Origin of the sequence: Klebsiella sp. 10982 (assembly GCF_048589245.1) — a bacterium.
Classification (GTDB): domain Bacteria; phylum Pseudomonadota; class Gammaproteobacteria; order Enterobacterales; family Enterobacteriaceae; genus Klebsiella; species Klebsiella quasivariicola.
This window is the reverse complement of the sequence record NZ_JBMAXV010000007.1, coordinates 167,790-222,521: the sequence shown is the minus strand read 5'-3', so window position 1 is coordinate 222,521 and position 54,732 is coordinate 167,790. Positions and strand designations below refer to the sequence as shown.

Genomic DNA, 54,732 nt, shown 5'->3' with positions numbered 1-54,732 from the left:
GGCTGCCCACTACAGGCTGCTAAACCCGGCACCTGAACTTGCAGGTACGGGTAAACGATACCGTGATTGGCTCACTGCGGCAAGGCCATTTTTTTGAAGTCAGATCGCAGAAATGAACAAACCACATCAGTAAGCTTATACAAAATCATGGTATGCTCAAAAATGTATTCTGATTTTCTCAGAAAGGAAAATAGACGTGGAAAAAATCCAAAACGATATTGATACACTTTTAGTTTTTATGAACGATGATTTAGAAAACCAAGGGATGACAATTAAGCAAGCATACTTTGACTTTACCGAAGGAGCTGGTGATTTTGTTTCTTTTACCAAAAAGAACGACTGGAATAAAGATGACCTCTACAAAATTATTAGGATATGTATAACACGTTCTCTTATTATGAACGATTATGGAAATACTTTCTGCGCGATCAAAATTACAGAAGAGGGTCAGAGCAGAGCGATTTCCGTAAAGCATGGTAAAAAACGCGCCTATGAACTCGGAGCAAGTATGCAAATAGCAACACTCAACGTCAATGGTCCTGCTCAGGTTGGGAACGGAAACACTCAGAATTTCAACATGGTGTTCCATGAACTGGAGCAAAAAATTGATGCCTCAGAGGCTTCTGATGAAGAGAAAAAAGAAGCCAAAAGCCGACTCACTAAATTACTCGAGCATCCTCTGGTTTCAGCAATTACAGGCGGTATTGCTGGTGGTATTTCTGGCATAGCCGGATAAAGTGACAAACACATGGGCGAATTAAGAAAAAATATCAGTCTGCATTGTACATTCTGTCATTCTACACAGTTCGCCATTCCCTATGACGGTTATGAACCCCATCATGGTAGCGTTGTTGTTTGCGCGCAGTGTGGGCGTGAAAATGATTTCACGTCTTTATTGCTCGTCGTTAAATCTAAAGGAATAGATATGGCTAAAGAGTATGCTGAAAAAGCTATTGAGGATATGAAAAAAGAGTTAATTAAATCCTTTAAAGGTAACAAGTTCATAAAAATAAAATAGCTATAGATTATTTTTAGTAAATGAATCTAATCAACCATATAAAATATCGAATCTATTTAATCATTTAAAAAGGCTCTGATAGGTAATCAAAGCCTTTATTTTTCATAATGCTATTTCAGTTTAAGCCAACAATCCCAAAATTCGTTAACCTCGGAGAAACAACCTTTTTCAGCTAATTCCTCTATCCGTTTCTTAAATATATTAATATCTATAAATTGCTCTAACCCCTTAATATTAACATGGGTCTTTCTTCTGGCAACTAAATCTCCCATCGTTTGAGTCCATCCGTAAGAGGTAAATGCAATTGCAATTAATCTAATACTTTCGTCATCGTCAAGGAGAGTTTCTATCCATTGCTTAATGCGTAAATCATTTTCTCCGAGTAACTGTTGCCATTGATATACCAATAATGAAAAGTCCTTATGCCTTAATAAAGCATAACCGTTATCCCTATCAAGTTCCCTAGCAAAACGATCTGCCAGCATCGTTCTCAGATACCCAGCATCTTCTTCAGTTGTTAAGCATTTGTCTTCACACTCTGGTGGTCTTTCATCAGTAGGGTGATAATCTGTCCATGCCGAATTTGTAAAATCCGCTAACCAACCTAATGAGGCTTGCCTACAAGCAGAGACAAATATTCCTGAACGCTCCACCAGCGACAATCTCTCTCTAGTCAGAGCACGCAATAACCAGTGTAGCCGAAATGCGTTATTGCTAAAATCCAGTCCTCTGGCTTGATCGGCATCGATATCCATCTCGTCCGCAATTTCAAATAATGCAGTCAGAAGCGGTTCTATGTTATCTACTGAAATTTTCTCAGCATTGACTTTCAATTCATGTAATATAACAGCCGCTTTTGTACCACCAGTACTACGATTAATAGTTAAAGAATCTCGCAATACACTTTTGATATATTCAATATCGGATATTTTTAACAAAATATCATTGAGTTCCTCAGCGGATAAAACATCACAACCTATAGAGAAACGAAAATATGTGTCAAAATGAGTGATTGAGCACACACGCCGCTCTCTGGACCATACCAATTCCCTATCATGCGTATACACCATGTTAGTCCAGACACTTTCCAACGCAGGAAATATTCTTTTCAATAAAGAACGTAATCTATTCTGTTGTTCTGGTTCTTTGTTTTTAAAAAATAGACCATCAAATCTCTCAGCTACCTGAGTCTTACTTGTCTGATCCCTCAACTCTATACTACAAAGTAATGATTTATTCTGCCTTATCGCGCGGTAAATATCCGAATGCAGTAAACGTAATACTTCCAGCGCAACAAAATCGGCAGCATTGACGTCCCCAGCGACAGCAGGCCATGTGACAGAGAGTGAATTAACAAACCGGGCCACATCCCTTGGCGTTCGCATCTCGTCTGCAATTCCCTCATAAAAAATATTTAAAAATCGAACTACCTGCTCATCAGGAATATCACCGCAAATAACACCTACTTGTTCTAACAGGTGCCGTTGCACATCACTCATTATTGGTTCAGGTAATTCAAACGCTGCCTGAACAATTTTTTCTAAATAATGTGGCCCCTCGGAAGGAAATCGTTCACTCACAATTTTCTCTGCCAGAAGTCGATCATATACGAGCAAATACATCACATTTGGAAGACGTCCAACAGATTTCACTAGTCGAAAAATCAATAACGCTTCATCAGGAGAAAGTCTGTCAATATCATCAATCACCACAAGGAATCTCTTTGATTGTTCTTGCAATGACGCTGATAGTTTTGCATGAAGCTTCTCGACACCTTCTTCTTGCTCAATTAACTCTCCCAGCCACTCCATTGCATTACCAGCAACGCCACCGATTCCCCCTGCGCCAACCAAATCTGCTGCTCCACCTAATACTGAACCAGCCTTCAATAGCCTTGCCCCCAACTTAGGAAGAGACTGTTTAAGTTTTTCCCCCAAAGATGGTGATAGCCCCGCATATAATTCACGAAAAAACGCTAATGCCAGTGCTTCTTCGCCCCGAAACCACCAGCAAGCAAAATCGATAATAACAATATCGTCATCTCTAACAGGTTGTTCAAGATGATGTTTAATCAAATTCACAGCGCTACTTTTCCCTGAACCCCAGGGGCCATTAAGCGCAATAACAGAGCCTTGTGGCGACTTCATTTTGAGGATGCTGCTAGCTAGTGTTCTGGCAAAAGGATCTATACCAAACCGATCTTCTGAGGGAATTTGTATCGGTTGATCGTTATAGGATACATCACTCATAGATACTCCCATTTATTTCGCATTTACAGGTTAGGAGGAAATTTATGGATTACCGCTTTGAGTATTTTTAATAACTCCCACGGCATATTTTAAAATAATAAGTTACTGATAATATTAGATATTATTTAATATTTCCCTAGTAGAACCCAACTTAAGTCCTCTGCTGATAAATTTGTTCTAAGCCTGACATCCTTTCTCATTTCTGTTGCCATTTTGATAAAAGCATTTCTTTGCTCATTGGTATTCATTGTTGCTCCTAATTGCTCAAATTTTGAAAATGAACGAATAACGGAACTGGAACCATAAAGGCATATTCTAGCTTTCGCATCTGCGAGCTTTATAAAGCTGTCACTTTTCAGGGATCTTCTCTGGAGAACAAAATAGCGTAATTTGTGCCAACTCACATACGCCATTTAAATAATTCATATATGCTTTTGACTTTAACTCTCTTAAAGAACGTGAATACTCTATCTGTCTTGTAAAAAAATATTGTAGAAATGCACCAATAATAAGTCCAGCAAAAGGCAAATACGGTATTATTTTCTCCAGCATGCTTCTTCCCTCATTTATTTAATAAGTGTATTAGTACCATTCAAAATACACTATCTTCTACACCTAATTATTTTTACGCTACCAACACTACATATTAGTGTTGTGATTAAATAACCATCTCAATGCAACAACAGAAAATATCAAAATCACAAATCAGGGATAAACCCTTCTTCCCGCAGAACCTTAATCACCCCACGTATCAGATACGAATTAGAAAACTTCGCCGTATAGGAACGAGCCCCTTCTTCTACCGGCTGGAGCAATCCCCGCTCAATCAGCTTACCAAGCTGATAAGTCACCTGCGTCGGTTTCAGATCAGGCAAAACGGTACGTAGATCGCCCGCTTTTATCGTCCCCAACTCGACGGCGCGTTTCAGTACCTTCGATTCCAGCAGATTTATCAGCCCTCGCTCCGACGAAAAATCGATAGCCGGATACAGGATCTTTTCGCTCAGAAAAGCGTGGCTTGTCAGTTGATCGACTTTCTTCAGCTCAGAGGAGATCCCCGAAAGCACATATAAGCACCATTCTTCCAGCCCCTGTTCTGTGCCCTTATCGGCTAACGAAAGCATGGCGTAATAGCGCTCACGATCATTACAGAATACCGCAGTTGGATTGAGAACCCGCCCACCAGCCTGAACATTAAAACCATACTTGATAAGCAACGCATAGGTCAGCAATCTGACCGTTCTGCCATTACCATTGCCAAAGGGGTGTATCCAGCCAAAGCGGTGATGCACCAGCGCAATCTTCATCAGATCGTACTTTGGCTTATCGGCACGATTAATAAAGGCCGTCAGTTCCGCCATATAATCAGGAACGCGAATGTGGTCCGGCGGTAAATGGTCAGACTGAGCGATACTGACGTTATGTTGCCGATATGCGCCAGGCGTTCGGTCACCTTCCTGTTGCAGCCCGACTACCGCCAGGCTATGCAACTCGCGGATAAAATATTCCGTTATCTCATCGCCGTTGTTCAGGTATTCGTCAATGAACTCCATCGCGGTTTCAATATTATTGATTTCTTTGAGCTGGTCCGTCGAACTCTGGGTTCCTTCAACCTTACTTTCAACATAGTCGGCAAGCGTGGTGTGGTTTCCCTCAATCCTTGCAGAACCAAGACTCTCCAGCATGTGGAAAACGGCCTTCAACTGCGCAAACAGGATAGGATGAACATCGGTTTCCAGCCGCAGGTGCCGGAGTAACTCCAGCTCTGTCAGCGCATCGACCAAAGGGGAGTCAAAGCTGGGATTCAGAAGCGAGAGTTCAAAGTGATTAAATTGAGCCATGATGTTTAGTTATCTCATCTGGTGCATGACAATATCTCAAAAGTATAGCAAAAATACTAATATAATCTATAGATTAGAAAGATCACCTTTTCTAATTATCTCAAAAACCTTTGTTCCAACATATCAAATGTAAGTTTGAACGATGTTCAATGCGAAGAGGGATGGGACTAATGCAGCATGGTTTTTTTAGCGCCGCTATGTGTGGAGTTCCCCCACTATATGTGGGCCTCAGGCCGTTATGTGTGGACCTGACTCCACACATAACTAAAGTAAGCGTTCCCGGCAAATATTTATTATTTTATCGCAAAATATCACTCCCTCACTTTCCCATTATCATCAAACAATGTATCCCATTGTTGAATATCAACATCGTCTAATATCAGACAGTCTTTGGTAATTTTTTTTAATTCCGCAATTTTCTTACTATCAGCAAACGGAACAAAAGATACGTAATCTCTCTCATATGTCTCATCCCTGATTTTTACCACTGCCATAGGACAAATCAGGTTTTTACTTTCCACAGAAAATACACTCACGCCTTTAATGTAAAAATGTTCTCCCATATCTGATAGCACCTGAGTATCCCATGACGTTTTATGAAACATAGCAGGTTTATACTTTTCTCCGTTAATGAGATAAAAATGTGGTGTTTTACTAACAAGACCAATCGCATTGAGTGATGAATATATAAATATTGTTGAGACATTAGGGAAGAATAAAAATGTCACCAAAACCACCCCCACAATTGCCAATGATATTTGATGAATGGCTGAAACAATACTGCATTTTGTTCTTTCCATACTGGTAAAATAAATAATTGAAGGAAAAAACGTAAGAAAAGAGAATGCAATCATAAATAACAGTGCAAAAATTACAGCAGTAGTACTTTCCCCTTTACTTGACTGCATCAGGAACGAGATCGGGATAGAAATTGACAATGTCGCAGAAAAAGTCCCAAACAAATTTACGAGTGTATGCCCGATAAAAACCCCTATATTACTTATTACACCATCATCTTTATTCCATTTAAAATTTCTCATTAACGTCAGGAATACAAAGCAAAATGACAAAAACAAAATAATTGAGACTATTAGAACAATCCCTGGTTCATATCCCTTAGTTACTTTCGCCACTTCAGGTATGAATGGGATAAAAACCATAGCCAAATACAGTATGGATAAACACAAACATGCAGCAGGAAGCTTCGATAATACACTCACAGCACGACTGTTTTTTTCATAAGTTGACTTAATAACTATCAATATAAAACTGGGTACAATCAATGTCATTGAAATTGCCAGTGCAAATACCATAACTGAAACCAAAATCGACATAAGCCCAGCATTAAACGAAAGTATATCAGGGAAAATATCCACTCGCCCTATACTGTTCAAATAGCTCCAGACAACTACTCCTGATAACAAAACGACATAGGGAATAAGCTTAGCAACTCTTTTCCCCGTAGCGCTAAGCATGTTTTTTACGTCCTCTGGCATCCCGACTCCTTGTATGTTCCATGTACGATAAAACGTTCAACTAAATCAATGCCAATAAGTCTATTATTATCAACACCATGAAATTTATGGAATATTGTTTTCCAATGCAATCAAATTCTGTCAAGTTCAATGAATTGCGCCATTCCATCTTGTTCTTATCATCGTCCGATATGTGGAACAATATGTACCGACTTAAAAATCTTATAAATATAGGTAAGTATCCAAACATTCACTGCGGGGAAACTTCCAGAAACGCGGAGGATTTAACTACAATCACTTACTATCTGTGGCAGGCAAATATCTAAAACCGTGTTTAAATGAAAAGGTTCAGTGGACTGCGGATAAAATCTAACTACTTATGCGATTTTCGTGATAACCCTCACAAAACCAAAGCAATTTTATGTGGGGGGCTTCGTGGGGGCGCTGTTTACAAGAAATACCACAAAACCAATAACAAACAGTACGTTAATCGTGGATATGATTCCGAGTCCGGCACCACTTATTTAGAGAACCCAGCCTATGGCTGGGTTTTTGCTTTTCTGCATCCGGACTCTCCATCGAACTGCGTTCGATTATTCGCCGCACAGCGGCTCACCCCTTCGGGGCCAGCGCGGCACGCGCGCTGTTCAACGCCTGCGGCGTTAGTCCGAGTCCGGGCACTAAAATACCGATACCGCCATCCGGAATGCCAAGTGGATTTGCTTTAAATTTAATAAGCACCCCCAATATTAATTCAGATTATTTTAGCTCAATAAAAATATAAATCAGGATAATGGATGATAGCCAGATCAGGCTGAAGATGATGATTGTATTTACTCTTTTGAAGCACAACCAGACGGCAACTGCCATGAAGGTCCCAATAGTAATTGCACTGATTAACTTAACGATTACTACCAATCCAGTCATACCCATTAACTACTATCCTTGTTATGGTTAATCTTCCAGTATTCTATTTGAAATAACAGAAGCGCCTAAACTCAAACAGTGTTGACACTGTAGATGCAGCTCATTTTATGAGCTGAAATAATGCATACAGCCAGAGATATTCGATTGTCGCCATCATATAACTGATATTCGAATGGTCACCCGGATTACCTGATGGATTCTGATAACTGACATACCAGACAACGATATCTTTTGATAATTATATTTAAATAATACCCATCAGGCATGAACCAAATCCCCCAACGTCACCATCAACATCATCGGATCCATTGGCGACGGCTCAAACCCCACCCGCAGGTAAAAATCCCGTGCTTCATCTGACAGGGCGTGAACCAGCATCCCGCGAATGCCGATAGTCTCCGCCACCTGAATCACACGCAGCCCGGCGTCGCGCACCAGCGCCCGTCCAACCCCCTTCCCATGCAGCGATCTATCCACCGCCAGACGACCCAGCACCACAACCGGGATCGGGTCAGGCATATTGCGGCGAAAGCGACCAGGCGCAGTATTTGTCGTCACAGCGCTGGAAGCCAGTGAGTAGTAAGCCATCACCTTCGCGTCGTCGCAGCAGACAAAGGTGCGGGATGCGCCAGTAACCTGATTTCTCATCGCCCGCTGTTTCAGCCAGTGTTCCATGGAATCTATACCGCAGCAAAACGGGGTAAGAATATGCCCGGTATGAAGCGGTTCTGGAGCGGAGATCATTTTTCCTGCTCCCACGGCGCAGGGGTCTGCATGGTTTTACGCAATGCGGCATTGGGCTCAGGAGCCTGATCCAGACGGGCCAGAAATTCCTGATAAGCCTGCGGATCGGCCATAATAATGCGTTGCTCAATCAACGCTTCCTCAGCGGCAGCTCGGGCGGCCTCCAGCACAAAGTCAGTGCGGTTTTTCCCTCTGGCTTTCGCCGCCCGATCAATAAGATCGCGCTCGGCGGGCTTGATGCGCAGGTTCAAGGTTTCGCGTTTCATTGTCATACTGTTTGCGGCTGGCATGGTGTTGTCCTCTTGTGTTTCTCTGGATATAAAGCATACAACATGCGTAACGCAGATGTCATTACGATAAATTTTGAGGGAATCGAATCGGAGTATCGAACCGGACATGCCTTTAAACATTCAAATCTAGTGTTTTGATTTAAAAATAAAATTATGAATCTAACGCAGGGTTTTGATCATTAACCAAAAAACAGATTTATAATAAATTTCAATTTAATAGAGTACTGAATGTTCCCGAGTCCGGGCACCACTATTTAAAGAACCCGCCCAAAAGGCGGGTTTTTGCTTTTCTGTAGCCGGACTCTTCATCGAACAACGCTAACCCGTGATTTCCCTGCTGCGCTTTTCTCCTGGCTAGCCCGCTGCCACTTAACAGCAAGCGCAGGCCTATTCCCCATAGAATCTTTTCGCAAATGCATTTTCAGATATCGGATAACGTGCTGATTAAAATCGCCATTTTGTCGCCAAAAGCGGCTAAATCGCCCTTTTCTGGCAATCGATCCGCCCAGGTGGCTGCCCTGCTTTCCTTCCAGATGGCCAAATAGCATCTTATATTCCATTTGGCGCTAACAGGCAGAGAAATATTCTTTAAATTACCGTTTTTACAGCCCTACCATGCAAAAATATCTTAAACGAGTAGGTAAATGGTTATGTCACTGTTTCATTCCGTGAGCGACCTGATCGGTCATACTCCCCTGCTCCAGTTGCATAAACTGGATACCGGCCCCTGCAGTCTGTTTTTAAAACTGGAAAATCAGAACCCCGGCGGCTCAATTAAAGATCGGGTTGCGCTGTCGATGATTAATGAAGCCGAGCGCCAGGGAAAACTGGCGCCCGGAGGCACGATAATCGAAGCCACCGCCGGCAATACCGGTCTCGGCCTGGCGCTGATTGCGGCGCAGAAAAATTACCGCCTGATCCTGGTAGTGCCGGATAAGATGAGCCGCGAGAAAATCTTTCACTTGCGGGCGCTGGGCGCGACGGTGCTGCTCACCCGTTCCGACGTCAATAAAGGCCACCCGGCCTATTATCAGGATTATGCCCGCCGCCTTGCCGATGAAACCCCAGGCGCCTTTTACATCGACCAGTTTAATAACGATGCCAACCCGCTGGCCCATGCCACCTCCACCGCACCGGAGCTTTATCAGCAGCTGGAGGGCGACATCGACGCCATCGTCGTCGGCGTCGGCTCCGGCGGTACGCTGGGCGGGCTTCAGGCCTGGTTTGCTGAACACTCGCCGAAAACGGAATTTATTCTCGCCGATCCGGCGGGTTCGATCCTTGCCGATCAGGTCGATACCGGGCGCTACGGCGAAACGGGATCCTGGCTGGTCGAAGGGATCGGCGAAGATTTTATCCCGCCGCTGGCCAGGCTGGAGGGGGTGCATACCGCGTATCGCGTCAGCGACCGCGAAGCGTTCCAGACTGCGCGCCAGCTGCTGCAGGTCGAGGGCGTGCTGGCCGGCTCCTCCACCGGCACCCTGCTCAGCGCCGCCCTGCGCTACTGCTGGGCGCAAAGCCGGCCGAAACGGGTGGTGACCTTCGCCTGCGACAGCGGCAATAAATACCTGTCCAAAATGTTCAACGACGACTGGATGCGCCAGCAAGGGCTGATCGCCCGGCCCGAACAGGGCGATCTCAGTGATTTTATCGCCCTACGCCATGACGAAGGCGCCACCGTCACGGCCGCGCCGGACGACACCCTGGCCGCAGTCTTTGCCCGTATGCGGCTGTATGACATCTCTCAACTGCCGGTGCTGGAGGATGGCCGCGTGGTCGGCATCGTCGATGAGTGGGATTTGATCCGCCACGTACAGGGCGATCGCCAACGCTTCTCCCTGCCGGTCAGCGAAGCGATGAGCCGCCATGTTGAAACTCTCGATAAGCGTGCGCCAGAGAGCGAACTGCAGGCCATTCTCGATCGCGGTCTGGTGGCGGTAATCGCTGACAACGCGCGTTTTCTTGGCCTGGTCACCCGCAGCGATGTACTGACCGCCTGGCGTAACCGAGTCGCACAATAAGGAATTTTTTATGTCATCTATTCACACCCTGAGCGTACATAGCGGAACCTTCACCGACAGCCACGGCGCAGTGATGCCGCCGATTTATGCCACTTCCACTTTTGCTCAGCCGGCGCCGGGGCAGCACACCGGCTATGAATATTCCCGCAGCGGCAATCCCACCCGCCATGCGCTGGAAACCGCGATCGCCGATCTGGAAAATGGCACCCGCGGCTATGCGTTCGCCTCCGGACTGGCCGCCATCTCCACAGTGCTGGAGCTGCTGGATAAGGACAGTCACCTGGTGGCGGTCGATGATGTGTATGGCGGCACTTACCGCCTGCTGGAAAACGTTCGCCGCCGTAGCGCTGGTCTGCAGGTGAGCTGGGTGAAACCCGACGACCTGGCGGGAATTGAAGCGGCGATCCGCCCCGATACGCGCATGATCTGGGTGGAAACGCCCACCAACCCGCTGCTGAAGCTGGCGGATCTCAGCGCTATCGCCGCCATCGCGCGCCGCCATAACCTGATCAGCGTCGCCGATAACACCTTCGCCTCGCCGGCGATCCATCGCCCGCTGGAGCATGGGTTTGATATTGTGGTGCACTCCGCGACCAAGTACCTCAACGGCCATTCCGATGTCGTCGCCGGCCTGGCGGTGGTCGGCGCTAACCCCGATCTCGCGGAAAAGCTTGGCTATCTGCAGAATGCGGTAGGCGGCGTGCTCGACCCGTTCAGCAGCTTCCTGACGCAGCGCGGTATCCGCACCCTGGCGCTGCGCATGGAGCGCCACAGCGCGAACGCGCTGCAGCTCGCCGAATGGCTGGAACAGCAGCCCGAAGTGGAGCGGGTCTGGTTCCCCTGGCTGGCCTCGCACCCGCATCATCAGCTGGCGCGCCAGCAAATGGCGCTGCCCGGCGGCATGATTTCGGTGGTGGTGAAGGGCGATGACGGTTACGCCGAACGCATCATCAGCAAGCTGCGCTGGTTTACGCTTGCGGAGAGTCTGGGCGGCGTGGAGAGTCTGGTGAGCCAGCCCTTCAGCATGACCCATGCCTCGATCCCGCTGGAGAAACGCCTGGCGAACGGTATCACGCCCCAGCTGATCCGCCTGTCGGTCGGGATCGAAGATCCCAACGATCTGATTGCCGACTGGCAGCAGGCGCTGCGGGAGGAGTGATTATTCCGACGCGCGGGTCGTTGTCAGCGCGTCGGCCATTCCCTGCTGAAGGTGGGCGATAAACTGCGTCAGCTTCGGCAGGGGCCGACGATCCTGGCGCCAGAGCAGATGCACGGGTCTCGGCTCGGGGGTCCATGCCTCCAGCACCCGCACCAGGCTGCCGCTGGCCAGCGCATCGGCCAGCAGCACCTCCGGCTGCATCAGCAGCCCGGCCCCGGCGATCGCCGCCTGGCGCAGCGCGTAGCCATCGTTGCAGCGCAAAACCGCATCGCGCTTCCAGCGCACTTCTCCCTCTACGCCCGGCAGCCGCCACTCGTTGCGGGCGGTCCAGACCGTATGGGACAGGCAGAGATGATCGGCGAGATCTTCCGGCGTCCCGGGCGTGCCGTAACGCGCCAGATAAGCCGGCGCGGCGCAGATCACCATCCGATACGGCGCCAGGTAGCGAGCCACCAGATCCTCCTGATGGATCTCGCCGATGCGGATCGCCAGATCGAACCCCTCATCCACCAGATCGACCATCCGGTTAGTCAGATCCAGTTCCACCCGGACCGCGGGCCAGGCCTGCAGGAAGGTGGCGGTCAGGGGCGCGATCACGCTGGCGCCGAACGAGGTGGGGGCGCTCACCCGCAGGGTGCCGGCGGGCGCCAGCCGCAGCCGCTCGACCGCGCTTTCGGCGATAGAGACCTGCTCCATCACCCGTTTCGCTTCGTCAAAATAGACCCGCCCGGCGTCGGTGAGGCTCTGGCGTCGGGTGTTACGCTCCAGCAGACGCGTCGCCAGCTGGCTTTCCAGCTGGGCGATATATTTTCCGACCATCACCGCCGACAGCCCCAGGCGCGACGCCGCCCCGGTAAAGCTGCCGCACTCTACCACGGCAATAAACGTCTCCATCCCTCGCAATTTGTCCATATTGCTAACCCCTGGTTAGTAATGTTCTAACTTTTAGCCAGTTTATCCGAGATTCGTTTTATTAAAAAATAGCCTCTCACCTCATCAGGAGTCAGCCATGAACATTATCGTTATCGGTGCCAGCGGCACCATCGGTCGCGCGGTCAGCGAAGAACTGAGCCAGAGACATGACGTTATCCGCGTCGGCCGCACCCGGGGAGATTATCAGGTGGATATCACCTCGCAGGAGAGCGTCGAGGCGCTGTTTGCGCAGACCGGTAAAGTAGACGCGATTGTCTCCACCACCGGCAATCTGCATTTTGGGCCGTTAAGCACCATGACCGACAGCCAGTTCAATCTCGGGCTGCAGGACAAGCTGCTCGGGCAAATTCGCCTGGCGCTGATCGGGCAGCATTTTCTGCGCGACGGCGGGTCGATTACCCTGGTTAGCGGCATTGTCGCGCAGGAGCCGATTGCTCAGGGGGTCAATGCCACGACGGTCAACGCCGGTCTGGAAGGCTTTGTGCGTGCTGCCGCCTGCGAGCTGCCGCGCGGGATCCGCATCAATCTCATTAGCCCCACCGTGCTCAGCGAGTCGCTGGCAGCCTACGGCGACTTTTTCCCGGGCTTTGCCAGCGTCCCCGCCGCCGCCGTGGCTCAGGCCTACCGCCGCAGCATTGAAGGGGTCCAGACGGGCCGCATCTACACGGTTGGCTACTAGCCTGTGCCGGCCCGCCGGGGCCGGCGCTTACATCAGGCCGTCGTTGCAGGTACACTGACGGCTGATTGTCTCCGACCGAAAAAACTGATGTTGAAAAAATTACCTTTTATTATCCCGCTGCTGGCGCTTATCGCGCTGCTGGTCTGGTGGTTCACCCCGCATTACACCGCAGAAGAGGAAGCCTACTACCGGGCAGTCTTTTGCATGATCGATCATGAGGACAGCCGCCAGTTCCTCGACGATATGCAGAATATCGTCGAGGGGGGAAATTCTGACTACGCGTTGCATAAAACCCATTATCTGCCGGCGCTGGGGCAGCGGATGCTGGACACCTGGCACCAGCTCAGCCCGCAGGAACAGCAGGCGCTGCGTCAGGACCGGCAGCGCTGCGACGAGATATTGCGCGAAAAACAACAGGGGAAATCATCCTGACGAGTTGGCAAAATTGCAGCATATCGCCAGCGTCGAATAAGATTGTGCTGTTGATGACCGGATCGCTGTCACAAAATATCCGGTCGTCGTCGCGTCACAGTACGACGTTTTTTCTGCGGCGGAATACGATAAAAAGTAGTTGATCTGGTACGAACTAACTCTTATTTTGCTTCTCAGTTTTCAAAATGAGATAAAACTGATGCCTGTCATTATTGCCAGTAGTGTTAAAGAAGCCAAAGCGTTAATTAACGGTGGGAAGTACAGGGAAATTATTCTTAACTTCGATATTGATGCCGATGACTTTTTCTCTCTCGCCAGCCACGCCGCTGGGACAAAAATCTCTATCTCCGATCGAAACAATATCTCTCCGGTAAAACCAGAAAAATAATTAACCCGCGAGGGACGTCTATGTTGTTGTTTATTGGTACCTTTGCGCTGGCTTTTCTCGCAGCGCTGATGCTGGTCTGGCTCGATGACCGGATCGCCGAAACAGATTGACCCCAGCGCTGGACGTTAACGTCACGCGGAGCTGCGCGCCGCCGAGAAGCGGCGCACAGCAGGGTCGTTACAGGGAGGCGGCCAGCCGCTCAACGGCCGTCAGCAATCCGGCTTCTGACACCGTGGAGTAAGAGAGGCGCAGGGTACGAGTATCCGGCTTATCGTGATAGAACGCTTCACCCGGGACATACACCACGCCGTTTTCCAGCGTTTTCTTCATCCATTCCATGGTATCGAACGGATAGCGGAAACGCGCCCACAGGAACATTCCCCCCTGCGGGCGGCTGAATTCCAGGTGCTCGCCAAGGCGGCTTTCCAGCGCATCGGCCAGCGCCACGCACTTCTTGCGGTAGTCTTCGCGAATCAACGCAATCTGGTTCTCCAGCCGGTTCAGGCTGAGGTATTCCGCAGTGATCGCCTGCGACAGCATATTGGTATGCAGATCCGCCGCCTGCTTCACAATCACCGTCTGCTGCGCCAGCCAGTCCGGCATGACAATCCAGCCAATGCGCATCCCCGGCGCGAGGATTTTCGAAAAGGTCGAGGTGTAAACCACCTGATCTTCACAGCCCAGCTCGATAGCGTGCTGATAGAGCGGGCGTCGCACGGCGTCTGTAAAGCTAATTTCGCCGTAGGGATCGTCTTCCAGAATGACGAAATCATATTTTTTCGCCAGCTCAACCAGCCGGCGACGACGCGCCTCGCTCAGCGTTTTGCCGCCAGGGTTGCCAAACGTCGGCACCAGGTAAACGGCTTTGACGCGGGTGGTCTCCAGCAGGTCGGCCAGCTGCTCCACCAGCATCCCATCATCGTCGGTGTCGACGCTGAGGATATTGGCCTGCGCCAGCTGAAATACCTGTAGCGCCGCCAGATAGGTAGGACGCTCAACGACGATAGTATCGCCCGGATCGAGCAGCGTACGGGCAACGATATCCAGCGATTGCTGGGAGCCGGAGGTGATATAGACCTGGGCGGCTGAACAGGCGACGCCACGGGACTGGCAAATTTCACTCACCGCCTGGCGCAGCGGCGGGTAGCCTTCCGTCAGACCGTACTGGAATGCGTCATTAAAACGCTCGCTCATCACCTTCTGCACCGCCTGCTCCAGGCCTTCGGTATCAAACAGTTCCGGGGCCGGGATGCCGCCGCCAAGCGAGATCACGCCGGGCAGTTTACTGTGTTTGAGAAGTTCGCGGACGGCGGAGGGCTTGAGTTCACCCGCGCGGGCGGCGAGACGCCGATCGTGCATACTATTTTCCTTTTCTGTCTTGTTGTTGTGTTAATTATCTTTGCGTTATGGCAGGTGCTCCCCGGCGGCGCGTGCCGCGCCGGAGCTATCCTTTTCTGTACACGGTCACCCGGAGAGGGCATGAGCCGCTCTCCGGATTTCGCACGTCACGCTTTGTCTTTCAAAACGATTAACGGCTCGATATCGCTCTCTTTTTTCACCACCAGCGACGAATCGCCGCGCAGGCAGGTACCGCCGTAGTTACCGCCGACGGTAAACGTGCACACCTGAATGTACTTACCGTCCACTTTCGGCAGGCACCACAGTTGCTGGTAGATATTCTTGCGATCGACAAACTGGCCGCTGGTCTTATCCAGAACTTCATCCTGAGGACCGATCAGGTCGATATTGTTCCCGCAGCGCCCGGAAATAGGTTTGACCGCATAACCGGTTTTCGCCAGCTCGTCGTTAACCTCAAAATCGGTATCCAGCAGATAGCGATGATGTGGGAACAGCGACCACAGCACCGGCAGAATCGCTTTGTTGCCGGGGATCACCGTCCACAGGGGTTCGAATACCAATACTTCAGGACGCAGCAGGACGTCAATCAGCCGCACCTCATTCTGCGGATGTCCGGTACGAATCGGCACCGCCGCGTACTCATCGGCGCTGACTTCGCGCACCTGCTCAATGGCGGTTTCCCATGCCCAGGTTTTCCAGACGCAGTTGACCAGCCGCCCGTCGGCGTCGATCAGCTGGCCGGCGGCGTCCCAGCGCAGCTCATCAAGACCAAAGAGAATTTTGCTCTCAAAACCGGCCTGGGTCAGCGAACGCTGAATAAACTGCGCGTGGTAGTTCTCTTCCAGATCCTTGTCCTGCATGATGTGGACGAAGGGCCGCGCCCGGCTGTGTTTCCACGCCCCCGCCAGCTCATCGAGCAGACCTTCCGCCGGATTGTGGCCGGTACCGTAGTAGCCCTGCTTCAGCCACTGTTCGAGGATCAGCCCGCCTTCGGTATGGCAGGAGGCGGAGTCGGCATTGTACTCATACACCTTCAGCCCGCGCTCATCCATGCAAAAATCCATGCGCCCGGTGATCATATGATGACGACGGCGCTGCCAGGAAAGACGCAGACGCGGCCAGAGGATTTTCGGGATATCAAACAGCGCCAGCAGGTTATCATCCTTCATTACCTTATCGGTGGCGTGCAGATACATCAGGTGCAGCTCGTTGGTGGCCTTGATCAGCTCCTGTTCGGCGCTTTCGCTGATGGTGAAATACTGATAGGGATCCTGGTTAATGAAATGGCCGTTGGCCGCCACATAGGCTTTCTGCAGCGGGTCTTTCTCGTTCAGCCATTTACCGCGGAACTGGCCGTTGTTTGGCAGCCGCGCGCCTTTGATCGCCATCGCCTCACCCGGCAGCACCGGCTGCGGCAGGCTGTGTTCGGTATCGGCGGTCTGGATCATCCAGCCTAAAATTTCGGTATCGGCAAAGGTATCTTTGATGGTGTACCGGCCGTCTTTGACCTCAAGGGTCAGCTCGCGGGTCCACTGCTGGCCCTGCGGCAGCGGCGAGTGAATGACGTTCTGCTCGGCGATACGCACTTTATTGCCCACAAGCTGGGTGATTACCGCGACGTGGCCGGTGTGCTTAAACTCGCCGCCCTTCTGCCAGATCAGCAGCGAACCGGCGATAGGCGGACGGCGGGAGCCATTGGCGAATGCCTGCAGCGGCAGAATGTTGTCATTGACCACTTCGCGCAGGAAACGCAGGGAGAAGATTTCATAGGCCATCCCCACGTCGGTAAAGACAAACCCGTAGGTCAGGAACAGAAAGCGGCGCGCAAATTCAACGCACTGCCATTTATGCCCCATATACTCATTGCCGATGTAGCTGCGAAACGTCGCGTCATCCGGGTAGTCCTGCGGATTTAAGCTACTGTAATTTGATGAATAAATCGCTACGCCGCCGGGTGCGTAGCCTAACAATGTCCCAAACGGGGCGTCACTGCTTGTGGATCCTTTGCTCATTTAGCCTGACCTCAAATTAATGCAGCCCGGGCAGTTGGCGAAACAAAACTCCCTCTTCTTATCCTGCCGCAGGCACTTACCAGACAGAGGTGTCACGATGATACCACTCATTCGTTTCGCTAATCGTGCCGTTAAGGAAAATAACCCTGCAGCCGGAAACAAAAGTGATATCGTTATCGGTGATATAACAAAAAAACAACGCAACATCAGGAGTCGACAATGAGCACACCCTCGCATCTGAATGCCCAACCGCTGGTCTGGGGACACGGCCCGCGGACGTTTGAGGTGTTCCTTGAGCCCACCTGCCCCTACTCTGTCCGCGCGTTTAATAAGCTCGACGACCTGCTTGATGAGGTCGGCGCCGATAACGTCACCATCAAGATACGCCTGCAGTCGCAGCCGTGGCATCTGTTCTCCGGGGTGATTGTCCGCTGCATCCTCGCCGCGTCCACCCTGCCGCACGGCAGAGAGCAGGCGCATAAGGTGATGCAGGCCGTGGCCGACCATCGGGAAGAGTTTGAGTTTACCGATCACTGCAGCGGGCCGAACATGAACGCCACGCCGCAGCAAATCATTGAGCGCATTGAACGTTACAGTCACGTGCTGCTGGGGGCCGCCTTTGCCCGCCCGGAGCTGCAGGACGTGATCAAGTGGCACAGTAAATACGCCCGTCAGAACGGCATTCACGTCTCGCCGACCTTTATGGTCAATGGCCTGGTGCAGCCGGATCTGGGCAGCGGCGATGATGTCAGCGTGTGGGCCGCGCGGATTATGGCCTGAGGTCACCTGCTACACTTTTTGTACATCCACGAAAAAGGCAAACCAGCATGTCAGAGCAAAACTACCAGCCACCCAAAGTGTGGGAATGGAAGCAAAACAGCGGCGGCGCGTTCGCCAATATCAACCGTCCCGTTTCCGGCGCGACCCATGAACGCGTCCTGCCGGTCGGTACCCATCCGCTCCAGCTATACTCACTGGGCACGCCCAACGGCCAGAAGGTGACCATCATGCTGGAGGAGCTGCTGGCGCTGGGCGTCAGCGGCGCGGAGTACGACGCCTGGCTAATACGCATTGGCGAAGGGGATCAGTTTTCCAGCGGCTTTGTCGATATCAACCCGAACTCGAAGATCCCGGCCCTCAGCGACCACTCCACCACGCCGCCGACCCGGGTATTTGAGTCCGGCAACATTCTTCTCTATCTGGCGGAAAAATTTGGCTTCTTCCTGCCAAAAGATCCTGCCGGCCGCACCGAAACCCTCAACTGGCTGTTCTGGCTGCAGGGCGCGGCGCCATTCCTCGGCGGCGGCTTCGGCCACTTCTATAACTATGCGCCGGTGAAGATCGAGTACGCGATCGACCGCTTTACGATGGAAGCCAAACGCCAGCTCGACGTGCTGGACAAACAGCTCGCCCGCGGTCGCTATGTGGCCGGCGAGGAGTACACCATCGCCGATATGGCTGTCTGGCCGTGGTATGGCAACGTGGTGCTGGGCAATGTCTATAACGCGGCGGAGTTCCTCGACGCCGGGAGCTATAAAAACGTGCTGCGCTGGGCGCAGGATGTCGGCAACCGTCCGGCCGTCAAGCGCGGACGCATCGTCAACCGCACCAACGGCCCGCTCAATGAGCAGCTGCATGAGCGCCATGACGCCCGCGACTTTGACACCCAAACGGAAGATAAGCGCCAGGCGTAAGGTCTTCGCCCTTTCCCGCTGACGGGAAAGGGTTCCCACTACAGGACGGTTCCGCCTGCGAAGCCGTCCTGTTTAGCTTTCCAGCCGATAGCCCGCCAGAAAATAGCGCATCGCCATACCCGACCCACCTTCTTTGAAGAAATCCATCACCATATCTCTGTCAAGGCCATAGCGACGGGTCAGGATCCCCGCCTCCCACGCGCTGAGCTGACGATCACCGGTTTTTTCAAACATGCGCTGCGAATACCCCAGCACAAATCCACGCTTATAATCGTTGCAAAAGTCTGCTGCCTGGCTCGCCGTATTGGCACAGGAGGCCTCAAGCCCCGCCAGTAACCCTTTACCAAAATGATTTTCCATCGCGCCCTCCCAATCGCTATATAATAAATTATATAGCGTTTTTTTGAGCGAGCGATAGCGCTATTTATGACGTTTGCGCTAGCGTAAATACTTCTCAAACCATGCCAGCGTGCGTTGCCAGGCCAGATCAGCCGCAGCCCGATCGTAGCGTGGCGTGGAATCATTATGAAAGCCGTGATTCACGCCCTGATAGAAATAGGCCTCGTAGACTTTATGGTGTTCCTTCAACGCCTGCTCATAGGCGGGCCAGCCTTCATTAATGCCGCTATCGAGGCCGGCATAGTGCAGCAGCAGCGGCGCTTTAATTTTATCGACCTCGTTCAGCGGCGGCTGGCGACCGTAAAACGGCACCGCACAGGCTAGCTCCGGGATCGCCACCGCCGCCGCGTTGCTGACGCCGCCGCCGTAACAAAACCCGGTGATACCGACCTTCCCCGTCGCCTGTGGATGCTTCGCCATAAACGCGACCGCCGCAAAAAAATCATTCATCAGCTTCACGGGATCGACTTTCTGCTGTAGCGCTCGGCCTTCATCATCATTCCCCGGATAGCCGCCGACGGCGCTCAGGCCATCCGGCGCCAGCGCGATGTACCCCGCTTTCGCTACCCGCCGGGCTACGTCTTCAATATAGGGATTCAGGCCGCGGTTCTCATGTACCACCACAACGGCGGGCGCTTTATCGGCGATTTTCGTCGGCGTCACCAGGTAAGCCCGCACTTCGCCGTGGCCGTCAGGAGAGGGATAATGAATATACTCCGGGCGGATATCCGGGTCGGTGAACGGTACCTGCTCTGCCAGGGCATAGTCGGGCTTCAGCAGATTAAACAGCGCCAGCGCGGTCATCCCGCCGACGGCATATTTCCCCGCCAGCTGGAGAAACTCGCGTTTGCTGATTTTGCCGTGGGCATAGTAGTCATAATACTCGAGCAACTGCTGCGGGAAATCTTTGGCCGTTAATCGCGTCATCACCCTGCCTCCGTTGTTAAGCGCCCTTTAAGCAAAGCAGAAGCCCGGGCATACGCCAGCCCAGAAAAGCAGAAACGGGGAGAAACAGCCCAGCGGCTAACACCGCCGGGAGAGAAGGGATCAGTGTTTCACTTTGGTCAGACGATCAAGATAGCCCATCACAAAGGCCGACAGCACGAAGGTCAGGTGAATGATGACGTACCACATCAGCTTATTGTCCGGAACGTTTTTCGCATCCATAAACACCCGCAGCAGGTGAATAGAGGAGATCGCCACGATGGAGGCGGCAACCTTATTTTTCAGCGAAGTCGCGTCCATTTTGCCCAGCCAGCTGAGTTTTTCTTTACCCTCGTTAATATCCAGCTGCGACACGAAATTCTCATAGCCGGAGAACATCACCATCACCAGCAGGCCACCCACCAGGGTCATATCCACCAGCGACAGCAGGGTCAGAATCATATCCGACTCACTGACGCTAAAAATATGCGGCAGTATGTGGAAGATCTCCTGAAAAAATTTGATGGTCAGCGCAATCAGACCCAGCGAGAGGCCAAAATAAACCGGCGCCAGCAGCCAGCGCGAAGCGTACATAGCGTTTTCCAGAAAGCGTTCCATAAGATCCTGTCAGTTAACAAAAAGAAGCGACATTATATCCCAGACAGATAACGTGATGGCAACGCCATGCCAACACTTCGCCGGCAGACGGCCATAAAAAAGGCCGGCGCGCGGCCAGCCTTTTCAGGAAAAAAATCGGGTTATTTGGCTTTGACGGTCTCTTCGCCCACCAGCCCGATCTTGAGATAGCCCGCCTGATGCAGGGTATCCATCACTTTCATCATCGTCTCGTAATCCACGGTTTTATCCGCGCGGAAGAAGACGGTGGTATCTTTTTTGCCAGCGGTCAGGCTATCCAGGGCGTTAATCATATTCGCTTCGGTCACCGGGTCGTTGCCGAGGAACATGCTTTTATCCGCCTTCACCGACAGGTAGATAGGTTTTTCCGGTCGCGGTTGCGGCTGGCTGGAGGAGGCCGGCAGATTGACCTTCACGTCAACCGTCGCCAGCGGCGCGGCCACCATGAAGATAATTAGCAGAACCAGCATGACGTCGATAAACGGCGTCACGTTGATCTCATGCATTTCACCGTTATCGTCCAGATTTTCATTAAGACGCATCGCCATAGCCGATCAACCTACCCGTAATTTCTGCGCGCTGCGCACCGGCTTCACGCCGCTGGCGCTGAGGTCCAAATCGCGGCTTTGCAGCAGGAGTACCTGAGCGGCGACGTCGCCGAGCGAGGCCTTGTAGCTGCCGATCATGCGGGCAAAGATGTTATAGATGACCACCGCCGGGATGGCGGCGAACAGGCCGATGGCCGTCGCCAGCAGCGCTTCCGCGATACCCGGCGCTACCACCGCAAGGTTGGTGGTCTGGGTCTGGGCGATGCCGATAAAACTGTTCATGATGCCCCAGACGGTACCGAACAGACCCACGAACGGCGAAATGGCACCGATGGTGGCCAGATAACCGTTGCCACGCCCCATATGGCGACCGACCGCGGCGACGCGGCGCTCAAGGCGGAAACCGGTTCGTTCCTTGATACCTTCGTTATCTTCCGCACCGGCAGAAAGTTCGAGTTCGTTCTGCGCTTCGTTAATAAGCTGGGTGGTGAGGCTTTTCGCCTCGAAGGCGCTGGCGATATCGCTGGCCTGATCGAGAGAGCGGGCTTCCGCCAGCTGCTGCTGTTCGCGCTTGAGGCGACGCTTGCTGGCGAGGATTTCCGCCCCTTTGCCGAAAAAGATGGCCCAGGTGACGACCGACGCCAGAATCAGGCCAATCATCACCACCTTAACGACAATATCGGCATGATGATACATACCCCAAACGGAGAGATCCGCCTGCATCAAATTATTACCCACGCTCTATCTCCACGACGATAATCACAAAATCTGCCCACAATAATATCAAAACGACATCGAATTGATAGTGGTTCTCATTAGTATTTACACTGTGCAGCAAATCACGTTTATTTTCCTTGCGCTTACGCAGTAAAAAAGCGGCTAACCGCGGGCCTGGTAAAATTTTCGCCTGTATCGGCACCCTGCTGGTACAGAAAAGAAGATTCATGTTAGTTTAGACGTCCAGACGTATAAAAACAGGTTCATCAACATGGCTGATAAACATCTTGATACCGCCCTGGTCAACGCCGGGCGGAGCAAAAAGTACACCCAGGGCTCAGTGAACAGCGTGATCCAGCGCGCGTCCTCACTGGTTTTCGACACCGTGGAAGCCAAAAAACACGCCACCCGTAACCGGGCCAACGGCGAGCTGTTCTACGGGCGTCGCGGCACCCTGACCCACTTCTCGTTGCAGGAGGCGATGTGCGAGCTGGAAGGCGGCGCCGGCTGCGCCCTCTTCCCCTGCGGCGCCGCGGCGGTGGCCAACACCATTCTGGCGTTTGTCGAACAGGGCGACCATGTGCTGATGACCAATACCGCCTATGAGCCAAGCCAGGACTTTTGCACCAAAATTCTCGCCAAACTCGGCGTTACCACCAGCTGGTTCGATCCCCTTATCGGCGCCGATATTGCCCATCTGGTTCGCCCTGAAACCCGCGTGGTGTTCCTTGAATCACCCGGCTCGATCACCATGGAAGTGCATGATGTGCCGGCGATTGTCGCTGCCGTGCGTAAAGTTGCGCCGGAAGCCATTATCATGATCGATAACACCTGGGCGGCGGGGATCCTGTTTAAAGCGCTGGATTTTGGCATCGATATTTCCATCCAGGCAGGCACCAAATACCTGATTGGCCATTCCGACGCCATGGTGGGCACTGCGGTGGCGAACGCGCGCTGCTGGCCGCAGCTGCGTGAGAATGCCTATCTGATGGGACAAATGCTGGATGCCGATACCGCCTATATGACCAGCCGCGGCCTGCGCACCCTGGGCGTGCGCCTGCGTCAGCACCATGAAAGCAGCCTGCGCATCGCCGAATGGCTGGCCCAGCATCCGCAGGTGGCGCGGGTTAACCATCCCGCCCTGCCCGGCAGTAAAGGCCATGAGTTCTGGAAGCGCGATTTTACCGGCAGCAGCGGGCTGTTCTCGTTTGTGCTTAACAAGCGTCTCAACGACGCCGAGCTGGCGGAGTATCTCGACAACTTCAGCCTGTTCAGCATGGCCTATTCGTGGGGCGGCTTTGAGTCGCTGATTCTGGCCAACCAGCCGGAGCAAATCGCCCACATTCGACCGGATGCTGAAGTCGACTTCAGCGGAACCCTGATCCGCCTGCACATTGGTCTCGAAAATGTTGACGATCTGCAGGCGGATTTAGCAGCGGGCTTCGCGCGTATCGTGTAAAGTGACAGTCAATGGCAACAATAGCGGACGCTTTTTAGCAAAGCGGCCGCTTTTGTTGCGCCCGGGATCAAGGTGCTCGGGTCTCTTCAGGAGTACACTAGTCAACAATACGGTACCACTTAGGAAAGTCCATGGTTGTCATTCAAGAGATTGTCGCCGCGCTGTGGCAACATGATTTTGCCGCATTGGCGAACCCTCACGTTGTGGGCGTTGTATATCTGGTTATGTTCGCGACCCTGTTTCTGGAAAACGGGCTGCTGCCCGCTTCCTTTTTACCGGGAGACAGCCTGCTGCTGCTCGCCGGCGCGCTGATTGCTAAAGGCGTCATGGACTTTGTGCCCACTATCGCCATTCTGACCGCCGCCGCCAGCCTCGGCTGCTGGCTGAGCTATGTGCAAGGGCGCTGGCTGGGCAATACGCAAACGGTGAAAGGCTGGCTGGCGCACCTGCCGCACAAATACCATCAGCGCGCCACCTGCATGTTTGACCGCCACGGCCTGCTGGCACTGCTCGCGGGCCGCTTTCTGGCGTTTGTCCGCACCCTGCTGCCAACCATGGCCGGGATTTCTGGCCTGCCGAACCGCCGCTTCCAGTTCTTCAACTGGCTGAGCGCCCTGCTGTGGGTCTGTGTGGTGACGGGTCTTGGCTATGCGCTGAGCATGATCCCGTTTGTGAAGCGCCATGAAGATCAGGTGATGACCTGCCTGATGATCCTGCCGATTGTCCTGCTGCTGGCGGGCCTGCTCGGCACGCTGTTCGTGGTCATTAAAAAGAAATATTGCAGCGCCTGACGCTTATCTGCCGGGGGGCCAGCGCCCGCCCGGCTTGCCCTTCCTGATATTACATTCCCTGCATCGTGCGAATACGCGCGGCGTCTTCTCCCGGCGTCAAACCGAAGTAGCGCTTAAACTCGCGGCTGAACTGCGAAGGGCTTTCATATCCCACCCGCATCGCCGCCGCGCTGGCCTTCATGCCGTCATGGATCATCAGCATCCGCGCTTTGTGCAAACGGTAGTTTTTCAGATACTGCAAAGGAGAAGTGCTGGTCACCGCTTTAAAATTGTGGTGAAACGCTGACACGCTCATATTCGCTTCCGCCGCCAGCCGATCGACGCTGAGGTTTTCGGTGTACTGGCTTTCGATATGCTTGAGCACGTGGCTTATCAGGCTGAAGTGGGTCTGCCGGCTGACCAGTGCCAGCAGCGCGCCACCGCAGGGCCCCATCAGCACATAATAGAGAATTTCGCGGATGATCTGCTTGCCAAGAATACGGGCATCCAGCGGCCGCTCCATCACATCGAGCAGCCGTTCGGCAGCGCACAGAATATCCTCCGAGAGTACCGCCGAGTTTATCCCGCTGGAGGCGACCGCGGGCTGAAACAGCGGATCTTCGCCAATATCCATCAGCAGCTCCTGTAGCTGCAGGATATCGACGTTCAGGCGCATCCCGGCGAGGGGCACCTCCGGGGTGGCAAAGGTTTCACACTCGAAGGGCAGCGGCACGGTTAGCAGCAAATATTCATTTGTGTCGTAGCGAAAAGTTCGTTCATTGATATAACCAATTTTATGGCCGGAAAAGAGAAAAACGATCCCCGGCTGATACATCACCGGCGTCCGGGCTCCCGGCTGCGTCCCATACAGCAAGCGAACGTCAGGCAGCAGCGAACTTAACCGTTCGTGCTTATCTTTCAATTGATTAACCTTATCCGTCAATGTCCGACATATCTCTGCGTGTTGCATTGCCAGCGTCTCTCCCGCTATTTCTTCACCCGTATATTGTGCGCAGGCCGCTGCAAATTCTCCAGCCATATGGAGAAATAGGCAAGACATCGGCAGAAATGTGCATTGAGGGTCAACGGCGCCAGGACCACAATAACCGTCATCTGGCAGCGGTATCGTCCCTGTCGGCGGTTTTACTCTTTGGAGGACTCAAGCAATGAATAATTTCGACCTGCATACCCCAACCCGCATTCTGTTTGGCAAAGGCGCGATTGAAAAGCTGCGTGAACAGATCCCGGCGGAAGCCCGTGTTCTGGTGACCTACGGCGGCGGCAGCGTGAAAAAAACAGGCGTCCTGGATCAGGTACTGACCGCCCTGAATGGCCTGGATGTCCTTGAATTTGGCGGTATCGAGCCGAACCCGTCTTACGAAACCCTGATGAATGCGGTGAAACTCGCCCGCGACGAAAAGGTCACCTTCCTGCTGGCGGTCGGCGGCGGTTCGGTGCTGGATGGCACCAAGTTTATCGCTGCAGCAGCCCACTACGACGCGGATATCGATCCGTGGGAAATTCTGGAAACCTATGGCAGCAAAATTGCCAGCGCCATTCCGATGGGCTCGGTACTGACTCTGCCGGCGACCGGTTCTGAATCCAATAAAGGCGCGGTGATTTCGCGGAAAACCACCGGCGACAAACGCGCGTTCATGTCTTCGCACGTCCAGCCGCAGTTCGCAATCCTCGATCCGGTTTATACCTACACCCTGCCGCCGCGCCAGGTCGCGAACGGTGTGGTTGACGCCTTCGTCCATACCGTCGAGCAGTACGTCACCTACCCGGTGGACGGCAAAATCCAGGACCGTTTCGCCGAAGGCATTCTCCTGACGCTGATCGAGGATGGCCCGAAAGCCCTGCAGGAACCGGAGAACTATAACGTGCGCGCCAACATTATGTGGGCGGCGACGCAGGCGCTGAACGGCCTGATCGGCGCAGGCGTGCCACAGGACTGGGCGACGCATATGCTCGGCCACGAGCTGACGGCGATGCACGGCCTGGATCACGCCCAGACGCTGGCTATCGTGCTGCCGGCGCTGTGGAATGAGAAACGCGACAGCAAGCGCGCGAAGCTGCTGCAGTATGCCGAGCGCGTGTGGAATATTACCGAAGGTTCGGAAGACCAGCGCATCGATGCCGCCATCGCCGCAACGCGTCAGTTCTTCGAGCAGATGGGCGTGCCGACCCGTCTTTCCGATTACGGTCTCGACGGCAGCTCTATCCCGGCGCTGCTGGCGAAACTGGAAGAGCACGGCATGACCAAACTGGGCGAACATCAGGATATCACGCTGGACGTCAGCCGCCGTATCTACGAGGCAGCCCGCTAATTTATCCCGTCTGATTCACCTCTCCTTACGTTAAACAAACGTCAGGGAGAGGTGTTTTTACTACCGTTTTTAGCTATTTCGTCCAGACTTAATGCTACCCCTCGGCGGATTCTACCCCGCCGAGTTCATTAACAGGAGGAAGGCATGACACATCCAACCGTTATAAAACTACACGACGGCAACCTGATGCCGCAGCTGGGTCTCGGCGTGTGGAAAGCTGGCAACGAGGAAGTCGTCTCCGCCATTCATAAGGCGCTGGAAGTCGGTTATCGCTCTTTTGACACCGCCGCCGCGTACCAAAATGAGACCGGCGTCGGCAACGCGCTGCACAGTGCAGGCGTCAATCGCGATGAGCTGTTCATTACCACCAAGCTGTGGAACGACGATCAAAAACGGCCGCACGAGGCGCTGAAAGAGAGTCTCAGCAAGCTGAAGCTCGACTATGTGGATCTCTACTTAATCCACTGGCCGGTGCCGGCAATCGGCCATTACGTCGACGCCTGGCAGGCGTTGATCGAGCTGCAGCAGCAGGGGCTGACCAAAAGCATCGGTGTGTGCAACTTCCAGGTCCCACATCTGCAGAAGCTGATTGATGAAACCGGCGTCGCCCCGGTGATCAACCAGATTGAGCTCCATCCACTTATGCAGCAGCGTCAACTGCACGCCTGGAACGCGACACACAAGATCCAGACCGAATCCTGGAGCCCGCTGGCCCAGGGCGGCGAAGGCGTCTTCGATCAGAAAGTCATCCACCAGCTCGCCGATAAGTACGGCAAAACGCCGGCGCAAATCGTCATCCGCTGGCATCTTGATAGCGGTCTGGTGGTGATCCCGAAATCCGTGACGCCATCGCGTATCGCCGAGAACTTTGACGTCTGGGACTTCCGTCTCGACAAAGATGAGCTGGGAGCGATCGCGAAGCTGGATCAGGGTAAACGGCTCGGCCCTGACCCGGATCAGTTTGGCGGGTAATACGTAAAAAAACCGGACAGCGCTGACGCGCGTCCGGCTCTCCAACTGGCCCGGGCAGCAAAGCGCTACCGGGCACAACGTCAGGCTTAACGCCCGGCGACTTTACCGCGTTTGACCGGTTTTTTCGCCGTCGCTTCACCGTTAGAACGCTGATGCACAATCGGTGTGTGCTTGGTCAGCGCCGGGCGGGTATGACGATTCTGGCGACGCGCTTCGCGCATTTCGTCCAGGGTTGGCGCTGGCACCAGGCAGTTGCGACGGGAGCCAATCAGGTGCTTCTTGCCCATCGCCTCCAGCGCCTGACGGATCAGCGGCCAGTTTGCCGGATCGTGGTAACGCAGCAGCGCTTTATGCAGACGGCGCTGTTTATCACCCTTCGGCACCACTACCTCTTCGCTCTTATAACCGATTTTACCCAGCGGGTTCTTGCCGGTGTAATACATCGTAGTCGAGTTCGCCAGCGGCGACGGATAGAAGTTCTGCACCTGGTCGAGACGGAAGCGATGTTTCTTCAGCCACAGCGCCAGGTTCACCATATCCTCATCACGAGTTCCCGGGTGGGCGGAAATAAAGTACGGGATCAGATACTGCTCTTTACCTGCCTGCTTCGAATAGGTATCAAACAGCTCTTTAAAGCGGTCGTAGCTGCCCATGCCCGGCTTCATCATCTTCGACAGCGGCCCCTCTTCGGTATGCTCCGGGGCGATTTTCAGATAGCCACCGACGTGATGGGTTGCCAGCTCTTTGATATAGCGCGGATCTTCAACCGCGATGTCATAGCGTACCCCGGAGGCAATAAGGATTTTCTTGATGCCTTTCAACTCACGGGCGCGGCGATAAAGATTGATCGTCGGCTCATGGTTGGTATCCATGTGCGGGCAAATATCCGGGTAGACGCAGGAGAGACGGCGGCAGGTCTGTTCGGCGCGCGGCGATTTACAGCGCAGCATATACATGTTGGCCGTTGGCCCACCGAGATCGGAGATCACCCCGGTAAAGCCGGGCACCGTGTCGCGAATGGCTTCGATCTCATTGATGATCGAATCCTCAGAACGGCTCTGAATAATGCGTCCTTCGTGTTCGGTGATCGAGCAGAACGAACAGCCGCCGAAGCAGCCGCGCATGATGTTGATCGAGAAACGGATCATCTCATACGCCGGGATACGCGCATCGCCATAAGAAGGGTGCGGCACACGCTTGTACGGCAGGGCGAAGACGCTGTCCATCTCTTCGGTAGAGAGCGGGATCGCCGGCGGGTTGATCCAGATATAGCGCTCGCCATGCTTTTGCATCAGCGCCCGGGCGCAGCCAGGGTTGGTTTCGTGGTGCAAAATGCGCGAGGCGTGAGCATACAGGACCTTATCGCCTTTCACCTTCTCAAAGGAGGGCAGCAGTACATAGGTTTTTTCCCACGGTTTGGGCCGCGGCGGTTGCACGGTGATGCTTTTCGCTTCCTGCTTTTTCGGCGCAACAGGTTTGTTGTCTGCACACGGCAGGTCTTCACCATACGGATGCGGGATCGGATCGATTTTGCCCGGGGTATCCAGACGGGTGGAATCCACGCCGCTCCAGCCCGGCAGCGCCTCTTTCACCATGATGGCGGTATTGCGCACATCGCGGATCTGGTCAATGGTTTCGCCCATCGCCAGACGATGCGCCACCTCCACCAGCGGGCGCTCACCGTTGCCGAACATCAGCATATCGGCCTTGGAATCCACCAGCACCGAGCGGCGCACAGTGTCGGACCAGTAATCATAGTGGGCGGTACGGCGCAGGCTGGCTTCGATGCCGCCGAGGATCACCGGCACATCTTTCCACGCCTCTTTACAGCGCTGGGTGTAGACCAGAGTAGCGCGGTCCGGGCGTTTGCCCGCCACGTTACCCGCCGTATAGGCATCGTCATGACGCAGCTTACGGTCGGCGGTGTAGCGGTTGATCATCGAGTCCATGTTGCCGGCGGTCACGCCGAAGAACAGATTTGGTTTGCCCAGCCGCATGAAATCGTCTTTGGTGTTCCAGTCTGGCTGGGAGATGATCCCTACCCGGAAACCCTGCGCTTCCAGCATGCGGCCGCAGATAGCCATCCCGAAGCTCGGGTGGTCGACGTAAGCGTCGCCCGTCACCAGAATAATGTCGCAGCTATCCCAGCCAAGTTGATCCATCTCTTCACGCGACATCGGTAAAAATGGCGCAGGGCCAAAACAGGCAGCCCAGTATTGCGGCCAGGAAAAAAGGTCACGATCCGGTTGGATCAGGGATATAGCGCTCATATTGCTTCCGGGGAAAATGATAAAAAAATAACCAAAAGGGCGTGGATTATAAGCCGGAATGATAGTGGAAATGAAGGAGGATTTTCTCAAACCCTGACCGTATTCCGGCCAGGGCTGCAGAGATTACGGCGCGGGATTCACCAGCATCTGGCCAATCGAGCCGCGATCGGCCAGCTCCAGGGTCTGGCTCAGATACTGGAACGGGAAGTGTGGCCACGACGGCTGGGCATAGTAGACCAGCAGCTCAACCTGCCCGTCGACCCACACGGTGTCCTTCCAGCCCCGGTCTTCCGGGAAAGGCATCGAGCCATTGACGTTCCGGATCTGGAACATCACTCCTTCAATATGAAACGACTGCGGGCGGTCGGCGCGCACCGTCCAGCGCTCCCAGGTTCCCTGCTGCGCCGTGATATCGATACGCTGCGGATCCCACAGCTGGCCGTTGATGCCAGGATCGTCACCGAGGGTGATATCCCGGCTGCGGATTGGCGTGCCGGAGAGCAGCTCGGTCGGCAGCAGACGCACCGGCAGACTGTCAGTGACCAGCGGCAGCAGCCCGGTCGGGCGCAGGGTCAACACCAGCGTGGAGACCAGAATACTTGACGGTTCAAAAAAGCCGCGGATACGGTCGACAATGCTCGCCGCTTCGCCGCAGGTAATGGATACTTCATCGCCGTTGGTCATATCGACCAGAATTTCACGCCGTTCCCCTGGGGCCAGCGACAGCTGCTTGAGCGAAACCGGCGCCGGCAGGAACCCCTGGTCGCCGGAAATCACATGCAGCAGTCGGCCATCGCTCATCTGCAGCTGATAGCGCCGGGAGTTGGAGGCGTTCAGCAGGCGCAGGCGCACCCAGCCGCGCGACACTTCGACATACGGGCTCTGCACGCCGTTAACCAGCAGCGTATCGCCCACAAAGCCGCCGCTTCCTGGTTCGCTATACTCCGGCGTGCCGAAGTTATCCAGCCGTTTATCCTGAATAATCACCGGGAAGTCATCAACGCCGTAGTGGTTAGGGATCGGCAGATTCTTGCTGACCTCATCTTCCACCAGCCACATGCCCGCCAGGCCGTTGTAAACCTGTTTCGCCATTCGGTTTGGCGTATTGGCCTGATACCACAGCGTCGCCGCACTCTGGCGGATAGGCAGCACCGGCGCCCAGTCGGCATTCGGCGACATCATACGCGCCGCGCCGCCGATCAGCGGGCCAGGTACCTGCAGGCCGCGGATGGTCATCGCCACGTTCTCAGTCAGGCGGTTGCTGTAGATAAGCTTAACGTCATCCCCGTTCCAGACGCGGATCGTCGGCCCCATATAGCGGCCATTGATCCCCCAGACGGGAGCACGGGTGCCGGGGGTAAATGACCAATGCGAACGCTGCAGCGTCAGAAACAGCGGCTGGCCGCGACGGGATTCCAGCAACGGCGGAACCGGCAGCGCAGGCTGCTGGCCGGCGGCATGGGCCTTCAGCGGCGCGGCGCCAGCGCACAGCGCTACGCCGGAAGCCTTAATAAACTGACGCCGACTGAGTGACATATTAACTCCATGACATACTGACAAATGAAAAAGGGAATTCGTTTCCCGCCAGCAATACGCACGCGTTGGCGGCGTTTCCTGTCTTATTGCTTGCCGGCCGCTTCGCGCTCAGCCACTTCGTTGTCCAGCTCAGCAATTTTGGCGGCCATCAGCTCGCGACAATGCGTCGCCAGCGCGCGCACGTTGTCTTTACCGAACTGAGTGGTATCCACCGGCGGCAGCATTTCCACGATCACCAGACCGTTATTCCAGCGATTGAGCTTTATTTTATTCGATGTATTCGAGACACACACCGGAATAATGGGTACCCCGGCGGCAATCGCCGCGTGGAAGGCGCCGGTTTTAAACGGCAGCAGGCCGCGGCCACGGCTGCGGGTCCCTTCCGGGAACATCCAGAACGAAATTTTACGCTTTTTAAAGGCGTTGACGACCTCGGCAATGGTGCCGTGCGCTTTGGTTCGGTTATTACGGTCAATCAGCAGATTACCGGTCAGCCAGTACAGTTGGCCAAAGAACGGGATCCACAGCAGGCTCTTTTTACCCACGGTGACCGTCGGGGCCTGCACGATATTCGACGCCGTCACCATATCATAGTTGTTCTGGTGGTTAGCGATGTAGATCGCGTTGCCATAGCTTTCCGCGTCAGCAGGTTTGCGTAGCTCCACCTTGAGACCAAATACCGGAGACAGGCGGCCAAACAGATGGCCGAAAGTGGCAACGTGTTTTGGATTACGCGGGCTGAACAAGCAGTACAGACAGCCAAGTATGCACACCACGATGCAATAAATGACCACAAAAATTACTCGAAAAATGAATAGCATAGCTACCTCTAAAACCCAAACCGCTTAGAATTATTCGCTGCTGGCAGAAGGCAGGCTCACGAGTTCTGCGCAGGCCGGGACCGTTCTTCCTGGGTCCCTGATGATGGACATTGTTAATCGCAACGCCTGAATAAACAACGATTTTGCGGCATTTTTTCGCCTCCTCCCGTCAAAGACGGGAGGAGAGGCGTTTACTCTTCGCTATCGCCCGCCGAGGCACGGCGCGGCGAGTCGATTTCTACACGGTCGATCTTCTGCAGCCCACGCATCAGCGAACCGCGGCGGCCGCGCTCGCCGGTAACTTTTTGCAGCTCTTCCGGACGCAGTTTGATCTTCCGTTTGCCGACGTGAATGGTCAGCGTACTCTGCGGCGGCAGAACGAACAGATGTGCCAGACCGTCCTGACCTGCGGCAGCCTCCGCCGCAGGAATGTTGATGATTTTGTTGCCCTTGCCCTTCGACAGCTGCGGCAGATCGCTGACCGGGAACATCAGCATCCGCCCGGCGGCGGTGATGGCCAGCAGCATATCGGACTCGTCCTCAATCACCAGCGGCGGCATCACGTGGGCGTTGTCAGGCAGGGTGATCAGCGCTTTACCGGCACGGTTGCGCGCCACCAGATCGTTGAAGGTGCAGACAAAACCGTAGCCGGCATCGGAGGCCATCAGCAGTTTCTGATCGTCGCCTTCCATCAGCATATGTTCGACGGTCGCGCCCGGTGGCAGCGTTAGCTTACCGGTCAGCGGCTCACCCTGGCCACGCGCAGAAGGCAGGGTAATCGGATCGATGGCATAGCTGCGCCCGGTGGTATCGATAAACACCACCGGCTGGTTGCTCTTGCCTTTCGCCGAGGCCTTCCAGCTGTCGCCGGCTTTATAGCTCAAGCCCTGGGCGTCAATGTCGTGCCCTTTGGCGCTGCGCACCCAGCCCATCTGCGACAGAACGATAGTCACCGGCTCGGACGGCAGCATGTCATGCTCGCTCATCGCTTTCGCTTCTTCACGTTCGTGAAGCGGCGAACGGCGATCGTCGCCGAAGGCATCGGCATCGGCCTGTAGCTCTTTCTTCAGCAGGTTGTTCATCTTACGTTCAGACGCCAGAATCGCCTGCAGCTGATCGCGCTCTTTTTCCAGTTCGCTCTGCTCGCCGCGGATCTTCATCTCTTCCAGTTTGGCGAGGTGGCGCAGCTTTAATTCCAGAATCGCTTCCGCCTGGGTTTCGCTGATGCCAAAACGCGACATCAGGGCCGGCTTCGGTTCATCTTCGGTGCGGATGATCTCGATCACTTCATCGATATTGAGAAACGCCACCAGCAAACCTTCGAGGATATGCAGGCGCTTCAGCACTTTCTCTAACCGATGATTCAGACGGCGACGCACGGTATCGCGACGGAACACCAGCCACTCGCTGAGGATCTCCAGCAGGTTTTTCACCGCCGGGCGTCCGTCGAGGCCGATCATATTGAGGTTGATGCGGTAGCTCTTCTCCAGATCGGTGGTGGCAAACAGGTGGTTCATCACCTGCTCCATATCCACCCGGTTGGAGCGCGGGACAATCACCAGACGGGTCGGATTTTCGTGATCCGATTCGTCGCGCAGATCGTCAACCATCGGCAGCTTTTTATTGCGCATCTGCGCCGCAATCTGCTCCAGCACTTTGGCGCCGGAGACCTGATGCGGCAGCGCGCTGATCACCACCGCGCCGTCCTCTTTACTCCACACCGCGCGCATGCGTACTGAGCCGCGCCCGTTCTGGTAGATTTTGCGAATTTCCGCCCGCGAGGTGATGATCTCCGCCTCTGTCGGGAAATCGGGCCCTTGCACAATATCCAGCAGCTCGTCGAGTGTGGTTTTCGGCTGTTCAATCAGCGTAATCGCCGCTTTGGCCACTTCACGCAGGTTGTGCGGTGGAATATCGGTCGCCATGCCCACCGCGATGCCGGTGGTGCCGTTGAGCAGAATGTTTGGCAGGCGCGCCGGCAGCATTTTCGGCTCCTGCAGCGTGCCGTCAAAGTTTGGCACCCAGTCGACCGTCCCCTGTCCCAGCTCGCTAAGCAATAGCTCGGCATACTTTGACAGACGGGATTCGGTGTAACGCATGGCGGCGAAGGATTTCGGATCGTCCGGCGCCCCCCAGTTCCCCTGGCCATCCACCAGCGGATAGCGGTAAGAGAACGGCTGCGCCATCAGCACCATCGCTTCATAGCAGGCGCTGTCGCCGTGCGGGTGATATTTACCCAACACGTCGCCGACGGTACGGGCGGACTTTTTGAATTTGGCGCTGGCGTTCAGCCCCAGCTCGGACATCGCATAGACGATGCGACGCTGGACCGGTTTTAAGCCATCGCCAATAAACGGTAATGCCCTGTCCATGATCACGTACATGGAGTAGTTCAGGTAAGCATTTTCCGTAAATTCATGCAGCGCAAGGCGCTCTGCCATATCGCTCATTAATCGTGGATCCTCAATCTGGGTACCGACCGTTCGGACGGCAAAACTACCCGCGATAATACCCGATCTCACGCCCTGAGTCACAGGGCGTGAGATCGGCTGAGGATTCCATCACGCTTAATCAGGCCAGCGGCAGATAAATATCGGTTTGCAGTTCATGCTCAGCCACCTCATGGACAAAATTGAGGTAACGGAAGTACACCGGAAAATCCCGTAACGTCTCGCCTGAGGTGGGTAGCCAGTCGCGATAGAGAAACCAGACGCTCTGCGCCAGGGTGTCCAGCGAGCCGTGATGGCGCACGACGGCGCAGCGTCCGCCGGGGATTTCGCCGTTAATCACGCCAAAGGCGTTTTCACCGACCGGCCGCTCGACCGTGCCGCAGATATCAAAACGAAATGCCTCCTGCGGGGTGGTCTGCGGATCGTCCCAGGCGATCCCCCAGGTATCGCGGGTGGCGACGGGCGATAATCCACTCGTCTTACGCCAGGCAATAAAACGCGCGGCGGTGGCGTTGACAAGGTCCGGGCTGCCGCGATGTTGCAGTACGGCTACCCGGGTGGTGGGGAAGGAAATGATATTGACGTCCATCGACGTTTGCTCCTGTAGCGTATGTTTCGGTACGCGTCGATGCCACTCGGCCCAGTCCGGTTGCTGCCGGAACTGGGTCGGGCTTTGGTCAAACGCGGTACGGAAGGCACGGCTGAACGACTCCGCATTCTGAAACCCGGCATCAAGGGCAATGTCGATGACTTTATCGCGGGGGTTGAACGCCAGGCGCCAACAGGCGCGTCGCAGACGCAACCACTGGATGTACCGGTACAATGGAATGCCGGTATAAGCGCTAAATTGCCGGTGAAAATGGTAAGGCGAACTGTGCGCTATCGCGCTCAGCGCCTCCAGCGACAGCGGCTCATCAAGATGGCGCGCAATGTACCTACAGACACGCTGGAAGCGCCCGACATACGCCGGGCTGGCCTTAATATCGTTCATCGTCTCCTCCTCGCGACCTACTCTGACAGAGCGAGGATAGCGATTCCTGACCGATCTTGCGCTTCTCGTCGCTGGCCTTATGGCGTGATTTTACGGATCTGTTTAACGTCGATTTCCACCGAGTTCCAGTCCTTATCGACCTCCCCCTGAATTTCGACCGTGTCTTGCGGGCCGACGGTCACGCCGTTCCAGCGCTTGTGGTCGATATCGACATTGATGACCCCGGAAGCATCCTGGAACTTATAGAGATCGTCAGAAACGCGCTCGGTGATCTTGCCGCGCAGGGTCACCCAGGTATCGTCCCGCAGCGATTTGGCATTAGTGACGGTGGTGACCGCGCCGCTTGGGCCGGTAAATCCGCCCCCTTGAGTGGTCGAAGAAGGACCGGTGAATCCGCCCTGTCCGGCAGCCAGTACCGGCATAGAAACCAGGGCAACGATCGCGGTCATCGCAGCAATTTTTTTCATCTTATATTCTCCCTTCGTGTTGATATGGATCCTATTACGCCCGACAAAACTTAACGACTTCTTAAGCGGAAAAAAGAAATTTTAATGCTGTACATCACCCGCTTCAACGCGGTTTACTGCGCAAGGAAACAGGATCGTTGGAGGGAAACATGCGCATATTACTGGTGGAAGATGACAAGCTGATCGGCGACGGCATCAAGGTCGGGCTGAGCAAAATGGGCTTTAGCATTGACTGGTTTACCGCCGGGCTGGAGGGCAAGAACGCCCTGTACAGCGCCCCCTACGACGCCGCAATCCTCGACCTCACCCTTCCCGGCATCGATGGCCTCGATATTCTGCGCGAATGGCGCGACAAAGGCCGCCATGAGCCGGTACTGATCCTCACCGCCCGCGATGCCCTTAACCAGAGAGTGGAGGGCCTGCGCCTGGGCGCAGATGACTACCTGTGCAAACCTTTCGCCCTGATTGAGGTGGCGGCGCGCCTCGAAGCGTTGATCCGCCGCGCGCACGGCCAGAGCAGCAGTGAGCTGCGCCACGGCAAGGTGAGCCTCGACCCGAACCGTTTAACCGCCAGCCTCGACGGTGAAAGCCTGACGCTGAAGCCGAAGGAGTTCGCCCTGCTGGAGCTGCTGCTGCGTAACGCCGGTCGCGTACTGCCGCGCAAGCTTATCGAAGAAAAGCTCTACACCTGGGACGACGAGGTCTCCAGCAACGCCGTGGAAGTTCACGTCCATCATCTGCGCCGCAAGCTCGGGAGTGACTTTATCCGCACCGTCCACGGCATCGGCTATACCCTGGGTGACGCATGAAACGACTTGCCCGCCTGAGCCTGCGCGTCCGTCTGACGCTGCTGTTTGCTGTGCTCACCGCGGCCGCCTGGGGCATCGCCAGCGTGATCGCCTGGCAGCAAACCAGCAAAAAGCTGGATAAGCTGTTTGATACCCAGCAACTTCTGTTCGCCCGCCGCCTGAGCGCCATGCATTTCGATGAGTTGCGCGCCCCGCCCGCCTCGACGGGTGAAAAGAAAAAGGTGCGGCATGGACACATCGACGACGACGCGCTGGCGTTCGCCATCTTCACTCGCGACGGCACCATGGTGCTTAACGATGGTGAGAACGGAGAGGATATTCAGTGGAACTCGCAGCGCGAGGGGTTCAGCAATGGCTACCTGCGCGGCGATGATGACGAGTGGCGCTTCCTGTGGTTAACCACCGCCGATGGTCGTCATCGCATCGCCGTCGGACAGGAGTGGGATTATCGGCGCGAAATGGCAATGGATATCGTCACCTCACAGCTCACCCCGTGGATGATCGCCCTGCCGCTGATGTTCGTGCTGCTTATTGTGCTATTAAGCCGCGAACTGGCGCCGTTGAAAAATCTGGCGCGTACGCTGCGCCTGCGCGCCCCGGATTCGGCGGAATCGCTCAGCGTAGAGAAAATTCCCTCCGAAGTTCGCCCGCTGGTTGACGCACTGAACCAGCTGTTCCAGCGCACCCATGACGCCATGCTGCGCGAGCGTCGGTTTACCTCGGATGCCGCCCATGAGTTACGCAGCCCGCTGGCGGCGCTGAAGGTGCAGACTGAAGTCGCCCAGCTCTCTATGGACGATGCAGAAGGACGTGAGAAAGCGCTGGCCCAGCTTCACCAGGGGATCGATCGCGCCACCCGGCTGGTGGATCAACTGCTGACGCTGTCGCGGCTGGACTCTCTCGCCCAGCTGGACGACGTGCAGAAGATCGCGCTTGATGATCTGTTACAGTCAGCGGTGATGGAAATGTACCACCCGGCACAGCAATCCGGCATTGAGCTACGCCTGCATCTCAATGCCAGCAATATCGCCCGCACCGGCCAGCCGCTGCTGCTCAGTCTGCTGGTGCGCAACCTGCTGGATAACGCGGTGCGCTATAGCCCGCGCGGCAGTCAGGTCGATATCACGCTCAACGCCCGAGAGTTTCGGGTGCGCGATAACGGCCCTGGCATCAGCCCGCAGGCGCTGGCGCGCATTGGCGAGCGTTTTTACCGGCCGCCAGGGCAGGATGTGCCGGGCAGCGGCCTGGGCTTGTCAATCGTCCGGCGCATCGCCTCGCTGCACGGCATGCAGGTTGAATTTGCTAACGCGCGCGACGGCGGCTTCGAAGCTCGCGTGTACTGGTAGCGAGATTATTGCTCATTTGGCAAAAGACTTTGCACATTTTGCTTATTTTACTGCCCCGCTTCGCGGGGTAAGATCGTCGGCAAATTTTCATGATTGAGGACAAATGATGAGCAACATTCTGATTATTAATGGGGCGAAAAAGTTCGCTCACTCGAATGGCCAGTTGAACGACACCCTGACCGAGGTCGCGGAGAGTTATCTGCGCGACGCCGGACACGATGTTAAAAGCGTTCGCGCCGAAAGCGAGTACGACGTAAAAGAAGAAGTGCAGAATTTCCTGTGGGCCGATGTGGTGATCTGGCAGATGCCTGGCTGGTGGATGGGCGCTCCGTGGACGGTGAAGAAATATATGGATGATGTCTTTACCGAAGGCCACGGCTCGCTGTACGCCAGCGACGGCCGTACCCGCTCTGATGCCAGCAAAAAATATGGCTCCGGCGGCCTGGTGCAGGGGAAAAAATATATGCTTTCCCTGACCTGGAACGCGCCCATGGAAGCCTTCACTGACAAAGAACAGTTCTTCCACGGCGTCGGCGTTGACGGCGTTTACCTGCCGTTCCATAAAGCCAATCAGTTCCTCGGCATGGAGGCGTTGCCGACCTTTATCGCCAACGATGTGATTAAAATGCCTGATGTGCCACGGTATATCGCAGAATATCGCAAGCATCTCGCGGAAATTTTTGGTTAACTAGGGGCCTAGCTCTACATATTTCGAGTTATTCGAACCTGGAGTATGACGAGATCCACACAGAAGGAGTTGAGTTAACCATGTTAACAGTGATTGCCGAAATCCGTACCCGCCCAGGCCAGCACCACCGCCAGGCGGTTCTCGATCAGTTCGCGAAAATTATCCCGACCGTTTTGCAAGAGGCCGGCTGCCATGGCTATGCCCCGCTGGTGGATCATGCCGCCGGCGTCAGCTTCCAGACCACGGCGCCCGACTCCATCGTCATGGTGGAGCAGTGGGAAAGCGTCGCGCATCTTGAAGCGCACCTGCAGACGCCGCACATGAAAGCCTGGTCGGAAGCGGTCAAAGGCGATGTGCTGGAGACCACCATCCGTATCCTGCAGCCTGGCGTGTAAGCCCGCCAACTCAGTAATGAAATAAGAAAAGGGAGCCTCAGGCTCCCTTTTACGTTTGGCGCAGCGTACAGACTTACACGTCCAGATCCGCCATATCGCCCTTCTCCTGCAGCCAGTTACGACGGTCTTCGGAACGCTTCTTGGCCAGCAGCATATCCATCATCGCCGTGGTCTGCTGTTCATCTTCATCGCTGATCACCAGCTGCACCAGGCGGCGGGTATTCGGGTCAAGGGTCGTTTCCCGCAGTTGCATCGGGTTCATCTCACCCAGCCCTTTAAAGCGCTGGACGTTCGGCTTGCCTTTCTTACGTTTTAACTGCTCCAGCACGCCGGTTTTTTCTTCTTCCGTCAGCGCGTAGTAGACCTCTTTACCAAGGTCGATACGGTACAGCGGCGGCAGCGCCACGTAGACATGCCCCTCCTTCACCAAGGTACGGAAATGTCTCACGAACAGCGCGCACAGCAGGGTGGCAATGTGCAAGCCATCGGAGTCGGCATCCGCCAGAATACAAATTTTGCCGTAGCGCAGCTGGCTTAAGTCATCGCTATCCGGATCGATACCAATCGCCACTGAAATGTCGTGCACTTCTTGCGAAGCCAGCACTTCATCGGACGAGACTTCCCAGGTATTAAGGATCTTGCCTTTCAGCGGCATGATTGCCTGATATTCACGGTCGCGCGCCTGTTTCGCCGACCCACCCGCCGAGTCCCCTTCGACGAGGAACAGTTCGGTGCGATTCAGGTCCTGGGCGGTACAGTCTGCCAGCTTACCCGGCAGCGCCGGACCGCTGGTCAGCTTTTTACGTACCACTTTTTTGGCGGCGCGCAGACGGCGCTGGGCGCTGGAAATAGCCATTTCAGCCAGCAGCTCCGCAGCCTGTACGTTCTGGTTCAGCCACAGGCTGAAGGCATCTTTCACCACGCCGGAGACGAACGCCGCGCACTGGCGCGACGACAGGCGTTCTTTGGTCTGTCCGGCGAACTGCGGATCCTGCATTTTCACCGACAGCACGTAGGCGCAGCGATCCCAGATATCTTCCGCTGACAGCTTCACGCCGCGCGGCAGAATATTGCGGTACTCGCAGAACTCACGCATCGCGTCCAGCAGCCCCTGGCGCAGGCCGTTGACGTGCGTCCCGCCCTGCATAGTCGGGATCAGGTTGACGTAGCTTTCGGTCAGCAGTTCACCGCCTTCCGGCAGCCACAGCAGCGCCCAGTCCACCGCCTCCGTCTCGCCGGAGAAAGTGCCGACAAACGGTTTTTCCGGCAGCAGCGGCAGGCCGTTTACCGCTTCGCTCAGGTAGTCGTTAAGGCCATCGGCATAGCACCAGCTCTGCTCGCTGTTGTTAACCTGGTCGCGAAACACAATTTCCACGCCCGGGCACAGCACCGCTTTCGCTTTTAACAGGTGGGTCAAACGCGAAACGGAGAAGCGCGGACTGTCGAAGAAGCTTTCGTCCGGCCAGAAATGGACGCTGGTCCCGGTGTTGCGTTTACCGCAGGTACCGGTGACGTGCAGGTCTTCTACTTTCTCACCATTTTCAAAGGCAATGCTGTAGACCTGACCGTCGCGACGAACATTCACCTCTACGCGTTTTGACAGGGCGTTGACCACCGAGATCCCGACCCCGTGCAGGCCGCCGGAAAACTGGTAGTTTTTGTTGGAAAACTTACCGCCCGCGTGCAGTCGGCAGAGGATCAGCTCAACCGCCGGCACCCCTTCTTCCGGGTGGATGTCGACCGGCATCCCGCGCCCGTCGTCAATGACTTCAAGGGACTGGTCGGCATGAAGGATAACTTCCACGCGTTTGGCGTGGCCTGCCAGCGCTTCATCCACACTGTTATCAATAACTTCCTGACCAAGATGGTTAGGACGCGTGGTGTCGGTATACATGCCCGGACGGCGGCGCACCGGCTCAAGTCCGGTGAGTACCTCAATGGCATCAGCGTTATATGAAGATTGCGTCATGGTGTGTATTCGTAGGTCGTTCAGGGCCGTTTAGTGCAGGCCGAGAAATTCGATAATCTGAGTGAAATGATCGTCAAAGCCGACAAATGCGTGATTACCGCCCTCCTCCACCGTCTGCCGGCAGGAGGCGTAGTAATGAACGGCCTGGCGGTAATCAAGCACTTCATCCCCGGTCTGCTGCAGCAGCCAGAGTAAATCTGGCGCTTCGAGCGGGTCGATTTGCATGACTTTGAGATCGTAAATATGGCGAGACTCTAGCACATATTGCTGCCCGGTGTATGGATTCTCATTGTGGCCGAGAAAATTGTTCAGCAGCTCAAACGGCCGCACTGCCGGGTTAACCACCACCGCCGGCAGCATAAAGCACTGCGACAGCCAGGTCGCGTAGTAGCCGCCCAGCGACGACCCAACGACCCCCAGCGGTTCGCCGCCGTGCTCCAGCACGATGGATTCCAGCAACTCCGCCGTTTCCGCCGGATAGGGCGGCAGCTCCGGCACCACCATGGTGATATCAGGATAGTGCTGCGCCAGCCAGGTCTTTAACGCCATCGCCTTCGCCGAGCGCGGAGAGCTGTTAAAGCCGTGCAGATAAAGGAGCGTCGCCATCAGTAGCCTTCTGAAGCAATATCCGGATGAAACTCGGCGCCTTCCAGCCGGCACACTTCGGTGGTCAGCGTCCCGTCAGGATGCAGCTCCAGCCAGCGCCAGCCCGGTGAAACCGTATCAAGGGTGAAGTTGGCGCAGTGCGGTTTGAACTGCACGCAGGTCGACGGCGTCGCCATCATGCGCCGGCCATTCCAGTCCAGGTCAAGCTCCTGATGAATATGGCCGCACAGCAGATGCTTCACCCGCGGCCAGGCACTCAGCGCGCTGTCCAGCGCACCGGCGTTGCGCAGACTGTGTTGATCCAGCCAGCTGCAGCCGGCCGGCAGCGGATGGTGATGTAACAGAAGTAAGGTATAGCGCTCCGGCGCTTCCGCCAGCTTGTGTTCAAGCCACTCCAGCTGGAAGTCGCTCAGCTCGCCATGGGGAACGCCAAACACCTGGCTGTCCAGCAGCAGGATCTGCCAGTGATCGCCGAGAAATACACGCTTGGCGGGCGAAATACCCGACTCCTGCAGCGTGCTGTACATCGCCGGCTGGAAATCATGGTTGCCTGGTAGCCAGACGCAGGGTGCAGCAAAACTCGCGATACCCTCAGCAAAATGCTGATAGGCCGCGGAGGAGTGGTCCTGCGCCAGATCGCCTGTTGCGACAATTAAATCGCATGGACGCTGTGAGGCATGAATGGCCGACAGTACAGCCTGATAACTTTCCCAGGTATTGATGCCTAACAACGTTTCATGTTTTTCAGCAAACAGGTGAGTATCAGTAATTTGTAAGATCCTGACTCTGGCCTCACCAGCCAGAGGTAGGTTTAACAGGCTTTCCAAATGGTGTCCTTAGGTTTAACGACGCTAACAAACCGGAATCGCCATCGCTCCATGTGCTAAACAGTAACGCAGCCAGTCGGCCAGAAACTGATTAATTTGATGCTTTTCGTCGCGTTGATGCAACTTTTTATTAGGATAATCATACCGCGCTTTGAAGCGAAAGATCTGCTGACTCGAACACACTTCGGCCACCATGGCGTCATGGTAGAGGCGTACGGTCATCGACGGCAGGCTCCAGTAGCTCACCGCTGGCAGAGTCTGCTCTATCGCCACCAGAGTAGTGTAGCGGGTTGATTCAATTATCGTTAATCGATATTGCGCGCTTCCCACCTGATAGCTCACCTTCTCACCCGCTGCATCCGTTCGCGGCAACAGGCGGCGCAACTGCGCGAAATTGGTCTCGCACAGGCGCATCATCTCAGGGAAGTCAGGTGTATAACGCTTCATTTTGTCCACTCGTTTCGTAAATTGTGATAATGCAATTGCAGCCATTGCAAGGCGATGACAGAGGCTGCGTTGTCGATTTTGCCCTCTTCTACCCACTGGTAAGCCTGCTCCCGGCTCACCACATGCACCCGAATATCCTCGTTTTCCTCGGCCAGGCCGTGAATGCCTTTCGCCGTGGATGCATCAACTTCTCCCACCAGGATCGATAACCGTTCGCTGGTGCCGCCAGGACTGGCCAGATAGCTTAATATTGGTTTCGTCCGCCCGACTTCAAGCCCGGCCTCCTCCAGCGCTTCCCGACGGGCGACATCCTCTACCGTTTCACCCTCTTCAATCATGCCGGCGACCATTTCGAGCAGCCACGGGCTCTCGCTGGTATCATAGGCGGCGATACGGATTTGTTCGACGAGCACCACTTCGTCGCGCACCGGGTCAAAGGGTAGCAAGACGGCGGCATGGCCGCGCTCAAAAATTTCGCGGGTGATTTCGCCGCTCATGCCGCCGTTAAACAGGCGGTGGCGAAAACGGTATAAATCGAGCGAAAAAAAACCACGATATAGCGTTTCGCGTGCAATAATTTCTACATCATTTTTGGAGAAGGTAATTCCCTGCTGCGTGGGTTTGCTCATTGTCATGTCCTGCGAATCCGAAATTAGGGATTTCCAAACCGTTTGGCTACCGTTTTACGGTCCGTATGTTAGATTGGTGCAAATTACCGCCGGATGGCACGTAACGCCAACTTTTTACGGCGGCAGAATCGATACAATCAGCGGAATTTTTCTTAGAATTAGACCAGCGCTAAATGCTTCACAACAAGGAATGCAAATGAAGAAATTGCTCCCCATTCTTATCGGCCTGAGCCTGACCGGGTTCAGCGCCATGAGCCAGGCGGAAAACCTGCTTCAGGTTTACCAGCAGGCACGCATCAGCAACCCCGATCTGCGTAAATCGGCAGCCGATCGTGACGCCGCGTTCGAAAAGATCAACGAAGCGCGCAGTCCATTATTGCCTCAGCTTGGGCTGGGAGCAGATTATACCTATACCAATGGCTATCGCGACAGCAACGGCGTCAATTCTAACGTCACCAGCGGCTCGCTGCAGTTAACGCAGGTTCTGTTTGATATGTCGAAATGGCGCGCCCTGACGCTGCAGGAAAAAACGGCAGGCATTCAGGATGTCACGTATCAGACCGATCAGCAAACACTGATTCTGAATACCGCGACGGCCTATTTTAAAGTGCTGGCTGCCATCGACACGCTCTCCTATACCGAAGCGCAGAAACAGGCCATTTACCGCCAGTTGGACCAAACCACGCAGCGCTTTAACGTAGGCCTGGTGGCGATCACCGACGTACAGAACGCCCGTTCACAATACGACGCCGTGCTGGCGAACGAAGTGACCGCGCGCAACGATCTCGACAACGCCGTCGAAGGACTGCGCCAGGTCACCGGTAACTACTATCCGGAGCTGGCCTCCCTGAACGTGAACGGCTTCAAGACCAATAAGCCGCAGGCGGTCAATGCCCTGCTGAAGGAAGCGGAGAACCGCAACCTGTCGCTGCTGCAGGCGCGTCTGAGCCAGGACTTGGCTCGCGAGCAGATTCGCCAGGCGCAGGACGGTCATTTGCCGACCCTGAACCTTTCCGCTTCTACCGGCGTTTCGAATACGCGATATAACGGTTCGAAAACCAATACCCCGCTCGCCTACAACGACAGCGACGTCGGGCAGAACCAAATCGGCCTGAACTTCTCTCTGCCACTGTATCAGGGCGGCGCGGTGACCTCGCAGGTCAAACAGGCGCAATACAACTTCGTCGGCGCCAGCGAGCAGCTGGAAAGCGCTCATCGCAGCGTCGTGCAGACTGTGCGTTCGTCGTTTAACAACGTGAACGCCTCCATCAGCAGCATCAACGCCTACAAACAGGCGGTGGTCTCTGCGCAAAGCTCCCTGGATGCTATGGAAGCTGGCTACTCGGTGGGTACACGTACTATCGTTGACGTCCTCGACGCCACTACCACGCTGTACAACGCCAAGCAGCAGCTCTCTAATGCGCGCTACAACTACCTGATCAACGAGCTGAACATCAAGTCGGCGTTAGGTACTCTGAATGAGCAGGATCTGGTCGCCCTGAACAACACGCTGGGTAAACCAATCCCGACCTCCGCTGACAGCGTCGCGCCGGAAAATCCGCAGCAGGATGCCACCGCTGATGGCTACGGCAATACTACCGCCGCCGTGAAACCGGCGTCCGCACGGACGACGCAGAGCAGCGGCAGCAATCCGTTCCGTCAGTAATTCTCATACTGTGACGCGCATCGCCTGTTCGTTGGACAGGCGATGCGTTAAACGTAAGGCAACGTAAAGATCCGCCGCTTTGCGCCCCTCTTCGCTTCATTTTCCACCACTCATCCTCTATCCTGAGCGTTAACACACGCCATACCACTGGGTCCTGGAAGACAAATATGAAACGGACAAAAAATATTAATCATTCGTCGTTCCGCAAAAGCTGGAGCGCACGCCATCTGACGCCAGTCGCACTGGCCGTCACCGCGGTCTTTATGCTTGCCGGTTGCGAAAAAAGCGACGAAACGGTGTCGCTGTACCAGAACGCCGATGACTGCTCCGCCGCGAACCCGGGCAAAGCAGCCGAGTGCACCACGGCCTACACCAATGCGGTAAAAGAGGCAGAGCGCACCGCGCCAAAATATGCCACCCGCGAAGACTGCGTCGCTGAATTTGGCGAAGGTCAGTGCCAGCAGACGCCAGCCCAGGCAGGCGTCGCCCCGGAAAACCAGGCGCAGGCGCAAAGCAGCGGTAGCTTCTGGATGCCGCTGATGGCCGGCTATATGATGGGCCGCCTGATGGGCGGCGGCATGGCGCAACAGCAGCCGCTGTTCAGCTCGAAAAACCCGGCCAGCCCGGCCTACGGTCAGTACACTGACGCCAGCGGCAAGAGCTATGGCGCCGCTCAGCCGGGCCGCACCATGAACGTGCCGAAAACCGCGATGGCGCCGAAGCCAGCCACCACCACCACCGTCACCCGCGGCGGCTTTGGCGAGTCGGTAGCGAAACAGTCGACTATGCAGCGTAGCGCCGCCGGTTCAACGTCCTCTTCTCGCTCAATGGGCGGCTAAGCAACATGGAAAGAGTCAGTATTACCGAGCGCCCGGACTGGCGCGAGAAAGCGACCGAGTACGGCTTCAACTTCCACACCATGTACGGCGAGCCCTACTGGAGCGAAGAGGCCTACTACAAACTGACCCTCGCGCAGGTGGAAAAGCTCGAAGCGGTCACCGCTGAGCTACATCAGATGTGCCTCCAGGTAGTGGAGAAAGTGATCGCCAGCGATGAGCTGATGACCAAATTCCGTATCCCTAAACACACCTGGGGCTTTGTACGCCAGTCGTGGAAAACTAACCAGCCGTCGCTGTACTCGCGTCTCGACCTGGCCTGGGATGGCGTCGGTGAACCGAAGCTGCTGGAGAACAATGCCGACACGCCGACCTCGCTGTACGAAGCGGCGTTCTTCCAGTGGATCTGGCTGGAAGACCAGCTCAACGCCGGCAAGCTACCGGCGGGTAGCGACCAGTTCAACAGTTTGCAGGAAAAGTTAATCGACCGCTTCGGTGAACTGCGTGAACAGTTTGGCTTCCAGTTGCTGCACATGGCCTGCTGCCGCGATACCGTTGAAGATCGCGGTACCGTACAGTATCTGCAGGACTGCGCCGCCGAAGCAGGGCTGGCGACAGAATTCCTCTACATCGAAGATATCGGTCTCGGCGAAAAAGGCCAGTTTACCGATCTGCAGGATCAGGTGATTGGTAACCTGTTCAAGCTTTATCCGTGGGAGTTTATGCTGCGGGAGATGTTCTCCACCAAGCTGGAAGACGCCGGCGTCCGCTGGCTGGAACCGGCGTGGAAAAGCATTATCTCTAACAAAGCGTTGCTGCCGATGCTGTGGGAAATGTTCCCCAATCACCCGAATCTGCTGGCGGCCTACTTCAGCGAAGATGCCCATCCGGAGATGGAGAAGTACGTCATTAAGCCGATCTTCTCCCGTGAAGGCGCCAACGTCTCAATTATTGAGCAGGGTAAGGTCGTGGAGTCGGTGGAAGGTCCCTACGGGGAAGAAGGCACTATCGTGCAGGCGTTTTACCCCCTGCCGAAGTTTGGTGACAGCTACACGCTGATTGGCAGCTGGCTCATCAACGATCAACCTGCCGGGATCGGTATTCGTGAAGATCGGGCGCTGATCACCCAGGATCTGTCGCGCTTCTACCCGCACATTTTCGTCGAATAATGTCACGCTCCGGCGACGACATCGCCGCTGGAGCGCAATCTTATCAGGCGCCAACCACCACCGACAGCATACTCAGCGAGCCCATCTCGATACCATCCACCGGGATCGTGATCGCTTCAACGCCATCCCACGCCCCCAGCACGTACAGCAGCGGCAGGAAATGATCCGCCGTTGGGTTGGAGAGCGAGCCTCCTTCGTGCGCCAGATAGTTGACCAGCGGGTGCTGCGCGTCAGGACCTTGCCACTGCAGATTCGCCTTCACGTAGTTATTGAAGGACTCTGCCCACGGGTAGGGCGTGTTCTCGCCATGCCAACGCGCGGTACGCAGGTTATGCACTACGTTGCCGCTGGCCACCAGCATAATGCCTTCATCGCGCAGCGCGGCCAGCCTCCGCCCCATCTCCAGATGCCAGGCCGGCGGTTTAGTGCTGTCGATACTCAACTGAACCATCGGGATATCCGCCTGCGGATACATTTTAATCAGCACGCCCCACGAGCCATGATCAAATCCCCAGGCTTCTTTATCAAGGGTGACCGGCACTGGCGAGAGCAGCTCCACCAGTCGTTGCGCCAGCGCCGGAGAGCCCGGTGCCGGATAATGGGTGTCATACAGCGCCTGCGGGAAACCACCGAAGTCGTGGATGGTTTTCGGGGCCTCCATCGCCGTCACGCCCGTACCGCGCGTAAACCAGTGCGCAGAGACCACGACAATCGCCTTCGGGCGCGGCAGGGTTTCGCCCAGGTGAGCCCAGGCGCGAGTATAAATGTTGTCTTCCAGCACGTTCATTGGGCTGCCATGGCCGAGAAACAACGCGGGCATGCGGGTACGGGACATGATGATATCCTTAGGGAGTCAATGTAATGTGTTCACATTACGCGCTTTTGCGCCAGGATAAACTCAGATAAGCATGATGATGATCGTCAGAAAATTTGAATGTAATTCGCGGTAAAGGGACGTATCCCGCACGCGCATCCTCATGCAATATACGCGTATGCACTTATTTTACCGGGAGAGAAGTGATGTCATCGCCCTTGATATTGACACTGTTAGCTGGCAGCGCAACATTTATTGGTGCCATATTCGGCGTGATTGGCCAAAAACCATCTAATCGGCTGCTTGGTTTCTCTCTCGGCTTTGCCGCCGGCATCATGCTATTGATTTCATTAATGGAAATGCTGCCGGCAGCGCTGGCTACCGAGCAAATGTCGCCGCTGCTCGGTTACGGCATGTTTGTTATCGGTCTGCTGGGCTATTTTGGCCTCGACCGCCTGCTGCCACACGCTCACCCGCAGGATCTGATGACTCCCACCGCGCCGCGTCCGCGCAATTTACGCCGCACCGCTATTCTTCTGACGCTGGGGATCAGTCTGCACAACTTTCCGGAAGGCATTGCCACCTATGTCACGGCCAGCAATAACCTGGAGCTTGGCATGGGCGTTGCGCTTGCCGTCGCTCTGCACAATATTCCTGAAGGGCTGGCGGTTGCCGGACCGGTGTATGCCGCTACCGGATCGCGCAGCAAGGCGGTGCTCTGGGCCGGGCTTTCCGGCATAGCGGAAATATTAGGCGGCGTGCTGGCGTGGCTGATTCTCGGCAGCCTGATCTCGCCGCTGGTGATGGGGGCGATCATGGCCGCCGTGGCCGGCATTATGGTAGCGCTGTCGGTCGATGAACTGATGCCGCTGGCAAAAGAGATCGACCCGCAGAGCAACCCGAGCTATGGCGTCCTGTGCGGGATGTCGGTGATGGGGTTAAGCCTGGTGGTGCTCCAGACGATGGGCATTGGTTGAGGCGCAAAAACAACACAGCCCACGACAAGGTGGGCTGTGTTCGCTGGCGTCAAAAACCGCTAATTAGCTGGCTTTACGCTCATGTTCGCGACGGTAGGCCACCAGATCTTCAATCGTGACTACTGCCATATTGTGTTGCTGAGCGAACTTGATGCACTCCGGCGCGCGCGCCATGGTGCCATCGTCGTTGGTCAGCTCGCACAGCACGCCTGCGGGTTTAAAGCCAGCCAGGGTCACGAGGTCGATAGTGGCTTCAGTGTGGCCGCCGCGGGTCAGTACGCCACCCGGCTGCGCACGCAGCGGGAAAACGTGGCCAGGACGGTTGAGATCGGAAGGTTTCGCGCCGTCGGCAATGGCCGCGCGGACGGTGGTCACGCGGTCGGCAGCGGAGACGCCGGTGGTCACACCTTCGGCCGCTTCGATGGTCACGGTAAAGCCGGTGCCGTAGGCGCTGGTGTTGTTCTCCACCATCATCGGCAGATCCAGCTGTTTGCGACGATCTTCGGTCAGGCACAGGCACACAATGCCGCTGCCGTGACGAATGGTCAGCGCCATCTGTTCAACGGTCATGGTTTCGGCGGCGAAGATCATATCGCCTTCGTTTTCACGGTCTTCATCGTCAAGCACCATCACACCGCGGCCTTCGCGCAGGGCGTCCAAAGCGTGTTCCACACGTTCAAAAGCGGTACCAAAAGAAGAAAGGAGCGTCTGATTCATGGTAAAAAAACCTCATTAAAATTATGGTTACCAGAATCAGGGCAGTCTTAGGAGTGCCGGTTTAGCGGCAAAAGTCAACGCGAGCGGGCTGTGGCCCGACTGTGTCGTTACTCTCTCCCATCCGGACTTTAACCGTCGGCCCCGGAATTACACCGGATCTGCTGACCTTCCCGTAGTCACGGGAAGCGCTCGCGGGCTTTCAACGCCATGGTTGATTTACCGCCGGTGGGGAATTTCGCCCCGCCCTGAGAATAAGCGAGATAACTATAACGCTATTGACTATCCTCGGCAATGCATAAGCTTCAAACATTTCTGGTTTATAGGCGGCCAGGTTCGCACTACAATGATCAATCATCCGACCCGAGCAGGAAACCACCATGATTGACCCGAAAAAAATTGAACAAATCGCCCGCCAGGTCCATGAGTCGATGCCAAAAGGACTTCGCGATCTGGGTGAGGATGTTGAGAAGAAAATCCGCCAGGCACTGCAGTCGCAGCTGACCCGTCTGGATCTGGTTAGTCGCGAAGAGTTTGACGTGCAGACCCAGGTGCTGCTGCGGACTCGCGAAAAACTGGCGCTGCTGGAGCAGCGTCTGAATGACCTCGAAAACCGCCCGGCAGCGACGCCTGGCAGCGAAGAGCAGCAGTAAAAAAACGGGCCCTCAGGGGCCCGTTTGGCGTTTGGCTTAGTGCGCGGCTTCCACCTGGTTACTCACCTGGCGACAGTACAGTTCATAGCGCTGGCAAAACCATTCACGATGTTCTTCATCCATATTGCCGACAATGGCCTGAAGATCAACTGGTTGGCCTTGGGCGTGCATTCTGGCGAAACTCCGCGCCAGGAAATCAAAATTCTTCATTGAATACATATCGTTATGGTTCATGCGCATACTCCTTCAGCGGTGGATGTTCTGATCAGTCATATGCCTTTTACTCACTTCAGTATTTATCCTTACCCTAGCGCGTTTTGTACGAAAAATGCGCTCAATCTGATTATTTATTGCGCCAAATCATTTTCCACATCATTAAATAAAAACGGCCCGCGATATGTCTATCGCAGGCCGTGATGCTTCACCGTACAAATCGGTGAATAGCGAAAAGCTTATTTGTCGCTATCTTTTTGTATTTTCTTAATAATATTGGTAGTTGAGCAGCCATCTTCAAAGTTGAGCACCAGCACTTCACCGCCATTAGCCCAAACCTCTTCACTACCAGCGATTTGCTCCGGCTTATAGTCGCCGCCTTTCACCAGCAGGTCCGGCAGGATGCCAGCGATCAGGCGCTGCGGAGTATCTTCTTCGAAGGAGACCACCCAGTCGACGGCCTCCAGCGCCCCCAGCACGATCATCCGCTGTTCCAGCGGGTTCACCGGGCGGCTGTCACCTTTTAGACGTTTGGTGGAAGCATCGCTGTTAACCGCCACGATCAGACGGTCGCCCAGCTTGCGCGCATTCGCCAGATAGGAGACATGGCCGGCATGCAGAATGTCGAAAACGCCGTTGGTCATCACCACTTTCTCGCCGCGCTTACGCGCTGCCGCAACCGCCTGTTTGAGTTCGGCTTCGCTCATCACGCCAAAGCCGGTCTCGGCCCGGCCGCGGACCGCGTTTTCCAGCTCGACAGGAGATACGGTGGAGGTACCCAGCTTGCCAACGACCACACCCGCCGCGGCGTTAGCGAAATAGCAGGCCTCTTCCAGGGTGTTGCCGGAGGCCAGGGTCGCCGCCAGCACGCCAATCACCGTGTCGCCGGCGCCGGTCACGTCGTACACTTCCTGGGCCTGGGTCGGCATATGCAGCGGCGGACGGCCCGGCTGCAGCAGCGTCATCCCCTGCTCAGAGCGCGTCACCAGCAGCGCTGACAGTTCGAATTCAGCGATAAGCTTCATGCCGCGTTCAACGATCTCCGCTTCATCCTGACACTTGCCCACCACCGCTTCAAACTCAGAGAGGTTCGGGGTGAGCAGCGTCGCGCCGCGGTAGCGTTCGAAATCGGTGCCTTTCGGATCGATCAGCACCGGCACACCCGCTTCACGGGCGAGCTTGATCATGGTCTGGACGCTGGTCAGCGCCCCTTTGGCGTAGTCCGAGAGGACCAGCGCGCCAATGGATCCCAGCGCCTGCTGAATGCGCTCGTGCATCGGCTGCGGATCAACGCCGGAGAAGCCCTCTTCAAAGTCAAGGCGGATCAGCTGCTGATTGCGCGACAGCACCCGCAGCTTGGTGATAGTCGGGTGAGTCGGGACGGAGACAAAGTCGCACTTCACATTGACGTTGGCCAGCGCCTGGCTCAGCGCGCGAGCGGCATCATCAATCCCGGTCAATCCCACCAGGCGCGACGTCGCTCCCAGTGAGGCGATGTTCATCGCCACGTTTGCCGCGCCGCCAGGACGTTCTTCGATATTTTCCACCTTCACCACCGGCACCGGGGCTTCCGGGGAAATACGACTGGTGGGGCCGTACCAGTAACGATCCAGCATCACATCACCCACCACCAACACTCCTGCACGTTCAAACTCCGGCAGCGTTACTTTCATGACTCTCTCCTGCGAGACGCAAACTTTGCGCGCGATAATAGCACACCCGATTTTATAGTTAAGCCATCAGCCACTTCTGCCAGCTGGCGCTGACCTGCTCACGCTCCCGGCTGAAGGCCTCTGGCGCCACGTGCCCCGGCAGCTCCTGCAGGGCCAGGTGATGGAGCGCATCACGCAAGGTAGTGTACGCATGCGTTAACGCGCGCGCTTCCTCCTCGTCCATGATGTCGTTTTGCGCCAGCAGCTCGAGAATACGCACGTTATCAGACCAGCGGGTCAGCTTCGGCTTGTCGCTGGCATAGCGTAGGACCAGATACTGGGTAATAAATTCAATATCGGTGATCCCGCCGGCATCGGCTTTGATATCAAAACGATCGGGATGTTTGTTGCCGAGGTGGGCGCGCATCTTCTCGCGCATCTCGCGAACCTCAGTCTGCAGGGTCGCGCCCTCCCGCGCAGTGGTCAGAATATCGCGACGAATGGCGTCAAAGCGCGCCTGCAGCGCCGGGTCGCCGTAGACCACGCGGGCGCGCACCAGCGCCTGATGCTCCCAGGTCCAGGCTTCGTTCTGCTGATAATCGGCAAACGCGTCGGCGGTGGTGACCAGCATCCCCGCCGCGCCGGAAGGGCGCAGCCGGGCGTCAACTTCGTAGAGAATACCGGACGAAGTGCGGGTGCTGAACAGGTGCATGATCCGCTGGGCCAGCCGCAGGTAGAACTGACGGCCATCAATCTCCCGCTCGCCGTCGGTCATCACCTCCGCCGGGCAGTCATGGAGGAACACCAGATCGAGATCGGAGCTGTAGCCCAGCTCCCAGCCGCCGAGCTTACCGTAGCCGACGACGGCGAAGCCGCGCCCCTGGCGATCGTGCAGGTGGGTCGGCTGGCCGTAGCGAGCCACCATCTGCCCCCATGCCTGCTGCACCACCGCATCGAGGATCGCTTCGGCAAGCCAGGTTAAGTGATCGCTAACCTTCATCACCGGCAGGGTGCCAGCGATATCCGCCGCGGCGATATGCAGCTGCTGCGCCTGCTTGAACTGGCGCAACGCCTCCAGCTGCTGCTCTTCATCCTCTTCCGGCACGCGCAGCAGGTACTGGCGCAGCTCGTCGCGATAGGCATCGGTCGCCGTCGGCTGATAGAGGGTGTTGGGATCCAGCAGCTCATCAAGCAGCAACGGGTGGCGCGCGAGCTGGCTGGCGACCATCGGCGACGCCGCGCAGAGCGTAATCAGGTGCTTCAGCGCGCCGGGGAATTCGCTCAGCAGCTCAAGATAGGTGGTGCGGGTGACGATCCCGGTCAACAGCGGCGTGATCCGCGCCAGAGGCAGCGGCGCATCGGCGCGCGAGCAGATTTCGCTCAGCAGATGCGGCATCAGCTGATCCAGCACCTGGCGGCCACGCGGGCCGATGGTGCGCCGATCCAGCTCTTTGCGGAAATCGGCAATCAGCGCCAGCACGCTGCGGCGATCGGTATCGTTTAAATGCGCCAGCGCCGGGCTGGCGTCATCTTCTTCCAGCGCATCCTGCCACAGCTCGCGCCAGTACTCCGCCAGTTGCTCATCCGGGGACTGGGCCTCATCATCGCCAATCAGCTCATTGAACACCCGCCGCACGTTGGCCATATGGTTATCCAACTGCGCACTCAGCGTCTCCCAGTTATCGGTATGCATCCCCCACGCCAGCCTGGCGCGGTTGAGTTCATCCTGCGGCAGGGTCTGGGTCTGCTCATCGTTGATGCTCTGCAGCAGGTTTTCCAGCCGGCGCAGGAACAGATAGGCCGCGCGCAGC

54 protein-coding genes, 1 pseudogene and 1 riboswitch (1 of these 56 cut by a window edge) are annotated in these 54,732 nt (G+C 55.4%); of the genes and pseudogenes, 23 read left to right on the top strand and 32 right to left on the bottom strand.

The annotated features are described in order from the left end of the window. Positions 1 to 196: 196 nt before the first annotated feature. Both ACKLKD_RS09270 and ACKLKD_RS09265 read left to right on the top strand, forming a co-directional pair. Entirely contained in the window at positions 197 to 736 is a 540-nt protein-coding gene (locus tag ACKLKD_RS09270; protein WP_223862161.1) for a hypothetical protein, read from the top strand. Positions 737 to 748: 12 nt separating this feature from the next. Continuing rightward, positions 749 to 1,018 carry a hypothetical protein gene (locus tag ACKLKD_RS09265; RefSeq protein ID WP_071993226.1) on the top strand — a complete coding sequence of 90 codons (270 nt, stop codon included), beginning with the start codon at positions 749 to 751 and terminating at the stop codon, positions 1,016 to 1,018. Positions 1,019 to 1,128: 110 nt separating this feature from the next. Here ACKLKD_RS09265 and ACKLKD_RS09260 read toward each other — a convergent pair whose 3' ends face one another. The 6 genes from ACKLKD_RS09260 to ACKLKD_RS09235 form a co-directional block, all read right to left on the bottom strand. After that, positions 1,129 to 3,267 (bottom strand): KAP family P-loop NTPase fold protein, encoded by a 2,139-nt coding sequence (locus ACKLKD_RS09260; RefSeq protein WP_025710472.1) that lies wholly within the window; start codon positions 3,265 to 3,267, stop codon positions 1,129 to 1,131. A gap of 348 nt (positions 3,268 to 3,615) precedes the next feature. Beyond that, the gene (locus ACKLKD_RS09255) at positions 3,616 to 3,819 is read right to left on the bottom strand and encodes a hypothetical protein (RefSeq protein ID WP_132312311.1); all 204 of its coding nucleotides are present in this window, start codon (positions 3,817 to 3,819) and stop codon (positions 3,616 to 3,618) included. Between the two features lie 146 nt (positions 3,820 to 3,965). Next, a complete protein-coding gene (locus ACKLKD_RS09250; RefSeq protein ID WP_025710473.1) occupies positions 3,966 to 5,108 on the bottom strand; it encodes a Fic family protein in 1,143 nt (380 codons plus the stop codon). Positions 5,109 to 5,419: 311 nt separating this feature from the next. After that, positions 5,420 to 6,604, bottom strand: coding sequence for a hypothetical protein (locus tag ACKLKD_RS09245; RefSeq protein ID WP_080897366.1), 1,185 nt, complete (start codon positions 6,602 to 6,604; stop codon positions 5,420 to 5,422). A 1,164-nt stretch (positions 6,605 to 7,768) separates the two neighbouring features. Next, a complete protein-coding gene (locus tag ACKLKD_RS09240; RefSeq protein ID WP_025710476.1) occupies positions 7,769 to 8,254 on the bottom strand; it encodes a GNAT family N-acetyltransferase in 486 nt (161 codons plus the stop codon). Beyond that, positions 8,251 to 8,544 carry a DUF1778 domain-containing protein gene (locus ACKLKD_RS09235; protein ID WP_025710477.1) on the bottom strand — a complete coding sequence of 98 codons (294 nt, stop codon included), beginning with the start codon at positions 8,542 to 8,544 and terminating at the stop codon, positions 8,251 to 8,253. Before ACKLKD_RS09235 ends, ACKLKD_RS09240 begins: the two co-directional genes overlap by 4 nt. A 644-nt stretch (positions 8,545 to 9,188) precedes the next feature. Here ACKLKD_RS09235 and ACKLKD_RS09230 point away from each other — a divergent pair. Both ACKLKD_RS09230 and ACKLKD_RS09225 read left to right on the top strand, forming a co-directional pair. Then, entirely contained in the window at positions 9,189 to 10,565 is a 1,377-nt protein-coding gene (locus ACKLKD_RS09230; RefSeq protein ID WP_165931765.1) for a pyridoxal-phosphate dependent enzyme, read from the top strand. A gap of 10 nt (positions 10,566 to 10,575) precedes the next feature. After that, entirely contained in the window at positions 10,576 to 11,724 is a 1,149-nt protein-coding gene (locus ACKLKD_RS09225) for a trans-sulfuration enzyme family protein (protein WP_080897364.1), read from the top strand. Here ACKLKD_RS09225 and ACKLKD_RS09220 read toward each other — a convergent pair whose 3' ends face one another. After that, entirely contained in the window at positions 11,725 to 12,636 is a 912-nt protein-coding gene (locus ACKLKD_RS09220; RefSeq protein ID WP_080897363.1) for a LysR family transcriptional regulator, read from the bottom strand. A 97-nt stretch (positions 12,637 to 12,733) separates the two neighbouring features. Between ACKLKD_RS09220 and ACKLKD_RS09215 the strand changes: the two genes are divergently transcribed. From ACKLKD_RS09215 to ACKLKD_RS09205, 3 genes are all read left to right on the top strand, one after another. Then, positions 12,734 to 13,336: a short chain dehydrogenase gene (locus ACKLKD_RS09215; protein ID WP_080897362.1), complete on the top strand. Its 603-nt coding sequence runs from the start codon at positions 12,734 to 12,736 to the stop codon at positions 13,334 to 13,336. A gap of 87 nt (positions 13,337 to 13,423) precedes the next feature. Beyond that, positions 13,424 to 13,768 (top strand): hypothetical protein, encoded by a 345-nt coding sequence (locus ACKLKD_RS09210; RefSeq protein WP_025710482.1) that lies wholly within the window; start codon positions 13,424 to 13,426, stop codon positions 13,766 to 13,768. Positions 13,769 to 13,967: 199 nt separating this feature from the next. Beyond that, positions 13,968 to 14,156: a hypothetical protein gene (locus tag ACKLKD_RS09205; RefSeq protein ID WP_025710483.1), complete on the top strand. Its 189-nt coding sequence runs from the start codon at positions 13,968 to 13,970 to the stop codon at positions 14,154 to 14,156. Between the two features lie 177 nt (positions 14,157 to 14,333). On the opposite strand, the gene ACKLKD_RS09200 is transcribed toward ACKLKD_RS09205, so the two are convergent. From ACKLKD_RS09200 to ACKLKD_RS09190, 3 genes are all read right to left on the bottom strand, one after another. Continuing rightward, entirely contained in the window at positions 14,334 to 15,515 is a 1,182-nt protein-coding gene (locus ACKLKD_RS09200) for a PLP-dependent aminotransferase family protein (RefSeq protein ID WP_080924467.1), read from the bottom strand. Positions 15,516 to 15,661: 146 nt separating this feature from the next. Then, positions 15,662 to 17,527 carry a bifunctional glutathionylspermidine amidase/synthase gene (gene gss, locus ACKLKD_RS09195; protein ID WP_025710485.1) on the bottom strand — a complete coding sequence of 622 codons (1,866 nt, stop codon included), beginning with the start codon at positions 17,525 to 17,527 and terminating at the stop codon, positions 15,662 to 15,664. 76 nt (positions 17,528 to 17,603) lie between these two features. Next, the gene (locus tag ACKLKD_RS09190) at positions 17,604 to 17,726 is read right to left on the bottom strand and encodes a hypothetical protein (protein ID WP_042928997.1); all 123 of its coding nucleotides are present in this window, start codon (positions 17,724 to 17,726) and stop codon (positions 17,604 to 17,606) included. A gap of 20 nt (positions 17,727 to 17,746) precedes the next feature. On the opposite strand from ACKLKD_RS09190, the gene ACKLKD_RS09185 reads away from it, so the two are divergent. Then, on the top strand, positions 17,747 to 18,307 hold the full coding sequence (locus tag ACKLKD_RS09185) for a DsbA family protein (protein ID WP_004150918.1): 561 nt from the start codon (positions 17,747 to 17,749) through the stop codon (positions 18,305 to 18,307). Between the two features lie 47 nt (positions 18,308 to 18,354). Beyond that, positions 18,355 to 19,221 carry a glutathione-dependent disulfide-bond oxidoreductase gene (gene yghU / locus ACKLKD_RS09180; protein ID WP_008806496.1) on the top strand — a complete coding sequence of 289 codons (867 nt, stop codon included), beginning with the start codon at positions 18,355 to 18,357 and terminating at the stop codon, positions 19,219 to 19,221. Positions 19,222 to 19,293: 72 nt separating this feature from the next. On the opposite strand, the gene ACKLKD_RS09175 is transcribed toward yghU, so the two are convergent. The 5 genes from ACKLKD_RS09175 to exbB form a co-directional block, all read right to left on the bottom strand. Beyond that, positions 19,294 to 19,581 (bottom strand): DUF2623 family protein, encoded by a 288-nt coding sequence (locus ACKLKD_RS09175; protein ID WP_025710486.1) that lies wholly within the window; start codon positions 19,579 to 19,581, stop codon positions 19,294 to 19,296. Between the two features lie 78 nt (positions 19,582 to 19,659). Continuing rightward, positions 19,660 to 20,547 carry a YghX family hydrolase gene (gene yghX, locus ACKLKD_RS09170; protein WP_080924468.1) on the bottom strand — a complete coding sequence of 296 codons (888 nt, stop codon included), beginning with the start codon at positions 20,545 to 20,547 and terminating at the stop codon, positions 19,660 to 19,662. A gap of 120 nt (positions 20,548 to 20,667) precedes the next feature. Then, the gene (locus ACKLKD_RS09165) at positions 20,668 to 21,162 is read right to left on the bottom strand and encodes a TIGR00645 family protein (protein ID WP_004105804.1); all 495 of its coding nucleotides are present in this window, start codon (positions 21,160 to 21,162) and stop codon (positions 20,668 to 20,670) included. Between the two features lie 140 nt (positions 21,163 to 21,302). Beyond that, complete coding sequence (exbD, locus tag ACKLKD_RS09160; RefSeq protein WP_002916785.1) at positions 21,303 to 21,728, bottom strand: TonB system transport protein ExbD; 426 nt, start codon at positions 21,726 to 21,728, stop codon at positions 21,303 to 21,305. Between the two features lie 6 nt (positions 21,729 to 21,734). Further along, entirely contained in the window at positions 21,735 to 22,466 is a 732-nt protein-coding gene (gene exbB / locus ACKLKD_RS09155) for a tol-pal system-associated acyl-CoA thioesterase (protein WP_004174395.1), read from the bottom strand. 250 nt (positions 22,467 to 22,716) lie between these two features. On the opposite strand from exbB, the gene metC reads away from it, so the two are divergent. Continuing rightward, on the top strand, positions 22,717 to 23,904 hold the full coding sequence (gene metC / locus ACKLKD_RS09150; protein ID WP_025710488.1) for a cystathionine beta-lyase: 1,188 nt from the start codon (positions 22,717 to 22,719) through the stop codon (positions 23,902 to 23,904). Between the two features lie 131 nt (positions 23,905 to 24,035). After that, positions 24,036 to 24,695, top strand: coding sequence for a DedA family general envelope maintenance protein YghB (gene yghB, locus ACKLKD_RS09145; protein WP_025710489.1), 660 nt, complete (start codon positions 24,036 to 24,038; stop codon positions 24,693 to 24,695). 49 nt (positions 24,696 to 24,744) lie between these two features. Here yghB and ACKLKD_RS09140 read toward each other — a convergent pair whose 3' ends face one another. Then, positions 24,745 to 25,644, bottom strand: a complete 900-nt coding sequence (locus tag ACKLKD_RS09140; RefSeq protein ID WP_080924470.1) for an AraC family transcriptional regulator — start codon at positions 25,642 to 25,644, stop codon at positions 24,745 to 24,747. A 196-nt stretch (positions 25,645 to 25,840) separates the two neighbouring features. Between ACKLKD_RS09140 and yqhD the strand changes: the two genes are divergently transcribed. Both yqhD and dkgA read left to right on the top strand, forming a co-directional pair. Beyond that, entirely contained in the window at positions 25,841 to 27,004 is a 1,164-nt protein-coding gene (yqhD, locus tag ACKLKD_RS09135) for an alcohol dehydrogenase (protein WP_080924471.1), read from the top strand. Between the two features lie 144 nt (positions 27,005 to 27,148). Beyond that, complete coding sequence (gene dkgA, locus ACKLKD_RS09130) at positions 27,149 to 27,976, top strand: 2,5-didehydrogluconate reductase DkgA (protein ID WP_080897356.1); 828 nt, start codon at positions 27,149 to 27,151, stop codon at positions 27,974 to 27,976. A gap of 86 nt (positions 27,977 to 28,062) precedes the next feature. Here the strand turns inward: dkgA and ACKLKD_RS09125 are convergent, their stop codons facing one another. The 6 genes from ACKLKD_RS09125 to ACKLKD_RS09100 all read right to left on the bottom strand — a co-directional run bounded on the left by ACKLKD_RS09125 (position 28,063) and on the right by ACKLKD_RS09100 (position 36,511). Continuing rightward, positions 28,063 to 30,336, bottom strand: a complete 2,274-nt coding sequence (locus ACKLKD_RS09125) for a YgiQ family radical SAM protein (RefSeq protein WP_165931764.1) — start codon at positions 30,334 to 30,336, stop codon at positions 28,063 to 28,065. Positions 30,337 to 30,369: 33 nt separating this feature from the next. Then, positions 30,370 to 31,782 carry a cell division protein FtsP gene (gene ftsP, locus ACKLKD_RS09120; RefSeq protein ID WP_025710492.1) on the bottom strand — a complete coding sequence of 471 codons (1,413 nt, stop codon included), beginning with the start codon at positions 31,780 to 31,782 and terminating at the stop codon, positions 30,370 to 30,372. A gap of 83 nt (positions 31,783 to 31,865) precedes the next feature. Further along, positions 31,866 to 32,603 carry a 1-acylglycerol-3-phosphate O-acyltransferase gene (gene plsC / locus ACKLKD_RS09115; RefSeq protein WP_025710493.1) on the bottom strand — a complete coding sequence of 246 codons (738 nt, stop codon included), beginning with the start codon at positions 32,601 to 32,603 and terminating at the stop codon, positions 31,866 to 31,868. 191 nt (positions 32,604 to 32,794) lie between these two features. Then, positions 32,795 to 35,053, bottom strand: a complete 2,259-nt coding sequence (gene parC / locus ACKLKD_RS09110) for a DNA topoisomerase IV subunit A (protein ID WP_025710494.1) — start codon at positions 35,051 to 35,053, stop codon at positions 32,795 to 32,797. 121 nt (positions 35,054 to 35,174) lie between these two features. Next, positions 35,175 to 36,044, bottom strand: coding sequence for an AraC family transcriptional regulator (locus tag ACKLKD_RS09105; RefSeq protein ID WP_080897354.1), 870 nt, complete (start codon positions 36,042 to 36,044; stop codon positions 35,175 to 35,177). A 77-nt stretch (positions 36,045 to 36,121) separates the two neighbouring features. Next, positions 36,122 to 36,511, bottom strand: a complete 390-nt coding sequence (locus tag ACKLKD_RS09100; protein ID WP_025710496.1) for a YgiW/YdeI family stress tolerance OB fold protein — start codon at positions 36,509 to 36,511, stop codon at positions 36,122 to 36,124. A 149-nt stretch (positions 36,512 to 36,660) separates the two neighbouring features. Here ACKLKD_RS09100 and qseB point away from each other — a divergent pair, with 149 nt between their 5' ends. The 4 genes from qseB (at position 36,661) to ACKLKD_RS09080 (ending at position 39,749) form a co-directional block, all read left to right on the top strand. Further along, positions 36,661 to 37,320, top strand: coding sequence for a quorum sensing response regulator transcription factor QseB (gene qseB, locus ACKLKD_RS09095; RefSeq protein ID WP_025710497.1), 660 nt, complete (start codon positions 36,661 to 36,663; stop codon positions 37,318 to 37,320). Beyond that, entirely contained in the window at positions 37,317 to 38,666 is a 1,350-nt protein-coding gene (gene qseC, locus ACKLKD_RS09090; protein WP_025710498.1) for a quorum sensing histidine kinase QseC, read from the top strand. The genes qseB and qseC overlap by 4 nt, the downstream gene beginning before the upstream one ends. A gap of 106 nt (positions 38,667 to 38,772) precedes the next feature. Beyond that, the gene (locus tag ACKLKD_RS09085; protein WP_025710499.1) at positions 38,773 to 39,354 is read left to right on the top strand and encodes an NAD(P)H-dependent oxidoreductase; all 582 of its coding nucleotides are present in this window, start codon (positions 38,773 to 38,775) and stop codon (positions 39,352 to 39,354) included. An 80-nt stretch (positions 39,355 to 39,434) separates the two neighbouring features. Further along, the gene (locus ACKLKD_RS09080) at positions 39,435 to 39,749 is read left to right on the top strand and encodes a putative quinol monooxygenase (RefSeq protein WP_025710500.1); all 315 of its coding nucleotides are present in this window, start codon (positions 39,435 to 39,437) and stop codon (positions 39,747 to 39,749) included. A 73-nt stretch (positions 39,750 to 39,822) separates the two neighbouring features. Here the strand turns inward: ACKLKD_RS09080 and parE are convergent, their stop codons facing one another. The 5 genes from parE to nudF are packed head-to-tail and all read right to left on the bottom strand — an operon-like array spanning position 39,823 to position 44,227. Next, a complete protein-coding gene (parE, locus tag ACKLKD_RS09075; protein WP_025710501.1) occupies positions 39,823 to 41,718 on the bottom strand; it encodes a DNA topoisomerase IV subunit B in 1,896 nt (631 codons plus the stop codon). Positions 41,719 to 41,748: 30 nt separating this feature from the next. Continuing rightward, positions 41,749 to 42,324: an esterase YqiA gene (gene yqiA / locus ACKLKD_RS09070; protein ID WP_025710502.1), complete on the bottom strand. Its 576-nt coding sequence runs from the start codon at positions 42,322 to 42,324 to the stop codon at positions 41,749 to 41,751. Next, positions 42,324 to 43,151, bottom strand: a complete 828-nt coding sequence (gene cpdA / locus ACKLKD_RS09065) for a 3',5'-cyclic-AMP phosphodiesterase (RefSeq protein WP_025710503.1) — start codon at positions 43,149 to 43,151, stop codon at positions 42,324 to 42,326. The genes yqiA and cpdA overlap by 1 nt, the downstream gene beginning before the upstream one ends. A 24-nt stretch (positions 43,152 to 43,175) precedes the next feature. Then, a complete protein-coding gene (locus tag ACKLKD_RS09060) occupies positions 43,176 to 43,598 on the bottom strand; it encodes a DUF1249 family protein (protein WP_025710504.1) in 423 nt (140 codons plus the stop codon). Next, a complete protein-coding gene (gene nudF, locus ACKLKD_RS09055; RefSeq protein WP_025710505.1) occupies positions 43,595 to 44,227 on the bottom strand; it encodes an ADP-ribose diphosphatase in 633 nt (210 codons plus the stop codon). The genes ACKLKD_RS09060 and nudF overlap by 4 nt, the downstream gene beginning before the upstream one ends. 196 nt (positions 44,228 to 44,423) lie before the next feature. Between nudF and tolC the strand changes: the two genes are divergently transcribed. The 3 genes from tolC to ACKLKD_RS09040 all read left to right on the top strand — a co-directional run bounded on the left by tolC (position 44,424) and on the right by ACKLKD_RS09040 (position 47,898). After that, the gene (gene tolC / locus ACKLKD_RS09050) at positions 44,424 to 45,893 is read left to right on the top strand and encodes an outer membrane channel protein TolC (RefSeq protein ID WP_023340732.1); all 1,470 of its coding nucleotides are present in this window, start codon (positions 44,424 to 44,426) and stop codon (positions 45,891 to 45,893) included. A gap of 167 nt (positions 45,894 to 46,060) precedes the next feature. Beyond that, positions 46,061 to 46,732, top strand: a complete 672-nt coding sequence (locus tag ACKLKD_RS09045) for a DUF1190 family protein (protein WP_002916849.1) — start codon at positions 46,061 to 46,063, stop codon at positions 46,730 to 46,732. A 5-nt stretch (positions 46,733 to 46,737) separates the two neighbouring features. Further along, positions 46,738 to 47,898 (top strand): glutathionylspermidine synthase family protein, encoded by a 1,161-nt coding sequence (locus tag ACKLKD_RS09040; protein ID WP_025710506.1) that lies wholly within the window; start codon positions 46,738 to 46,740, stop codon positions 47,896 to 47,898. A 43-nt stretch (positions 47,899 to 47,941) separates the two neighbouring features. On the opposite strand, the gene ygiD is transcribed toward ACKLKD_RS09040, so the two are convergent. Next, positions 47,942 to 48,733: a 4,5-DOPA dioxygenase extradiol gene (gene ygiD, locus ACKLKD_RS09035; protein WP_025710507.1), complete on the bottom strand. Its 792-nt coding sequence runs from the start codon at positions 48,731 to 48,733 to the stop codon at positions 47,942 to 47,944. A gap of 185 nt (positions 48,734 to 48,918) precedes the next feature. Here ygiD and zupT point away from each other — a divergent pair, with 185 nt between their 5' ends. Continuing rightward, positions 48,919 to 49,689, top strand: a complete 771-nt coding sequence (zupT, locus tag ACKLKD_RS09030) for a zinc transporter ZupT (protein ID WP_025710508.1) — start codon at positions 48,919 to 48,921, stop codon at positions 49,687 to 49,689. A 63-nt stretch (positions 49,690 to 49,752) separates the two neighbouring features. Here the strand turns inward: zupT and ribB are convergent, their stop codons facing one another. After that, a complete protein-coding gene (ribB, locus tag ACKLKD_RS09025) occupies positions 49,753 to 50,406 on the bottom strand; it encodes a 3,4-dihydroxy-2-butanone-4-phosphate synthase (protein ID WP_004174356.1) in 654 nt (217 codons plus the stop codon). 105 nt (positions 50,407 to 50,511) lie between these two features. Further along, a riboswitch (FMN riboswitch) is annotated at positions 50,512 to 50,663 on the bottom strand. Between the two features lie 120 nt (positions 50,664 to 50,783). On the opposite strand from ribB, the gene ubiK reads away from it, so the two are divergent. Next, on the top strand, positions 50,784 to 51,056 hold the full coding sequence (gene ubiK, locus ACKLKD_RS09020; protein WP_002916856.1) for a ubiquinone biosynthesis accessory factor UbiK: 273 nt from the start codon (positions 50,784 to 50,786) through the stop codon (positions 51,054 to 51,056). 36 nt (positions 51,057 to 51,092) lie between these two features. On the opposite strand, the gene glgS is transcribed toward ubiK, so the two are convergent. Beyond that, on the bottom strand, positions 51,093 to 51,290 hold the full coding sequence (gene glgS, locus ACKLKD_RS09015) for a cell surface composition regulator GlgS (RefSeq protein ID WP_042928986.1): 198 nt from the start codon (positions 51,288 to 51,290) through the stop codon (positions 51,093 to 51,095). On the opposite strand from glgS, the pseudogene ACKLKD_RS09010 reads away from it, so the two are divergent. Continuing rightward, positions 51,282 to 51,428: pseudogene (locus tag ACKLKD_RS09010) on the top strand (hypothetical protein); the annotation flags it as partial. The gene glgS and the pseudogene ACKLKD_RS09010 overlap by 9 nt on opposite strands. An 80-nt stretch (positions 51,429 to 51,508) precedes the next feature. On the opposite strand, the gene hldE reads toward ACKLKD_RS09010, so the two are convergent. Together hldE and glnE are read right to left on the bottom strand one after the other, a co-directional pair. Further along, on the bottom strand, positions 51,509 to 52,942 hold the full coding sequence (hldE, locus tag ACKLKD_RS09005) for a bifunctional D-glycero-beta-D-manno-heptose-7-phosphate kinase/D-glycero-beta-D-manno-heptose 1-phosphate adenylyltransferase HldE (protein WP_025710510.1): 1,434 nt from the start codon (positions 52,940 to 52,942) through the stop codon (positions 51,509 to 51,511). A gap of 58 nt (positions 52,943 to 53,000) precedes the next feature. Continuing rightward, positions 53,001 to 54,732, bottom strand: the 3' portion of a protein-coding gene (glnE, locus tag ACKLKD_RS09000) for a bifunctional [glutamate--ammonia ligase]-adenylyl-L-tyrosine phosphorylase/[glutamate--ammonia-ligase] adenylyltransferase (RefSeq protein ID WP_080897351.1). The gene runs 1,106 nt beyond the window's last position; the window shows 1,732 of its 2,838 coding nt (coding positions 1,107–2,838); the start codon falls outside the window, past its right edge — the gene reads right to left on this strand; its stop codon occupies positions 53,001 to 53,003.

Excerpts from the sequence above, each read along its gene's own strand:
- ACKLKD_RS09265 (WP_071993226.1), top strand. The coding sequence starts at position 749 with ATGGGCGAATTAAGAAAAAATATCAGTCTGCATTGTACATTCTGTCAT.
- ACKLKD_RS09260 (WP_025710472.1), bottom strand. The coding sequence starts at position 3,267 with ATGAGTGATGTATCCTATAACGATCAACCGATACAAATTCCCTCAGAA.
- ACKLKD_RS09255 (WP_132312311.1), bottom strand. The coding sequence starts at position 3,819 with ATGCTGGAGAAAATAATACCGTATTTGCCTTTTGCTGGACTTATTATT.
- ACKLKD_RS09250 (WP_025710473.1), bottom strand. The coding sequence starts at position 5,108 with ATGGCTCAATTTAATCACTTTGAACTCTCGCTTCTGAATCCCAGCTTT.
- ACKLKD_RS09245 (WP_080897366.1), bottom strand. The coding sequence starts at position 6,604 with ATGCCAGAGGACGTAAAAAACATGCTTAGCGCTACGGGGAAAAGAGTT.
- ACKLKD_RS09240 (WP_025710476.1), bottom strand. The coding sequence starts at position 8,254 with ATGATCTCCGCTCCAGAACCGCTTCATACCGGGCATATTCTTACCCCG.
- ACKLKD_RS09235 (WP_025710477.1), bottom strand. The coding sequence starts at position 8,544 with ATGCCAGCCGCAAACAGTATGACAATGAAACGCGAAACCTTGAACCTG.
- ACKLKD_RS09230 (WP_165931765.1), top strand. The coding sequence starts at position 9,189 with ATGGTTATGTCACTGTTTCATTCCGTGAGCGACCTGATCGGTCATACT.
- ACKLKD_RS09225 (WP_080897364.1), top strand. The coding sequence starts at position 10,576 with ATGTCATCTATTCACACCCTGAGCGTACATAGCGGAACCTTCACCGAC.
- ACKLKD_RS09220 (WP_080897363.1), bottom strand. The coding sequence starts at position 12,636 with ATGGACAAATTGCGAGGGATGGAGACGTTTATTGCCGTGGTAGAGTGC.
- ACKLKD_RS09215 (WP_080897362.1), top strand. The coding sequence starts at position 12,734 with ATGAACATTATCGTTATCGGTGCCAGCGGCACCATCGGTCGCGCGGTC.
- ACKLKD_RS09210 (WP_025710482.1), top strand. The coding sequence starts at position 13,424 with ATGTTGAAAAAATTACCTTTTATTATCCCGCTGCTGGCGCTTATCGCG.
- ACKLKD_RS09205 (WP_025710483.1), top strand. The coding sequence starts at position 13,968 with ATGCCTGTCATTATTGCCAGTAGTGTTAAAGAAGCCAAAGCGTTAATT.
- ACKLKD_RS09200 (WP_080924467.1), bottom strand. The coding sequence starts at position 15,515 with ATGCACGATCGGCGTCTCGCCGCCCGCGCGGGTGAACTCAAGCCCTCC.
- gss (WP_025710485.1), bottom strand. The coding sequence starts at position 17,527 with ATGAGCAAAGGATCCACAAGCAGTGACGCCCCGTTTGGGACATTGTTA.
- ACKLKD_RS09185 (WP_004150918.1), top strand. The coding sequence starts at position 17,747 with ATGAGCACACCCTCGCATCTGAATGCCCAACCGCTGGTCTGGGGACAC.
- yghU (WP_008806496.1), top strand. The coding sequence starts at position 18,355 with ATGTCAGAGCAAAACTACCAGCCACCCAAAGTGTGGGAATGGAAGCAA.
- ACKLKD_RS09175 (WP_025710486.1), bottom strand. The coding sequence starts at position 19,581 with ATGGAAAATCATTTTGGTAAAGGGTTACTGGCGGGGCTTGAGGCCTCC.
- yghX (WP_080924468.1), bottom strand. The coding sequence starts at position 20,547 with ATGACGCGATTAACGGCCAAAGATTTCCCGCAGCAGTTGCTCGAGTAT.
- ACKLKD_RS09165 (WP_004105804.1), bottom strand. The coding sequence starts at position 21,162 with ATGGAACGCTTTCTGGAAAACGCTATGTACGCTTCGCGCTGGCTGCTG.
- exbD (WP_002916785.1), bottom strand. The coding sequence starts at position 21,728 with ATGGCGATGCGTCTTAATGAAAATCTGGACGATAACGGTGAAATGCAT.
- metC (WP_025710488.1), top strand. The coding sequence starts at position 22,717 with ATGGCTGATAAACATCTTGATACCGCCCTGGTCAACGCCGGGCGGAGC.
- yghB (WP_025710489.1), top strand. The coding sequence starts at position 24,036 with ATGGTTGTCATTCAAGAGATTGTCGCCGCGCTGTGGCAACATGATTTT.
- ACKLKD_RS09140 (WP_080924470.1), bottom strand. The coding sequence starts at position 25,644 with ATGCAACACGCAGAGATATGTCGGACATTGACGGATAAGGTTAATCAA.
- yqhD (WP_080924471.1), top strand. The coding sequence starts at position 25,841 with ATGAATAATTTCGACCTGCATACCCCAACCCGCATTCTGTTTGGCAAA.
- dkgA (WP_080897356.1), top strand. The coding sequence starts at position 27,149 with ATGACACATCCAACCGTTATAAAACTACACGACGGCAACCTGATGCCG.
- ftsP (WP_025710492.1), bottom strand. The coding sequence starts at position 31,782 with ATGTCACTCAGTCGGCGTCAGTTTATTAAGGCTTCCGGCGTAGCGCTG.
- plsC (WP_025710493.1), bottom strand. The coding sequence starts at position 32,603 with ATGCTATTCATTTTTCGAGTAATTTTTGTGGTCATTTATTGCATCGTG.
- parC (WP_025710494.1), bottom strand. The coding sequence starts at position 35,053 with ATGAGCGATATGGCAGAGCGCCTTGCGCTGCATGAATTTACGGAAAAT.
- ACKLKD_RS09105 (WP_080897354.1), bottom strand. The coding sequence starts at position 36,044 with ATGAACGATATTAAGGCCAGCCCGGCGTATGTCGGGCGCTTCCAGCGT.
- ACKLKD_RS09100 (WP_025710496.1), bottom strand. The coding sequence starts at position 36,511 with ATGAAAAAAATTGCTGCGATGACCGCGATCGTTGCCCTGGTTTCTATG.
- qseB (WP_025710497.1), top strand. The coding sequence starts at position 36,661 with ATGCGCATATTACTGGTGGAAGATGACAAGCTGATCGGCGACGGCATC.
- qseC (WP_025710498.1), top strand. The coding sequence starts at position 37,317 with ATGAAACGACTTGCCCGCCTGAGCCTGCGCGTCCGTCTGACGCTGCTG.
- ACKLKD_RS09085 (WP_025710499.1), top strand. The coding sequence starts at position 38,773 with ATGAGCAACATTCTGATTATTAATGGGGCGAAAAAGTTCGCTCACTCG.
- ACKLKD_RS09080 (WP_025710500.1), top strand. The coding sequence starts at position 39,435 with ATGTTAACAGTGATTGCCGAAATCCGTACCCGCCCAGGCCAGCACCAC.
- parE (WP_025710501.1), bottom strand. The coding sequence starts at position 41,718 with ATGACGCAATCTTCATATAACGCTGATGCCATTGAGGTACTCACCGGA.
- yqiA (WP_025710502.1), bottom strand. The coding sequence starts at position 42,324 with ATGGCGACGCTCCTTTATCTGCACGGCTTTAACAGCTCTCCGCGCTCG.
- ACKLKD_RS09060 (WP_025710504.1), bottom strand. The coding sequence starts at position 43,598 with ATGAAGCGTTATACACCTGACTTCCCTGAGATGATGCGCCTGTGCGAG.
- nudF (WP_025710505.1), bottom strand. The coding sequence starts at position 44,227 with ATGAGCAAACCCACGCAGCAGGGAATTACCTTCTCCAAAAATGATGTA.
- tolC (WP_023340732.1), top strand. The coding sequence starts at position 44,424 with ATGAAGAAATTGCTCCCCATTCTTATCGGCCTGAGCCTGACCGGGTTC.
- ACKLKD_RS09045 (WP_002916849.1), top strand. The coding sequence starts at position 46,061 with ATGAAACGGACAAAAAATATTAATCATTCGTCGTTCCGCAAAAGCTGG.
- ACKLKD_RS09040 (WP_025710506.1), top strand. The coding sequence starts at position 46,738 with ATGGAAAGAGTCAGTATTACCGAGCGCCCGGACTGGCGCGAGAAAGCG.
- ygiD (WP_025710507.1), bottom strand. The coding sequence starts at position 48,733 with ATGTCCCGTACCCGCATGCCCGCGTTGTTTCTCGGCCATGGCAGCCCA.
- zupT (WP_025710508.1), top strand. The coding sequence starts at position 48,919 with ATGTCATCGCCCTTGATATTGACACTGTTAGCTGGCAGCGCAACATTT.
- ribB (WP_004174356.1), bottom strand. The coding sequence starts at position 50,406 with ATGAATCAGACGCTCCTTTCTTCTTTTGGTACCGCTTTTGAACGTGTG.
- ubiK (WP_002916856.1), top strand. The coding sequence starts at position 50,784 with ATGATTGACCCGAAAAAAATTGAACAAATCGCCCGCCAGGTCCATGAG.
- glgS (WP_042928986.1), bottom strand. The coding sequence starts at position 51,290 with ATGAACCATAACGATATGTATTCAATGAAGAATTTTGATTTCCTGGCG.
- hldE (WP_025710510.1), bottom strand. The coding sequence starts at position 52,942 with ATGAAAGTAACGCTGCCGGAGTTTGAACGTGCAGGAGTGTTGGTGGTG.